The sequence below is a fragment of the Verrucosispora sp. ts21 genome (assembly GCF_002879555.1).
Lineage (GTDB): Bacteria > Actinomycetota > Actinomycetes > Mycobacteriales > Micromonosporaceae > Micromonospora > Micromonospora gifhornensis.
In genome coordinates this window covers 1-57,671 of record NZ_PNOZ01000011.1, presented here as the reverse complement: position 1 = coordinate 57,671, position 57,671 = coordinate 1, and the positions used below count along the sequence as shown (strand labels likewise).

46 protein-coding genes (1 of these 46 running past the window's edge) are annotated in these 57,671 nt (G+C 68.9%); 18 read left to right on the top strand and 28 right to left on the bottom strand.

The annotated features are described in order from the left end of the window. Nucleotides 1–157, bottom strand: partial view of a non-hydrolyzing UDP-N-acetylglucosamine 2-epimerase gene (gene wecB, locus C1A38_RS06955; protein WP_199180113.1) — the start only. The gene continues 929 nt to the left of window position 1, outside the view; 157 of the gene's 1,086 nt are visible here — the first part of the coding sequence; the start codon lies at nucleotides 155–157; its stop codon lies beyond the left edge, outside the window. A 173-nt stretch (nucleotides 158–330) separates the two neighbouring features. On the opposite strand from wecB, the gene C1A38_RS06950 reads away from it, so the two are divergent. Continuing rightward, complete coding sequence (locus C1A38_RS06950) at nucleotides 331–2,499, top strand: Gfo/Idh/MocA family oxidoreductase (protein ID WP_102656997.1); 2,169 nt, start codon at nucleotides 331–333, stop codon at nucleotides 2,497–2,499. An 82-nt stretch (nucleotides 2,500–2,581) separates the two neighbouring features. Here C1A38_RS06950 and C1A38_RS06945 read toward each other — a convergent pair whose 3' ends face one another. The 3 genes from C1A38_RS06945 to C1A38_RS06935 all read right to left on the bottom strand — a co-directional run bounded on the left by C1A38_RS06945 (nucleotide 2,582) and on the right by C1A38_RS06935 (nucleotide 6,903). After that, entirely contained in the window at nucleotides 2,582–3,751 is a 1,170-nt protein-coding gene (locus C1A38_RS06945; protein WP_102656996.1) for a glycosyltransferase family 4 protein, read from the bottom strand. After that, the gene (locus C1A38_RS06940) at nucleotides 3,748–5,799 is read right to left on the bottom strand and encodes a heparinase II/III domain-containing protein (RefSeq protein ID WP_102656995.1); all 2,052 of its coding nucleotides are present in this window, start codon (nucleotides 5,797–5,799) and stop codon (nucleotides 3,748–3,750) included. Before C1A38_RS06940 ends, C1A38_RS06945 begins: the two co-directional genes overlap by 4 nt. 174 nt (nucleotides 5,800–5,973) lie before the next feature. Then, nucleotides 5,974–6,903 carry an NAD(+)/NADH kinase gene (locus C1A38_RS06935; protein ID WP_102656994.1) on the bottom strand — a complete coding sequence of 310 codons (930 nt, stop codon included), beginning with the start codon at nucleotides 6,901–6,903 and terminating at the stop codon, nucleotides 5,974–5,976. Nucleotides 6,904–7,162: 259 nt separating this feature from the next. On the opposite strand from C1A38_RS06935, the gene C1A38_RS06930 reads away from it, so the two are divergent. Next, complete coding sequence (locus C1A38_RS06930) at nucleotides 7,163–8,170, top strand: glycosyltransferase (protein ID WP_102656993.1); 1,008 nt, start codon at nucleotides 7,163–7,165, stop codon at nucleotides 8,168–8,170. A gap of 10 nt (nucleotides 8,171–8,180) precedes the next feature. Here C1A38_RS06930 and C1A38_RS06925 read toward each other — a convergent pair whose 3' ends face one another. The 10 genes from C1A38_RS06925 to C1A38_RS06880 form a co-directional block, all read right to left on the bottom strand. Then, nucleotides 8,181–9,323 (bottom strand): glycosyltransferase, encoded by a 1,143-nt coding sequence (locus C1A38_RS06925; RefSeq protein WP_102656992.1) that lies wholly within the window; start codon nucleotides 9,321–9,323, stop codon nucleotides 8,181–8,183. Continuing rightward, the gene (locus tag C1A38_RS06920; protein ID WP_102656991.1) at nucleotides 9,310–10,545 is read right to left on the bottom strand and encodes a hypothetical protein; all 1,236 of its coding nucleotides are present in this window, start codon (nucleotides 10,543–10,545) and stop codon (nucleotides 9,310–9,312) included. The genes C1A38_RS06925 and C1A38_RS06920 overlap by 14 nt, the downstream gene beginning before the upstream one ends. Further along, nucleotides 10,538–11,644 (bottom strand): polysaccharide pyruvyl transferase family protein, encoded by a 1,107-nt coding sequence (locus C1A38_RS06915; protein ID WP_158244860.1) that lies wholly within the window; start codon nucleotides 11,642–11,644, stop codon nucleotides 10,538–10,540. Before C1A38_RS06915 ends, C1A38_RS06920 begins: the two co-directional genes overlap by 8 nt. Further along, complete coding sequence (locus C1A38_RS06910; protein ID WP_102656989.1) at nucleotides 11,641–12,798, bottom strand: glycosyltransferase family 4 protein; 1,158 nt, start codon at nucleotides 12,796–12,798, stop codon at nucleotides 11,641–11,643. Before C1A38_RS06910 ends, C1A38_RS06915 begins: the two co-directional genes overlap by 4 nt. Nucleotides 12,799–12,815: 17 nt before the next feature. Further along, on the bottom strand, nucleotides 12,816–14,654 hold the full coding sequence (locus C1A38_RS06905; protein WP_102656988.1) for an ABC transporter ATP-binding protein: 1,839 nt from the start codon (nucleotides 14,652–14,654) through the stop codon (nucleotides 12,816–12,818). 5 nt (nucleotides 14,655–14,659) lie between these two features. Next, on the bottom strand, nucleotides 14,660–15,505 hold the full coding sequence (locus C1A38_RS06900; protein WP_102656987.1) for an FkbM family methyltransferase: 846 nt from the start codon (nucleotides 15,503–15,505) through the stop codon (nucleotides 14,660–14,662). A 34-nt stretch (nucleotides 15,506–15,539) separates the two neighbouring features. Further along, a complete protein-coding gene (locus C1A38_RS06895) occupies nucleotides 15,540–16,688 on the bottom strand; it encodes a DegT/DnrJ/EryC1/StrS family aminotransferase (RefSeq protein ID WP_102656986.1) in 1,149 nt (382 codons plus the stop codon). Next, complete coding sequence (locus C1A38_RS06890; RefSeq protein WP_233196677.1) at nucleotides 16,685–17,332, bottom strand: sugar transferase; 648 nt, start codon at nucleotides 17,330–17,332, stop codon at nucleotides 16,685–16,687. The genes C1A38_RS06895 and C1A38_RS06890 overlap by 4 nt, the downstream gene beginning before the upstream one ends. Nucleotides 17,333–17,516: 184 nt before the next feature. Then, complete coding sequence (locus tag C1A38_RS06885; protein WP_102656984.1) at nucleotides 17,517–17,933, bottom strand: hypothetical protein; 417 nt, start codon at nucleotides 17,931–17,933, stop codon at nucleotides 17,517–17,519. A 171-nt stretch (nucleotides 17,934–18,104) separates the two neighbouring features. Next, nucleotides 18,105–20,555, bottom strand: coding sequence for a Tex family protein (locus C1A38_RS06880; RefSeq protein WP_102656983.1), 2,451 nt, complete (start codon nucleotides 20,553–20,555; stop codon nucleotides 18,105–18,107). Nucleotides 20,556–20,617: 62 nt separating this feature from the next. Here C1A38_RS06880 and C1A38_RS06875 point away from each other — a divergent pair, with 62 nt between their 5' ends. Continuing rightward, nucleotides 20,618–22,129 (top strand): deoxyguanosinetriphosphate triphosphohydrolase family protein, encoded by a 1,512-nt coding sequence (locus C1A38_RS06875; protein WP_102657052.1) that lies wholly within the window; start codon nucleotides 20,618–20,620, stop codon nucleotides 22,127–22,129. Between the two features lie 10 nt (nucleotides 22,130–22,139). Here the strand turns inward: C1A38_RS06875 and C1A38_RS06870 are convergent, their stop codons facing one another. The 7 genes from C1A38_RS06870 to C1A38_RS06840 form a co-directional block, all read right to left on the bottom strand. Continuing rightward, nucleotides 22,140–22,823, bottom strand: coding sequence for a NeuD/PglB/VioB family sugar acetyltransferase (locus tag C1A38_RS06870; protein ID WP_102656982.1), 684 nt, complete (start codon nucleotides 22,821–22,823; stop codon nucleotides 22,140–22,142). A 128-nt stretch (nucleotides 22,824–22,951) separates the two neighbouring features. Continuing rightward, on the bottom strand, nucleotides 22,952–24,091 hold the full coding sequence (locus C1A38_RS06865; RefSeq protein ID WP_102656981.1) for an MBL fold metallo-hydrolase: 1,140 nt from the start codon (nucleotides 24,089–24,091) through the stop codon (nucleotides 22,952–22,954). 50 nt (nucleotides 24,092–24,141) lie between these two features. Beyond that, entirely contained in the window at nucleotides 24,142–25,191 is a 1,050-nt protein-coding gene (locus C1A38_RS06860) for a serine hydrolase (protein ID WP_233196675.1), read from the bottom strand. A gap of 81 nt (nucleotides 25,192–25,272) precedes the next feature. Beyond that, a complete protein-coding gene (locus C1A38_RS06855) occupies nucleotides 25,273–26,457 on the bottom strand; it encodes a zinc-dependent alcohol dehydrogenase (protein ID WP_102656979.1) in 1,185 nt (394 codons plus the stop codon). 159 nt (nucleotides 26,458–26,616) lie between these two features. After that, nucleotides 26,617–27,381: a succinate dehydrogenase/fumarate reductase iron-sulfur subunit gene (locus tag C1A38_RS06850; RefSeq protein ID WP_102656978.1), complete on the bottom strand. Its 765-nt coding sequence runs from the start codon at nucleotides 27,379–27,381 to the stop codon at nucleotides 26,617–26,619. Next, nucleotides 27,378–29,315 (bottom strand): fumarate reductase/succinate dehydrogenase flavoprotein subunit, encoded by a 1,938-nt coding sequence (locus tag C1A38_RS06845; RefSeq protein ID WP_102656977.1) that lies wholly within the window; start codon nucleotides 29,313–29,315, stop codon nucleotides 27,378–27,380. Before C1A38_RS06845 ends, C1A38_RS06850 begins: the two co-directional genes overlap by 4 nt. Before the next feature lie 2 nt (nucleotides 29,316–29,317). Next, complete coding sequence (locus C1A38_RS06840; RefSeq protein ID WP_199180112.1) at nucleotides 29,318–30,010, bottom strand: succinate dehydrogenase cytochrome b subunit; 693 nt, start codon at nucleotides 30,008–30,010, stop codon at nucleotides 29,318–29,320. Between the two features lie 71 nt (nucleotides 30,011–30,081). Between C1A38_RS06840 and C1A38_RS06835 the strand changes: the two genes are divergently transcribed. From C1A38_RS06835 to rfbB, 3 genes are all read left to right on the top strand, one after another. Continuing rightward, nucleotides 30,082–31,020 (top strand): LysR family transcriptional regulator, encoded by a 939-nt coding sequence (locus C1A38_RS06835; protein ID WP_199180118.1) that lies wholly within the window; start codon nucleotides 30,082–30,084, stop codon nucleotides 31,018–31,020. Nucleotides 31,021–31,084: 64 nt separating this feature from the next. Beyond that, complete coding sequence (locus C1A38_RS06830; RefSeq protein WP_102656975.1) at nucleotides 31,085–32,431, top strand: FAD-dependent oxidoreductase; 1,347 nt, start codon at nucleotides 31,085–31,087, stop codon at nucleotides 32,429–32,431. A gap of 307 nt (nucleotides 32,432–32,738) precedes the next feature. Further along, complete coding sequence (gene rfbB / locus C1A38_RS06825) at nucleotides 32,739–33,785, top strand: dTDP-glucose 4,6-dehydratase (protein ID WP_102656974.1); 1,047 nt, start codon at nucleotides 32,739–32,741, stop codon at nucleotides 33,783–33,785. 4 nt (nucleotides 33,786–33,789) lie between these two features. Here rfbB and hrpA read toward each other — a convergent pair whose 3' ends face one another. Further along, entirely contained in the window at nucleotides 33,790–37,848 is a 4,059-nt protein-coding gene (hrpA, locus tag C1A38_RS06820; protein ID WP_102656973.1) for an ATP-dependent RNA helicase HrpA, read from the bottom strand. Between the two features lie 499 nt (nucleotides 37,849–38,347). Between hrpA and C1A38_RS06810 the strand changes: the two genes are divergently transcribed. Then, nucleotides 38,348–38,728 (top strand): cytidine/deoxycytidylate deaminase family protein, encoded by a 381-nt coding sequence (locus C1A38_RS06810; RefSeq protein WP_102656971.1) that lies wholly within the window; start codon nucleotides 38,348–38,350, stop codon nucleotides 38,726–38,728. Between the two features lie 356 nt (nucleotides 38,729–39,084). Here C1A38_RS06810 and C1A38_RS06805 read toward each other — a convergent pair whose 3' ends face one another. The 3 genes from C1A38_RS06805 to C1A38_RS31115 all read right to left on the bottom strand — a co-directional run bounded on the left by C1A38_RS06805 (nucleotide 39,085) and on the right by C1A38_RS31115 (nucleotide 41,776). Continuing rightward, nucleotides 39,085–39,978 carry a putative endonuclease domain-containing protein gene (locus tag C1A38_RS06805; protein ID WP_146017467.1) on the bottom strand — a complete coding sequence of 298 codons (894 nt, stop codon included), beginning with the start codon at nucleotides 39,976–39,978 and terminating at the stop codon, nucleotides 39,085–39,087. 294 nt (nucleotides 39,979–40,272) lie between these two features. Beyond that, the gene (locus tag C1A38_RS06800; protein ID WP_102657050.1) at nucleotides 40,273–40,917 is read right to left on the bottom strand and encodes a hypothetical protein; all 645 of its coding nucleotides are present in this window, start codon (nucleotides 40,915–40,917) and stop codon (nucleotides 40,273–40,275) included. A 331-nt stretch (nucleotides 40,918–41,248) separates the two neighbouring features. Then, nucleotides 41,249–41,776 (bottom strand): hypothetical protein, encoded by a 528-nt coding sequence (locus C1A38_RS31115; protein WP_158244859.1) that lies wholly within the window; start codon nucleotides 41,774–41,776, stop codon nucleotides 41,249–41,251. A 103-nt stretch (nucleotides 41,777–41,879) separates the two neighbouring features. Here C1A38_RS31115 and C1A38_RS06790 point away from each other — a divergent pair, with 103 nt between their 5' ends. Beyond that, entirely contained in the window at nucleotides 41,880–42,443 is a 564-nt protein-coding gene (locus C1A38_RS06790) for a uridine kinase family protein (RefSeq protein ID WP_102656969.1), read from the top strand. Nucleotides 42,444–42,683: 240 nt separating this feature from the next. After that, nucleotides 42,684–44,285 (top strand): COG1361 family protein, encoded by a 1,602-nt coding sequence (locus tag C1A38_RS06785; RefSeq protein WP_233196674.1) that lies wholly within the window; start codon nucleotides 42,684–42,686, stop codon nucleotides 44,283–44,285. Between the two features lie 230 nt (nucleotides 44,286–44,515). Here C1A38_RS06785 and C1A38_RS06780 read toward each other — a convergent pair whose 3' ends face one another. Together C1A38_RS06780 and trmB are read right to left on the bottom strand one after the other, a co-directional pair. Beyond that, on the bottom strand, nucleotides 44,516–47,020 hold the full coding sequence (locus C1A38_RS06780) for a DEAD/DEAH box helicase (protein ID WP_102656967.1): 2,505 nt from the start codon (nucleotides 47,018–47,020) through the stop codon (nucleotides 44,516–44,518). Between the two features lie 126 nt (nucleotides 47,021–47,146). After that, nucleotides 47,147–47,788 carry a tRNA (guanosine(46)-N7)-methyltransferase TrmB gene (trmB, locus tag C1A38_RS06775; protein ID WP_233196684.1) on the bottom strand — a complete coding sequence of 214 codons (642 nt, stop codon included), beginning with the start codon at nucleotides 47,786–47,788 and terminating at the stop codon, nucleotides 47,147–47,149. A gap of 216 nt (nucleotides 47,789–48,004) precedes the next feature. On the opposite strand from trmB, the gene C1A38_RS06770 reads away from it, so the two are divergent. From C1A38_RS06770 to C1A38_RS30710, 9 genes are all read left to right on the top strand, one after another. Beyond that, nucleotides 48,005–48,646, top strand: a complete 642-nt coding sequence (locus tag C1A38_RS06770) for a hypothetical protein (RefSeq protein ID WP_502696923.1) — start codon at nucleotides 48,005–48,007, stop codon at nucleotides 48,644–48,646. A 351-nt stretch (nucleotides 48,647–48,997) separates the two neighbouring features. After that, on the top strand, nucleotides 48,998–49,678 hold the full coding sequence (locus C1A38_RS06765; protein WP_102657048.1) for a class F sortase: 681 nt from the start codon (nucleotides 48,998–49,000) through the stop codon (nucleotides 49,676–49,678). A gap of 302 nt (nucleotides 49,679–49,980) precedes the next feature. After that, nucleotides 49,981–51,456 (top strand): recombinase family protein, encoded by a 1,476-nt coding sequence (locus tag C1A38_RS06755; RefSeq protein ID WP_158244858.1) that lies wholly within the window; start codon nucleotides 49,981–49,983, stop codon nucleotides 51,454–51,456. A 1,267-nt stretch (nucleotides 51,457–52,723) separates the two neighbouring features. Continuing rightward, on the top strand, nucleotides 52,724–53,707 hold the full coding sequence (locus C1A38_RS32365) for a bifunctional DNA primase/polymerase (protein ID WP_102656964.1): 984 nt from the start codon (nucleotides 52,724–52,726) through the stop codon (nucleotides 53,705–53,707). Nucleotides 53,708–53,709: 2 nt separating this feature from the next. Then, complete coding sequence (locus C1A38_RS06745; RefSeq protein ID WP_102656963.1) at nucleotides 53,710–54,750, top strand: AAA family ATPase; 1,041 nt, start codon at nucleotides 53,710–53,712, stop codon at nucleotides 54,748–54,750. Next, nucleotides 54,747–55,184: a helix-turn-helix domain-containing protein gene (locus C1A38_RS06740; protein ID WP_102656962.1), complete on the top strand. Its 438-nt coding sequence runs from the start codon at nucleotides 54,747–54,749 to the stop codon at nucleotides 55,182–55,184. The genes C1A38_RS06745 and C1A38_RS06740 overlap by 4 nt, the downstream gene beginning before the upstream one ends. Beyond that, nucleotides 55,174–55,446 carry a hypothetical protein gene (locus C1A38_RS30720; protein ID WP_146017466.1) on the top strand — a complete coding sequence of 91 codons (273 nt, stop codon included), beginning with the start codon at nucleotides 55,174–55,176 and terminating at the stop codon, nucleotides 55,444–55,446. The genes C1A38_RS06740 and C1A38_RS30720 overlap by 11 nt, the downstream gene beginning before the upstream one ends. 225 nt (nucleotides 55,447–55,671) lie before the next feature. Beyond that, on the top strand, nucleotides 55,672–55,974 hold the full coding sequence (locus tag C1A38_RS30715; protein ID WP_146017465.1) for a hypothetical protein: 303 nt from the start codon (nucleotides 55,672–55,674) through the stop codon (nucleotides 55,972–55,974). A gap of 250 nt (nucleotides 55,975–56,224) precedes the next feature. Beyond that, on the top strand, nucleotides 56,225–57,343 hold the full coding sequence (locus C1A38_RS30710) for a pentapeptide repeat-containing protein (protein ID WP_146017464.1): 1,119 nt from the start codon (nucleotides 56,225–56,227) through the stop codon (nucleotides 57,341–57,343). Between the two features lie 20 nt (nucleotides 57,344–57,363). Here C1A38_RS30710 and C1A38_RS06735 read toward each other — a convergent pair. Next, the coding region (locus C1A38_RS06735) for a winged helix-turn-helix domain-containing protein (RefSeq protein ID WP_233196673.1) at nucleotides 57,364–57,671 on the bottom strand (308 nt) is incomplete at its 5' end.

Here is a 57,671-nt window from a genome sequence, read left to right as displayed (position 1 = left end):
GCCGGAAGAAGACCTCGGACATGCGCTCGTCGTAGTGCTGTCCGGTGTGCACCAGACGCTGGGCGACGTCGTGACCGTCGAGCGCACGGATCACCGGCGCCGCTTTCGGAAAGTTGGGACGCGCGCCGGCGATGTGCAGAACCGTGGCGGTAGACAAATATTCCTCGCATGATTCGGCAGCTATTGTTCAATGACGCGCCAATGATACAAGTTATCCGGTTTGGTAATGGTATTCACCGTACAATTTGGTGCGACGGAGGCGTCACTGTGTGCACCGCCGGAAGGGCTGGCTGTCGCGGACGCCAGGTGTTCTCCCCGAAGGCAGGTCCCGTGAAGCAGGTCGTCCAGTCCGTGTCCGGTGGCGAGGTCAGGATCGTCGAGGTTCCGCAACCCGAACCGACCGCCACCGAGGTGCTCGTGGCCGTACGCCGGTCCCTGCTCTCCGCCGGGACCGAACGTGCCGTCCGCGAACTGGCGTCGGCGAGCCTGCTGAGCAAGGCACGGGCCCGGCCGGACCTGGTGCGGCAGGTCGTGCACAAAGCCCGCACGGACGGTGTGCGGACGACGCTCGCGGCGGTGCGTGGCCGACTCGACGAGGACATGCCGCTGGGGTACAGCGCCACCGGCGTGGTGGTCGCCGCCGGTGCCGCCACCGACGGTCTGCGGCCGGGCATGCGGGTCGCCACGGCCTCGGCGGGGCACGCCGAGTACCAGACGGTGCCCGGCCTGCTCGCGGTCCCCGTACCCGATGGGGTGTCGGACCAGGCCGCCGCCTTCGGCGCGGTGGCAGCCATCGCGATGCAGGGACTGCGGCAGGCCGAGGTGGGGGTGGGTGGCACGGTCGCCGTCGTCGGCCTCGGTCTGGTCGGGCAGCTGACGGTCCGGTTGGCGCTCGCCTCGGGGCTTCGCGTCATCGGTGTGGACCTGCGCGAGTGGACTGCCGAACTGGCCACCAGCGGCGGTGCGACAGGCCTGGTCGAGGCCGGCGCGGCGACCACCGAACAGATCATGGAACTGACCCGGGGGCGGGGCGTCGACGCGGTCCTGATCACCGCGGCGACCCGCTCCTCGGGGCCGGTCACCCGCAGCGCCGAGATCGCCCGGGACCGCGCCCGGCTGGTCGTGGTCGGCGACGTCGGGTTGGAACTCGACCGGCGGGCGTTCTACGAGCGCGAACTGGACCTGCGGTTCGCCCGCAGCTACGGTCCCGGCCGCTACGACCGGGCCTACGAGGAGTGGGGCGTCGACTACCCGGCCGGGCACGTGCGCTGGACGGCGCGCGGCAACATCGAGACCTACCTCGACCTGGTCGACAGCGGTCGGGTCGCGGTCGACGACCTGGTCACCCACGTGTTCGAGGTGGCGCAGGCGACCGCGGCGTACGAGGCGCTGGCCGCCGACCCACGCTCGCTCGCGGTGCAACTGAGCTACGCGGCCCCGACCGAACCTCGCGCCGACGCGGTGCTGCTGCAGCCCCGCCGTGCCTCGTCGCGGTCCCGGGCCGGGCTGATCGGCGCCGGGCTCTACGCGAAGGCCACGTTCCTGCCCGCGCTCAAGGCCGCCGGCTGGGCGGACGACCTCGCCGCCGTCACCTCCGCCAAGGGGCTGTCCGCACGACACCTCGCCGAGCGCAACGACATCCCGCTGGTGGTCGGGACCGCAGCGGACCTGATCGGCCGCGACGACATCGACGTGGTGTTCGTCCTCAGTCGGCACGACTCGCACGCCGGCCTGGTCCGGCAGGCGCTGGACGCCGGCAAGCACGTGTTCGTGGAGAAACCACTGGCGTTGACGCAGGACGAACTCGACGAGGTCGTCGCCGCCTACCGCCGCAACTCCGGTCACCTGTTCGTCGGCTTCAACCGACGGTACGCGCCGATGGTGGGCCACGCGAAGAAGATCCTGGCCGCCGGTGGCGGGCCGGTGACGGTCGCGTACCGGATCAACGCGGGACGGTTGCCCGACTCGCACTGGTACCACGACCGACGGCAGGGCGGCCGGATCCGCGGCGAGGTGTGCCACTTCATCGACCTCGCGTCGTGGCTGGTGGGGACGGCACCGAGCGTGGTGCACGCGTACGGTGGCGGACGGGGTGAGCCGGGGCTGGAAGAGGACGTCAGCATCCTGCTCGGATACCCGGACGGCTCCACCGCGACGATCACCTACTGCACCGGCGGTAACCGGAGCACCCCCAAGGAGCGGGTGGAGATCCTCGGCCGTGGACACACCGTACTGATCGACGACTTCCGGCGGCTGGAGGTCGACGGCCGGGAGGTGCGGCGGGTGGCCGCGGGCAAGGGCCACCAGCAGCTGCTCGCCCTGGTCCGGCAGACGATCGTCGGGCACCGGTCCGACGAGCGGGAGATCGAGGCCTCGTTCGTCACCACCCGGACGGCGCTGGCCGCGGTCGCGGCGCTCACCGGCCTCGCCGAACAGCCGTCGATTCCGCCCACGCGGGCGGGCGACGACGTCAGCGTGAGCGTCCCACTCGGCTCGTGACGTGATCAAGGGCGGCGGTCGGCCGAAGCCGACCGCCGCCCTTGCGCCGAAGACGGCCGCGGCGCGTACCGCTCGGGTGGGATCAGCGTTCGACGAGTGGGGCGAGCAACTGCCCGAGGGCGTGTGACATCGCGGTACGCGACTGGTTGGCGCGGATCCAACGGCGGCCGGACGTGCCCATCTTCGTCAGCTCGTCCCGGCCTGCCCCGGCCATCTGGGTGAGACCGTGTGCGAGTTGGCCGGGTGAGGTCACGTAGCCGCAGCCGGCGCCCAGGACCAGGTCGCCGACCACGCCCGGACTGTTGGTGACCACCGGCAGCCCGGCGGCCATGTAGTCGAACACCTTGTTGGGGCTGACCGCGGAGCGGAACAACTCGACGTCGGCCAGGACGTGCACGCCGACGTCCGCGGCGTGCAGAAGATCGGGCACCTCGGTCTTCGGCACCGGATCAAGGAAGCGGAGATTGTCGATTCCGGTCGCCGCGGCCCGCAGCCGCTCCTTCTCCACCCCCGAGCCGACAAGCACCACGTCGATCTCCGGCACCGATCGGGCGGCGTCCAGCAACTGATCCAGTCCGTTGGCCGGGCCGTGCGCACCGGCGTAGACGGCGGTCCGGCGGGTGAATCCGTACCGTGCCCGCAGCGTGTCCCGGTCGGCGCTGGGCACGAAGTCGTCCGGGTCGGCGGCGTTGGGGATGTAGGCGATCTTCTCGGGCGCCACCCCCTGCGCCGCGACGACCTGCACCACGTCGGGCGCCATCACGACGACCCGGTCGGCCCGCAGGTAGAGGAACCGTTCCAGCCGGGCCAGCGCCCGGTACACCAACGACCTCTCGGACAGCACTCCCATGTCGACGAGGAAGCGCAGCCACAGGTCCCGGATCTCCAGCACGAACGGGGTACGGCGCAGCGCCGCGACCGCCCAGCCGGTCAGCCCGGCCAGCAGGTGCGGCGAGGACGCGTACACCACGTCGGGGCGGGGTTGCCGCAGGCCGGCGACGGCCGCGGTCACCGTGTAGCTGACCCAGTTGAGGACCCGGTCCAGACCGTTGCCCCGGTACGGGGTCACCGCGACCGGGTGGAAGCCCGGTTCCGCGCGCTGCGGTAGACCGGTGATCAGGTTGCGTCGACCGGCGATGATCACGTAATCCCAGCCGGGCAGCCGGCCGAACATCTCGACGTGCCGGGTCCCGCCGGGATAGCCCCGGGGCACGGCGAACTGGTTGAACACGACGATCCTGCGAGTGGTCATGTCGGCACTTCCCGGTGCTGGACCTCCCCGGACAGGAGGTCGGTGACGGCGAGCGAGGCGCTGGTGGGCTGCCAGGTCACCGCGAACCCGAAACCGTCGAGCGCGTGCGCCTGCGGTGTTCCGGGGACCGCGCCGAGCCCCCAGACTGTGGTGTCGGCCCGGTCCTCGACGGTGATCCAGGTCGCCGGTTCCCAGGACCCGTAGGTGTGGCTGTGCCAACCCGCGAACGGCGTCGACCGGCCCCGCACCAGCGTGTGCCCGGGCAGGCCGAACAGGTCGACCTTGGTGCCCCCGCTGACCAGGGTGTTGCCCTCGACCGTGACGTCGGGGTGCAGCGGAACGGTGAGCGACCACGTCCGGCCGGCGGCCGGCTCGTCGGCGAACTCGACGATCGCCACGTACGCGTCGGCCACCACCACCGCGCGGCCGACGCGTACCGGTCGAGGGCCTCGCGCGTACGCGTCGTGCCAGCCGAACAGGATGGTGCGGTCCGCCAGCACGAGCGGCGCCCCGAGGTGCCCGGACGCGGTGTGCAGCCAGCGGAACGCGCGGTGTGGCACGAGCTGGTCCTGACCGTCGGGTCGGCGCACCGGATGGGCGGCGGAGGTACGCAGTCCGTTGCGGACGTCCAGCGGCCCGTTGTAGGTGCCGGTGCCCGGGTCCGCGATCAGCCACCGGCCGTCGTGCTTGACCCAGACGGAGGTGAGGTCGGCGTGTCCGTGCGACGGCCCACCGGCCACCTTGAACCAGACCTGCCACGGACCCCGGCTGACGTAGCCGATGCCCCCGGAGACCACCGCACCCGGCCGCCCGGCGGCGCTCCTGCCGCCGTGATCGACGGCGGCGCTCGTGCCGGGCCTGTCGGCGGCGCGGGTGGTCGTGGTGGGAGCGGTGGCCTCCGGTGCGGTGGGCGCGTACCAGGCCAACTCGTCGTAGTCGGCGTACCACTGCGCGGGCACCTGTTCGCCGCTGAGCACCAGCCCGAGCGCGACCGAGCCGGCCACGTCGAGCGGGTCGCCGGAGGACGCCAGCACCCGTCCCTCGTCCCAGTCGCCGTACTGCGGGAGGTCGCCGTCGAACACGCCGAGCCGGGCCAGGTGCAGGCTGGCCGAGTGCAGGTCACGTCGCAGCTGTGCCGGTGCGTTGCCGAGCAGCACCCGCACGATGAGCATCTCCAGGACGAACCGGTGGTACGACAGCGAGTCCTCGATCATCCGGCCGTCCGGGGCGAGGTGCCGGCGCCACTGGGCGGCGAACATCCGCTCGCCGGTGCGCGCCCAGCGGGTCGCGTGTCGTGCGGTGGGGAACATCCGGGCCAGCAGGATGAGCCCGAGCGCGTCGCCGAGCATGTGGTTGTTGCGCATGCTGCTCACCGTGTACGGCAACTCGATCATCAGATGCCGGGCGCTGGCCAGCAGCAGCCGTTCGGTGGCGGTCACCACCTCGGCCGGGATCCGCTCGCCGACCAGCGCCAGGACCTGGCTCCAGCTGATGGCGCGCAGCGCGAGTTCGAGGCTGGAATGCCAGTGCACGCCCTGCTCGGGTGGGCACTGCTCGTGCCAGGAGCGCAACAGGCCGGTGAGTTCGTCGCACCACGGGCCGTCCGGGTCGAGGCGGGCCGCGCGGGCCAGCACGACCAGGTCGCGATGCCGTCCCGCCTCCCAGCTGTACTTGACGTCGGAGAGTCGGGCCTCGGACCGGATGTCGATGCGCCACCACGGTTCGTGCGCCGGCCAGGACTGTCCGGTGAGCGGGTCGGTGGACCAGGCGGCCGTCACCCCCGTCGCCGCCCGCTGCCCGAAGACGCGCAGCCCTTCCTGCCGGATGCGGCGGGCGTCGTCGAGACATCGCTGCCGGGCTTCGGGGCCGGTCGGCACGCTTGTGGTCAGCGGTACCACGGTGGCCCGGTGGTGCTGCGGTGGCGCACCGCGGAACAGCACCTGATGGAAGCCGCTGCGTTTCGACAGTTCGTACGCGGCGCGCAGGGGTGCGGCGCGGCCCAACGTCCGCAGGTCCGCGACAATCGTGCGCGGAACCGATTTCCTCATCAGTTCTCCCCTCCGCAACTCGCCGGGCCGACGCGGGCCGATACGGCGCTGTCCCGCGAATCTGCACGCCAGACGATTAACGGCGGGAATCAGTGGCGAGTTACGTACGCCGGCAGAAAGGGGATTTGGCCACCGGCGGGTGTGCCCGGCGCGATAATCTGGGCCGTTCGGTGTTCAGCGCGGTGGGGGAAGCTCCCGTTCATCGAGCCGACGGCGCACTTCCTCGGGAAGGAGTTCCCGCAATTGTGCGGGCAGCAGCGGCAGGTCGAGCAGGCCCAGCTTCAGCGCGCTGCGTTGCTGGTAACGGCGCGGATCCAGACGCACCACCTGACCGGCCTCCGGGCGGTACCGGACCTCCACCGCGCCCGACGTCGAGCCGTCCCGGATGATCTGGCCGTCCACCTCCACGGCCACCGGCCCCGAACCCGACTTCAGCTCCAACCGGACGGTCTCCTCGGGGGAGAACACGACCGCCCGGGAGATGCCAGACATCGGGGCGCTCGGCGTCACCACCACCGCCCGGGTGGCCGGGGAGACCAGCGGCCCGCCGGCGGCGTAGCTGTAGGCGGTCGACCCGGTCGGGGTGCTGATCACCAGCGCGTCGCAGCGGTAGTAGCCGTACCGTTGCCCGTCCACCGCCAGGGTGGCGGTGACGAAGCCCTGCCCGGGGGTACGGATCAGCGCGACGTCGTTGAACGCGACCACGTCGTCGCCGCACACCGCGCACTCCAGGCAGCCCTGCTCGACAAGCGTGTAGTCGCCGGTCAGCAGCCGGTCCAGCGCCGCCGGCAGATCCTGCGGCTCCACCTCCACCAGGAATCCCAGCTTGCCCAGGTGTACTCCGAGCACCGGCTTCGGATCCGCCACGGCCAACCGCAGCGCACCGAGCATGGTGCCGTCGCCGCCGACGCTGAGCAGCATGTCCGATGCGGCGGTGAGATCGGTTTCCGGCACCGCCCGGACCGACTCGGGCACCCGGTGCCGGTCCTCGGCGCGTACCGTCAGGGCGGCGTCGTGCCGGGCGGCCCAGGCCACCATGGTGTCCACCACCGGGGACACCTCCCGGGTGGGGTGCAGCACCAGCCCGAGCCGGATCTGAGGCATGTCCCCAGCTCACCACAACCGGGCCGCAGCCACGCCCGGTACCGGGCACACCGGCGACACCGGTCGGATCGTCCACCGGTCGGGTCTACATAGCCACGCGGCGATTAACCGATTCGACGATCGTGTGTCGGATGACCCATTCGGGTAACCTGTCGAATTCTCGATCGTTCCTCCTGTGTCTCCGCAGTGCGGACGCCCGACTGCGTGTTCCGTGATTAATTCGCGTACGGCTGAGGAATTGTCGATCGGGGGCCAATTCGTGAACAAGGTGGTTGACCTGTCCGGCGGTCCCTCCGGCGGTTCGGGACGTTTCCGGGAACAGTGCCTTCGCTACCTGGCCGAGCCGGACTCCGCACCGGTGCGGGTGCTCGGGGCCGACCGGCGGGTCACCGCCCGTTGGCTGCTGCGGCGGGAGTTGATGGTGCGCTCCGCCGTCCGCGTCGTGTCCACGAACAACGTGGGGTTCGCGACCGGCCGAGGAGTGCGCGTCACGCTCGTGCGCAACGCCAACCACTTCCTCACCGAGCAGGAGTGGGCCCGCAGCAAGCGGTACTTCCGGCCCGGCTTCGCCGCGCAGATCGCCTGGGTACGCGCCGGCCTGCGCCGCGCCGACGTCATCGTGGTGCCGAGTTCCTCGATGGCCGAACGGGTCGGACACGTGCTGCCCGGCGTACGGGACCGGGTCGTCGTACGGTTCCACCCGCTGCGCCAGCCCGCCCGGACGGCCGCCGGCCCCGACGAGCGGTTCCTGCTCTGCCCGATCGTGGACTCGCCGTTCAAACGGATGCGTGTGCACCTGACGGAGTTGGCGCGGGCGCTGCCGTCCGGGGTGCGGGTGGTCTCCACCATGCGGCCCGACACCGCCCCGCCGGAGCTTCGGGACGACCCACGGTTCCGGTTCGTGGGGGTCCTCGACCGCGATCGTCTCGCCGAGTACTACGCCCGGTGCGCTGCCATCTACTACCCGACGGCCGTCGAGTCGTTCGGATACCCGCTGGCCGAGGCCCGATCCGCCGGCATCCCGGTGATCGCCCAGGACAGCGCGCACAACCACGAGATCGCCGCGCTGGCGCTGCACCCCTTCGATCCGGACCGCAGCGCGAGCCTGCGCGACGCCGTCGAGGCCGCGCTGTGCGCCGTACTCACGCCGGATCCGGAGCCCTTCGCCGCGGAGTCGTACTTCGACTGGCTCTTCGACCACCACCGCACCCCGATCGGCAGCGTGCGGGCCGGTCAGAGCGAGTGGGCGCGGGACGTGCCGGCCTGACCGGCGCCGGTCACCGTACGCTCGTGGCCCGCGCCCACGGCGGCACCGGCCTCGGCGCGCCGTCGCGCAGATGGGCGACCACGTCGAGCAGGTACTGGGCGCCCCGTTCGGGGGCGAGATGCGTCGTCGCCCACCGGATGCGGGCGGCCCGTTCCTCGTCGTCGACCCGCCCGTAGCCGGCCGACGCGGTCAGGGCCCGGGTCAGCGAGGTCACGTCACCCGCCGGGAAGACCCGGCTCCGCTCGTCGGCGACGACGAGGTCCTGGGCGCCACACCGATCGCTGGCCACGACGCGGGTACCGGCCAGCAGCGCCTCGTTCACCACCGCACCCCAGCCGTCGTACCGGCTCGGCAGGACGAGGATGTCGCTCGCCCCGACGATGTCCCGGGCCGTGGCGTTGCCCACCTGCCCGTGCCAGCGTATCCGGCGGTCGATGCCGAGCCGGCCGGCCAGGGCCGTGGCACGCTCCCGCAGTGGCCCGTCACCGACGACGTCCAGCGTCCAGTCCCACTTGAGCCGGGCCAGGGCGGTGAGCAGCAGGTCCGGCTGCTTACCCGGGTTGACCGAGCCCACGAAGACCAGCCGCACCGCGTCCCGACCCGCCGTGTCGGCGGCATCGCCGCGCATCCCGTCGTGCACGTCGACGAAGTACCCGAACCGGAACACGCGGGTGGCCGGGAACCCGACCCGGACGTACTGCTGCTGTCCGAGCGGCCCGGTGGTGAGCAGGAAGTCGACGCTGGCGCGCAGTCGGCGTGCCGCGGCCCGGTACCGCAGTGGCCGCAACCGACCCCGCCAGCCCGCCGGGTCCCACGGCTCGGCGTAGACGCCGACGAGAGTGTCACCGTGGCTGCCCACCGACAGCAGGGATCGGGTGGTCGCGGGGTACGCGCCGAGCCCGGAGAAGACGTGCACACCCCCGGCCAGGCTCGCTTCGAGTCGCCGGCGCTCGGCCTGGTCGGGGGCGACGACAAGGGTCGCCGCACCGTAGTCCGGCAGGTGCCAGCCCAACTGCTGACGCCGGGGGGACAGGCCGAACTCGGTGATGACGACGACCCGGGCGCAGCTCTGCCGGGCGAGCGCCCGCATCAGCGGCGCCTGGTGTATCGACGGCGTGTTCTGCCAGAAGACGATGGGGTCAGACGACGGCATAGCTGCGTTCTCTGGTGGTGGCCGGCATCGGCGTACGGGCGGTGTGGCGGGGGATCGACGGCGGTGCTGCCTCGCACTTCGCCAGGGCACACCAGACGGCCACGAAACACATGGTCATCGGCCCGACCGGGGACAGCAGCCAGCCCTCGGAGAGGCTGTGCACGACCATCACGCCGCCGAACAGCAGGGTCTGCCGGCCGACCTTCGCCGAGTAGTAGACGATCACCGCGTACATGGCGGCCACCAGGAGGCCCCCGGCGAGCCCGGCGTGCACCAGGGCGCGCAGCGGGGTGCTCGCCACCTGCACCAGCTCGTTGCCGAGCCCGATGCCCTGCCACCCGGTGTCGGCCAGGACCGTCATCGTGTACGCGTACGAGTCGTGCCGCGAGTTGTTGGACCGCAGGATGGTCAGGTCGCTGTCCGTCATCCAGGCCGGGTTGCTCAGCAGCAGCACGAGGCCGGTCGCCCCGAGGAGGATCCACAGCGCCCGCAGCCGGGTCTGCCGCAGCGCCAGATGCGCCGTCACCAGCAGCACCGTCGCGATCAGCGAGGAACGGCTGGCCGTCCAGACCAGAGCCGCGCCGGTCACCGCGCCGACGGGCAGCATCCAGAGGCGGAACGTGCGGTACGACAGCAGCAGCGCGAAGATCATCACCGCGTAGAAGCCGAGCAGGTTGGGGCTGCTGACCAGACCTCTGAGCCGCTCACCGAGGATCCCGTCGCCGGCCCGGACGATGCCGAACACGACGCTGCCCGAGATCGCCAACCCGAGCGCGATGAGGATCCCGGCGCGAAGCTGCGGCCCGCTGATGCGTCGCGCGATAAGCGTCCCGTACACCACGGTCAGCACCGCGCCGGCGGTGTAGAGCAGCAGCGCCTGGTACATCCCGTGGCCGATGGTGGCGAACGCCAGGTACGCCACGATGGTGGCGGCCAGGACCCGGACGAACTGGCCACACCGATCCGCCAGCGCGGGATCCTCGCTGCGATCCTGACTGGCCGCGCTCCAGATGAACCGGGCCAGCACCAGCACGCTGGCCACCCGCACCACCTCGGAGAACCCGGTGTTGGTCGAGCGTTCCACGTACGTCGACGAACACAGCACCAGACCGATCGAGACGGCGATCATCGGGGTGGCCGGGATGCGCAGCACGGTGAACAGGAACAACACCACCATGCCCGCCAGGACGACGTCCCAGGCGATGCCGACGCCGCTATCCATCGAGCGTCTCGTACGCCTCGATCGCCGCCAGGCCGATGGCCGCGCGACGGTCCGTCACCTGCTCGGCGAGCGTCTTCATCGCGCTCTCCCGTTCGTCGTAGAGCTGATGCGTCATCGCGGCCAGGGCACCCCCGGTCGCCTCCGAGGTGCGGATCGTCCAGCGTCCCGCCCCCACCGACTCCTGGAAGTCCCGACACTTCGGGCGGTACTCCAACGCGATCGAGGGCGTGGCCACGCAGGCGGCCCCGACGACCGCGTGCAGCTTCTGGGCGACGAGGATGTCGATGCCACGCATGACCCGTCGCATCGCGCCGGCGGTGCGCATCTGCGCGGCCAGCACGGCCGGGCAGCCCAACTCGTCGGCCACCGACGCGGTGAGTTCGTCGTCGCGGTCCCAGACCGAGATGAGCAGCACCTCCACGCCGCGCTCGCGCATCCGGCGGCCGTACGACACCACGGCGCGGACCAGTTCGGCCGGGTCGCGTTGCCACTGGTTGCCGGTGATGCCGAGGTTGATGCCGATGCGCCCCAGGGCGGGCCGGTGGCGCAGGTCGGCGTCGAGCGCGAACAACAGCACCGGATCGCCGCTGATCTCGGCGTCGACACCGACCTCCCGCAGCAGGTGCCGGGACAGCGGCCCGCGCACCCACACCTTCGGCATCCTGCGCAGCAGCGGCACCCACGCCCGCAACTCCCGGTTGTCACCCGGTACGCCGGTGGACGGCATGACCGGGTCGTCGACTCCGGTGCCGATGTTGACCACCGGCAGCCCGTCCAGCAGGCGCAGACTCGATTCCAGGCCCCGCCGGAAGCTGGGCGAACCGATCAACGTGCCCCCACCCAGGACCGTCCCGCGCAGCTGCCGACGCCGTACGGCGCGGGCGCCGGCCAGCGCGGGAACTGTGTGCACCTGGCGGAGCGGGATGTCGGGCAGCGCATGCTGATGCGCCCAGTACAGGAGGTTGTCGCCGAGGTTGAGGTTGCCCGGTACCCGTGGGCCGACGTACACGCAGGTTCCCGCCTCGGTCCCGTTGAGGCGGGCGGTGTCCTGTGCGTACGTGATGAGCCGGCGACCCAGTCTGCGTACGGTTGGCGTCACGGTGCCGTCACCGCCTTCTTGTTCAGCACGGATTGGGTGAGCACGTCGACCAGGGACTCGGCGTGGGCCTGCCAGGTGCATCCCTCGGCGAGGGCGTGACCGAACGCGACGGCCTGCTCGTACTGCGTCGGCGTCGACAGGATCGCGTCGGCCTTGGCGAGCAGTTGCCGGCTGTCGTCCGGATCGTGCAGGTACCGGTCGTCGTCGATGAGCGCGGCGAGGCCGGCGGAGCGGGACACAAGCGTCGGCACGCCCACGGCCATCGCCTCCAGGTAGACGCAGCCGAACGCCTCGGTACGCGACGGCAGGACGAACAGGTCGGACTCGCCGAGCACCTTCGCCACCTCGTCGGGTGCGATCCGGCCGGTGAAGTGGATCCGGTCGCCGTGGCCCAACTGGTCGCGCAGCCCTTCCAGCCGGTGCCGCTCGGGTCCGTCGCCGACCACCCACCAACTCGCCGCGGGCCACCTGTCCCGGATCGTGGCGAAGGCCCGCAGCAGGGTCTCCTGGTTCTTGTTCGTGTCGACGTTGCCGACGGTGACGAAACGCGGGAAGTCGTCGGCGTTCAGGCGCTCGAAGGTGGACCCGCCGCGCGGGGCGAAGGCGTCGAGCAGCACCCCGTTGGGCACCACGTGGCACCCGGCCCGCAGCTCGGGTGGCAGGTCGTCGACGATGTCGGGACCCACCGCCACCAGCGCCTGTGCCCGCCGCAACGAGCCGGCGATGATGCGGCGTCGCACCGGGTCGGTGCGTGCGCCGGACGCCGTCATCGGGGCCCGACCGTGCAGCACCACCACCATCGGCGCCACGACGCGGCGCAGCAGGCTGCTCGCCCACACCCCTTCGGCCAGCACGGCGTCGACCGGCTCGGACCACAGGCGTCCGCGGTGCACCAGCGATGCCAGGTGGTGTGCGCCGAGAATCCGACGGCGGGTGTGCGGGACCGCCGTGCGGTCGGCCGGGTCGATCTCGTGCATCCGCGCGGTCAGGCCGTCGCGGGTCAGCTTGAACACCCGGATCCGTACGCCGAGGTCACGCAGGGCGTCGCACTGGTTGGCGACGAATGTGCCGTCCCACGGCCGCTCGGGTTCGGGATACCAGGGTGTGAAGACCGCGACCGTCAGTTGGCGGTCCACGGCGGTGCGTACGGTCACGGGTGCTCGCTTCCCACTCAGCCGGTCGCGGGTACTTCGGGCAGGGCGTGCTGGTGCGGCGGCTGCACCGCCGAGCGGGCGCGGACGGTCTCGATGCGCCCGTGCTCCAGGCGTACGCGCAGGTCACAGTGCTCGATGGTGCTGAGCCGGTGGGCGATCATGATGATGGTGACCGCGCCGTGGAGCCGTTCGATGGTGGAGACGATCTGGCTCTCGGTGCCGCTGTCGAGGGCGGCGGTCGCCTCGTCGAGCACGAGTACCCGCGGGTGGTGGTACAGCGCGCGGGCGATGCCGATGCGCTGGCGCTGCCCACCCGACATGCGTACGCCACGCTCGCCGAGGCGGCTGTCCAGGCCGTCGGGCAGCGCCTCGACCAGGTCCTGCAACTGCGCCTGCTCCAACGCCCGCCAGACCGCCCGGTCGTCGATGTCCGCGTCGTCGAGCCCCAGGGCGACGTTCCGCCGGACGGTGTCGTCCACGATGATCGTCTCTTGCGGCACGTAGCCGATCTGGGCGCGCCAGGACGGCAGGTTCGCGTGCGTGATCTGCGTGCCGTCGACGTGCAGGCCCCCCTCCGAGGGCGGTAGCAGGCCGGTGAGGACGTCCACGAGTGTCGTCTTCCCCGAGCCGGAGGTGCCGACGATGCCCACCGATTCGCCGTACCGGATGGTCAGGTTGATGTCGCGCAGCGCGGGTGTCGTCGCGGACGGATACCGGTAGGCGAGGTCGCGGAACTCGATGTGCCGGCGGAACGGGACCGGCGCCGGTGGTGTCGATCGTGGCTGTTCCGGCGTGCTGGAGTTGGCCAGCAGCAGGTCCCGCTCGATGGTGTCGATGCTGCCGGCGCCCACCCTGATGGTGTTCAGCGCGGTCATCATCCGCTGGACCGAGGGCAGCAGGCGCATGGAGCCGGCGAGGATCACCCCGATCGAGCCGAGCGCCGCCGCCTGACCGCCGGACAGGGCCGCCGCGGCGATCGTGGCGGCCATGACCAGGACGACCGCCTCCAGGTAGTAGCGCGAGAAGTTGGACATGAACAGCAACCCGCGCAGGGTCTGGGCGTGCCGGTGGCGGGAGGTGTCGAAGCGGGCGATCACGTGCGAGCGCCGTTCGAGGATGGTGAGCACCTTCACCGCGCCCAGACCCTCCTGGATGATCCGCTGGTCGGCCGCGTTGAGCTGCTCGTCCTCGATGCCGATGCGCCGCGCCTTGCGGCGTACGACAGCCAGGTAGCCGGCCATCGCCACCCCCAGGGTGGTCATCGAGGTCAGGGCCGGCGCGGGCTCCATGATGAACAGTGCGGCACCGAGCCCGACGATGAGGGCACCCTCGATGACCACGGCCGCGCCGGGCAGCAGCACCCGGCCCATGAGCGACCGTACGGACTGGGCCACCGTACGGGTCAGGTCGGCCGAGTGGTGTTCCAGGTGGAAGCCGTAGTCGGCGGAGAGGAACGTGCGGAACAACCGGGTCGACAGCACCGCCTCGGCCCGGGCCAGCACGCCGGCCTGCCACCACGCCACGATCGAGGCGAACACGCCCCGGGCGATGAGCAGACCGACCGCGAACGCCCCGACGGTGGCGACGAAGCCGGTGGGTGACTGCGCATCCACGACGCTCTGGGCGAGGCCGATCAGGCTTCTCGGCCCGGCGGTGGTGAGCAGGCTGGGCGTGGTCAGCACCTGCACCACGGCGGCCAACGCGATGAAGCCGACGAGTTCGAGCACCATGACGATCAGCGCGGCCGGCACCGCCAGCGCGTAGCGACGGCGCGAACGGCGATCGAGCAACGCCACGGCTCTGCGCAGCGTACGCATCATCCCGCCGCCCGCGCCGCCCGGATCCGCCGCCTGCATTCCCGTCACCGGTACTCCGGAAGCACCGCGAAGATGTCCTCCGCCGCCGTTGCGGTGACTTCGGTGTCCTGGAACAGCCCCTGCTCGTCGGGGCGGACGAACTCGTAGCCGCACTCGCGCAGCAGGGCGGCGATGGGCAGCCGGTCCTCGCCCAGCAGTCGGCGGCTCATGCCGTTCCACTCCAGCTGCAACACCCCGATGCGGCGTTGGCGCAGGGCCTCGCGGGCACCGTCGAGCACGAGCCGTTCGACGCCCTCGACGTCGATCTTCACGCCTGTCGCGAACCGGTCCCCGAGGACGTTGTCCAGGGTGTCCACGGCGATCGACTCGCCGCCCGCCGCCGGATCGAGCAGCAGGTGGTTTGTCGAGTCGCGTCCGGTGGTCAGCTGGAGCTGCCCCGGCCGGTCGGCGAGCCCGCACTCCAGCACGGTGATGGGAAAGTCGTTGAGCGCCACGTTCTCCCGCAGGCGTCGCGCCGCGTCGCGGCCCGGCTCGACCGCGATGACCTGGGCGCCCGCGTCGGCGGCCCACAGCGCGTACGCGCCGACGTTGCTGCCCACGTCGACGAACAGGTCACCAGGGGTGAGGATCCGTCGCCACGCCATCATCTCGTTCCAGTCCGGGGGTGGGGCGTAGACCACCTTCGACGCCGCGCTGCAGTGCAGCTCGGCCCACATCCGACCGCCCTGGCCCACCCGGGTGAGGGTGCGCAGGCCCAGGCGACCCCGCACCTGGAAGCGGACGGCGCGGGCGACCCCGCTGAGCCGGGCACCCCGGTTGGCCGGATGCGTCCAGACGTAGTGGAGCACCCGGCCGCTGTTGCGCACGGTCGATGGGACGGCCCAGTTCATGCGTTCTCCTCGGTGGTGAGCTGAACCGGCGGCATCACGTGGACGACGCTGCCGTCCGGGCGGTCACGAAGTCGTCGATCATGCCGAGCACGAAGGTGATCTGCCGTTCGGTGAGCGCGCTGCCGCTGGGCAGGGTCAGCCCCTCGGCGCACAGGGCGTCGGCGGCCCCGGTGAGCAGGCTCTCCGCGCCCGCGTACGCCGGCTGCTGGTGCATCGGCTTCCACACGTGGCGGGTCTCGATGTTCCACTCGGCGAGGTGCGCGGCGAGGTCGGCGGCCTGCCAGCCGGACCGTTGCGGGTGCACCCGGATGGCGGTGAGCCAGCAGTTCGAGTCGGAGTCCTCGGCACCGATCAGCTCCACACCCGGCACCGGGGCGAAGAGCTTCGCGTACCTGTCGCGCAGCTGTCGCCGACGGTCGATCATCTCGTCCAGCCGGGCCAGTTGGGCGCGGCCCAGCGCGGCGAGCAGGTTGCTGAGCCGGTAGTTGTAGCCGGTCTCCCGGTGCTCGTACTGGATCATCGGCTCCCGCGCCTGGTGGGCGAGATGCCGTGCCCGGGCGAGCAGAGCCGCGTCGTCGCCGACGAGCATGCCCCCGCCCGAGGTGGTCATGATCTTGTTGCCGTTGAAGGAGAGGGCGCCGACCCGACCGAAGGATCCGGCGGCCCGACCGAGGTGGGTGGCGCCGAGCGCCTCCGCCGCGTCCTCGACCACCGGCACGTCGGCGGCGGCGCAGATCGGCAGCAGCGCGGTGTAGTCGGCGCAGCTGCCGAAGAGGTCGACCGGGATCACCGCGCCGACCCGCTCACCGCGTGCCCGCAGCCGCTGCAGCAGGTCGGCGACCAGCCCGACGTCGACGTTGCCGGTCCGGGGGTCACAGTCGACGAAGACCGGCCGGGCACCGGTGTAGGAGACCGCGTTGGCGGTGGCGACGAAGGTCAGCGTCGGTACGAGCACCACGTCGCCCGGCCCGACACCCAGCCCGAGCAGCGCCAGATGCAGCGCGGCGGTGCCGGAACTGACCGCCACCGCACCGGTGGTGCCGACCCGCGCCGCCACCTCCTGCTCGAAGGCGTCGACATCCGGCCCGAACGGGGTGACCCAGCCGGAGCGCAGCGCCGAGATCAGGTACGACTCCTCCAACGCGCCGACGTCCGGCGAGGACAGGTAGATGGGTTCGGTCATCGTCGGCTCCCGAGGAACTCCGGTGCCGTCGCGTGGCCCTCGGCGGAGATGCCTTCCCGGCGCAGCGTCGTACCGATGGTGGCGACCAGGATCGCCAGGTCGAGGCGGAAGGTGCGCCGCTCGACGTAGTCGACGTCCAGGCTGAGCCGCACGTCCCAGTCGAGGCTGTTGCGTCCGCTCACCTGGGCCAGGCCCGTGACGCCGGGCCGGACCTCGTGACGCCGGGCCTGCCGGGGCGAGTACCGGCTCAGATACTGCGGCAGCAGCGGTCGGGGCCCGACAAGGCTCATGTCGCCGCGCACCACGTTCCACAAGCTGGGCAGTTCGTCCAGGCTGGTGGAACGCAGCCACCGGCCGAGCGGGGTGAGTCGATCAGCGTCGCTGACCTGCGTGCCCCGGGGCTCGTGCATGGAGCGGAACTTGACCAGCTCGAACGGACGCTCGTCGAGCCCGATGCGGCACTGCCGGAACAGCACCGGGCGACCCAACCCGACGGCCACCACCACCGCCACCACCGCCATGAGCGGTGCGGTCAACAGCAGCAGCACCGCCGCCACGACCACGTCGAATACTCGCTTCGCCCGATCGCCGGATCGCGCGACCCGGGGAGGGCGTACGGGTGGAGCCACCGAAGATACCGGCACCGTTCTGATCTCCGTCCGTCAAACCGGTCATTGCGCTCTAAAGGGTTGTATCAGCTACACCGCTGCCGCCGAGGGCAAATGGCGACAGCCAGGCTGATCCCGGGCACAACAACCCGTAGACGGAACGAAAGGATGCGGTCCACCGGCGCGTCGAATCGCGCTCGCGGTGTGTCGGACGGTCGGCTCAGTCCTCGGTGTCGAGGCGGCGCTGCAGCATCGTGCGCAGCGGAAGCGACTCGCCGTCGCGCCCACCCGCGCCGATGATCAGGGGCGCCGGACTGGGCTGGGGATCGGCGCCGAGCAACCGGGCGCGCAGCGTACGCGGCACGGTCAGCAGGTGGAATCGGCCGTCCACGTCGACGGCGCGGCTGCGCGCCCGGTCGATGTACCAGCCGTGCAGCCGGGTCCGGTAGCGGGCCCGCCCGTCGTAGGACCGGGCGACGAGTCGGGTGGTGGGCAGCCCTCGCCGCCGTGCCTCGGCGACGAAGTCGCTGACCAGCGCCGCCGCCTCGGCCTGCTCGGCGAGGCGGCGACGCTCAGCGGCGGCCGCGTGTGCCAGCACCGCGTGCTGGCGCGCCGTCTGCCAGTCCTCGTCGCCCACGCTCCTGACGGTACGCCCACCCGATCGCCCGTGCCGGCCCGGCCCGACGGCACGCCGGCCCTGCGCGACGGTGCCGGTCCGGCGGCACGCCCACTTCCGCTCGGCGGTGCGGCGTGTGCCGCACCGCCGAGTCGACCGGGATGTGCCCGCCGCCGGGGGAGTGGGGTCTGCTCAGAGCAGCCCGGCGCGGCGCAGCGCGTCGGCCATCGCGCTGTCGGCGGGTGGCTGCGGGCTGCGGCCCTGCCGCACCTGACCGCGACCCTGCCGGTCCTGCCCACCGCGCCCCTGGCCGCCCCGACCCTGCCGGTCCTGACCACCCCGGCCCTGGCCGCCGCGACCCTGTGGGTCCTGGCCACCCCGCCCCTGCGGCTCCTGGCCGCCGCGTCCCTGGCCGCCGCGAGCCTGCCGGTCCTGGCCGCCACGCGGACCCGGCTCGGCGTCGTCGTCCAGCCGCAGGGTCAGCGAGATGCGCTTGCGCGGCACGTCCACGTCCAGCACCTTGACCCGGACCACGTCGCCGGACTTCACCACCTCGTGCGGGTCCTTGACGAAGGTGCGCGACATCGCCGACACGTGCACCAGGCCGTCCTGGTGCACCCCGACGTCCACGAACGCGCCGAACGCGGCGACGTTTGTGACCACACCCTCCAGCACCATGCCGGGGGTCAGATCGCTGATCTTCTCCACGCCCTCGGCGAAGGTCGCCGTCTTGAACTCCGGGCGCGGGTCGCGGCCCGGCTTCTCCAACTCGGCGAGGATGTCGGTGACCGTGGGCAGACCGAACGTGTCGTCGACGAAGTCGGTGGCGCGCAACCCCCGCAGGATCGCGCTCTTGCCGATGATCGAGCGCAGGTCCTGACCGGTGGAAGCGAGGATCCGGCGCACCACCGGGTACGCCTCCGGGTGCACACTTGAAGAGTCCAGCGGGTCGTCGCCGCCGGGGATGCGCAGGAAGCCGGCGCACTGCTCGAACGCCTTCGGGCCCAGCCGGGACACCTTCTTCAACTCGGCGCGGGTGCGGAAGGGGCCGTTGGCGTCCCGGTGCAGCACGATGTTCTCGGCCAGTCCCGCGCCGATGCCGGAGACCCGGGTGAGCAGAGGTGCCGACGCGGTGTTGACGTCCACCCCGACGGCGTTGACGCAGTCCTCCACGACCGCGTCCAGCGACCGGGAGAGCTTCACCTCGGACAGGTCGTGCTGGTACTGCCCGACCCCGATGGACCGCGGGTCGATCTTGACCAGTTCGGCCAGCGGGTCCTGCAGGCGGCGGGCGATGGAGACCGCACCCCGCAGCGACACGTCCAGGCCGGGCAGCTCCTGGGAGGCGTACGCGGAAGCGGAGTAGACCGACGCGCCCGCCTCGGAGACCACCAGCTTGGTCAGCTTCAACTCGGGGTGCCGCTTGATCAGGTCGGCGGCCAGCTTGTCGGTCTCCCGGCTGGCGGTGCCGTTGCCGATGGCGATCAGCTCGACCCCGTGCGCGGCGGCCAGCGTGGCCAGGGTGTGCAGGGACGCGTCCCACTGCCGACGCGGCTCGTGCGGGTAGATGGTGTCGGTGGCGACCACCTTGCCGGTGGCGTCCACCACCGCCACCTTCACCCCGGTCCGCAGACCCGGGTCCAGTCCCATGGTGGGCCGGGCCCCGGCCGGTGCGGCGAGCAGCAGATCACGCAGGTTGGTGGCGAAGACCCGGACGGCCTCCTCCTCGGCCGCCTGCCACAGCCGCATCCGCAGATCCGCCCCCAGGTGGATGAGGATGCGGGTGCGCCACGCCCAGCGCACCGTGTCGGTGAGCCACTTGTCGGCCGGCCGTCCCTGGTCGGTGACGCCGAACCGGCCGGCGATCGCGGCCTCGTACCGGGTCGGGCCGGTGACGACCGCATCGGCGTCCCCGTCGGCCTCCGGGTCCATGGTCAGGTCGAGTACGCCTTCCTTCTCGCCCCGGAACATGGCCAGGATCCGGTGCGAGGGCAGCTTCGGGTACGGCTCGGCGAAGTCGAAGTAGTCGGCGAACTTCGCCCCGGCGCTCTCCTGCCCCTCGCGTACCCGCGACACCAGCCGGCCCCGCGACCACATCTGCTCGCGCAGCGTGCCGATCAGGTCGGCGTCCTCGGCGAACCGCTCGATCAGGATGGCTCGGGCCCCGTCCAGCGCGGCGGCGGCGTCCGCCACCCCCTTGTCGGCGTCGACGAACCCGGCCGCCACCGTCTTCGGGTCCTGCGTGGGGTCGCCGAGCAGCGTGTCGGCCAGCGGCTCCAGCCCGGCCTCGCGGGCGATCTGCGCCCGGGTCCGCCGCTTGGGCTTGTACGGCAGGTAGATGTCCTCCAGCCGGGACTTCGAGTCGGCGGCCATGATCTGCGCTTCGAGGGCCTCGTCCAGCTTGCCCTGGCTGCGGATCGACTCCAGCACCGCGGCCCGCCGCTCGTCCAGCTCGCGCAGGTACCGCAGCCGCTCCTCCAGGGTGCGCAGCTGGGTGTCGTCGAGCAGCCCGGTGGCCTCCTTGCGGTACCGCGCGATGAACGGCACGGTGGCGCCGCCGTCGAGCAGCTCAACGGCCGCGCGTACCTGGTGCTCGGCGACGCCGAGCTCGCCGGCGATGCGCTGATGAACAGAGAGGGTCACGATGTCGCTCCGCCTTCTGGTGTGGGTTCCGTCGTGCATTCTGCCGGGCTACCGTGGCGATCATGGAAGCACCTGTGGAGCCTCGGGCGCGGCGGCTGTTCGGCGGCAGCGCGCGTGCCCTCGGCGACCTGGCGACCAGCCCGTTCCGCACCGACCGGGACCGCATCGTGGGCTCGCCGTTCTTCGCCCGGCTCGGTGGGGTCACCCAGGTGGTGAGCCCCGGCGGGTCCGGGCTGCTGGTGCACAACCGGCTCACCCACAGCCTCAAGGTCGCCCAGGTGGCCCGGGCGATCGCCGAACGCCTCACCGCCGACGGCTGGCAGCGTGACCTGGCGGAGAAGTTGGGTGGCTGCGACCCGGACGTGGTGGAGGCCGCTGCGCTGGCCCACGACCTCGGTCACCCGCCCTTCGGGCACCTGGGGGAGCGGGTGCTGGACCGGCTGGCCCGGCACCGGCTCGGCCTGCCCGACGGCTTCGAGGGCAACGCCCAGTCGTACCGCATCGTCACCTCGACGGAGATCCGGGGCGCGGCCACCACCGGCCTGGACCTGACCGCGGCGGTGCGGGCCGCGATGCTGAAGTACCCGTGGACCCGGCTCGATCATCCCGATCCGCATCCGCGCCTGTTGGATCCGCCGCCGCGCGGGGCGAGCCCACCGCCCGACGACCTGGACAGCGGCTCGGCGAAGTTCGGGGCGTACCGCACCGAGTTGGACGATCTGCGGCAGGCCCGGGCACCGTTCGTCGGGCGGATCGCCGACTGGCAGCAGACCGTCGAGGCGTCGGTGATGGACATCGCCGACGACATCGCGTACGCCATCCACGACGTGGAGGACTTCTACCGGGTCGGGGTGCTCCAGCAGGGCGCGGTGGCCGCCGAACTGATGGCCTGGCAGCGTGAGGGCGGGCACCTGCGGGCCATCACCGACGCGGCGCTGGCCACCTCGGCACGCCGCCCCGGCGCGGCGATCGAGCGGTTGCGTCGCCAACTGCACCGCAAGGACGGCTGGGTCGCCGACGATGACGCCTTCGCCTCGGCGGTCGAACACGTCCGCGAGGAACTCGTCGACGGGCTGCTCGCGATGCCGTTCGACGGTTCGATCGAGGCGGAACAGTACGTGGCCCGCTTCTCCGCCCGGTGGACCACCCGGCTGGTCGACGCGATCACCATCACCGAGAAGCCGTCGCTGCGCTCCGGGCACGTGCTGCTGCCCCCACCGCAGTGGCACGAGGTGCAGGTGCTCAAGTTCGTCCACCACCGGTTCGTGCTGGCCCGCCCGGACCTGGCGTTGCACCAGCGTGGTCAGGCCCGACTGCTCGGCACCCTGGTCGAGGCGCTGCTGGAGTGGCTGCTCGACCCGGAGGAGGAGTCCCGCCTGCCCCGCCGCCTGCACGACCTGGTGGAGTTGGCCGAGGCGGAACTGCATCCGCGTACCCAGGACCGGATCGGCAAGGCCCGCGGCCGGGCCATCGTGGATTTCGTCGCGCAGCTGACCGACGGGCAGGCGGTGGCGATGCTCGACTCCCTGTCGGGCCGTTCGGGCGCGCTGTGGACCGACGCGTTCGTGCTCTGAGCGGCGCGGCTCAACGGGCCGGTACGCCCTTGACGACGGTGTCCGGCGGCACGTCGCGTACCACGCAGGCCCCCGCGCCGACGATCGCGCCGGCACCGACGCGCAACTTGGGCAGCACCACCGCGCCCGCGCCGATCAGCGCGGCGGTGTCCAGACGGCAGTCGCCGGAGACGGCCGCGAGCGGGTGCAGCGAGACGTGGTCGCCGACCACGCAGTCGTGGGCGAGGGTGGCGTTCTGGTTGACGTGCAGGTGTCGTCCGGCGGTGACGTTCGTGGTGATCCGGGCCCCGGCGAACACCACCAGACCCTCGGCGCAGACGAGGTCGGCGCCGACGGTGGCGTCCGGGTGCACCAGACTGGCCACCGGCAGGCCGAAGGAGTCGACGCGGGCGGCCACCGTCCGGCGGACCCTCGGGTCGCCCAGGGCGAGCGTGAGGTGGGTCTGCGGGGGCAACTGCCCGAGTACGGCGAGGGTGCCGAGGTACGGCAGACCGGTCGCCTCCGCCCGTTTACGGTTCACGTCCGACGGGGCGTCGTCGACGAAACCGACCGGCCGCCAGACCGCCCGGCCGGCCGCCTCGTTGACCGCCGCCACCAGTTGGGCGATCTCCCGACCGTGGCCGCCGCAGCCGACGATGACGAGGTCGAGACCCGCCTGCGCAGGGGTGGTCTCCTGGTCGCGGCGAACCTGCATGTGTCTCCTCCGCCCGTTGACCGGATGACCGCTGACCGATCCGCGAGCAGATTAGCCAGTTTGTCGCGGTAGGCGCAGTTATCCGCCGGGCCCGGCGAGTCATCGGCACCCGGCGTCCGGCCGATGTCTCAGGCGATCGCCTGCCACCAGCCGTCGACCGAGGGCGGATCGTCGACCGTGACCCGCTCACCCGGGCGCGGCACGGCCAGCCGGACGTCGCGCGCCTTGGCCTCGGCCCAGAGCCGGTCCACCGGCTCCGACCAGTCGTGCAGCGCCAGGTTGAAGGTCGCCCAGTGCACCGGTACGAGCAGTCCACCGCGCAGATCGGCGTGCGCGGTGACCGCCTCCTCCGGGAACATGTGGATGCTCGCCCAGGCGTGGTCGTACGCGCCGATCTGGATGAGCGTCACGTCGAACGGCCCGTACGCCGCACCGATCTCGGCGTAACCGGCGAAGTAGCCGGAGTCTCCGGTGTAGTAGACCCGGCGCTGCCGCCCGGCGACCACCCAGGAACTCCAGAGGGTGCCGTTGCGGCGCAGCCCGCGCCCGGAGAAGTGCTGCGCGGCGGCGCAGGTGATCTCCAGTTCGGCCACCCGGTGGGTCTGCGCCCAGTCCAGTTCGACGATCCGGTCGGCCGGTACGCCCCACCGGTCGAGGTGGGCGCCGACGCCCAGCGGCACCAGGAACGGCGCCGACTGCCGGGCCGTCAACTCCCGGACCGTGGCCATGTCCAGGTGGTCGTAGTGGTCGTGGGAGATCAGGATGGCGTCGAGGTGGGGCAGTTCGTCGAGGCGTACCGGCGGCTCGTGCAACCGGCGCGGGCCGAGCGCGGCCGACGGCGAGCACCGCTCGCTCCACACCGGGTCGAGCAGCACCCGCCGTCCCTCGATCTCGATGAGCGTGGTGGCGTGGCCGTACCAGATGACGTTCAGTTCGCGGGCCGGGTCGACCGGCGTCGCCGCGACCGGGCGGACCAGTGGCACGGGGGCGCTCGGACGGCGTTTCTGCTTACCGAAGAGCAACTCTCGGAGCAGGTTGCGGTCCGGGGCCGGGGCGGTGATCGGGGTGCCCGGTCGGTTGTGGAAGACGCCGTCGCGGAACTGCGGCGAGCGGGCCGCCCGGTCCGCCCGGGCTCCGGCGAGCCGACCACCGAGCGCGGCCGGGACGTCCCGGGCCGCCCAGGCCAGACCGGCCAACCCGGCCAGGGCCGCGAGCCCCGCCATCGAGCCGCTGATCCGTCGGCCGGTCACCTTCTTCGAGTCCCGCATGGTTCCCCCTCCGTCGCGGCCCGGATCCACGTTAACCGCCGCCGGCTCGGTCAGCCGCCGTTGCTGGGTCGGTGCGGGTGGGCCCGGTGTCGGGTCCCGCTGCCGCCGACCCGGTCGGTGGCGTCCAGGAACCGCCGCCCCAGCCTGGCGCGGGCCGCCACCGCGGGGTGGGTGGCGCCGTAGTCGTCCGCGCCGGGCTGGCCGTCGGCGAAGAGCGCGTACGTCAGCACCGGCGCGCCGGCGGCGTCGAAGATCACCCCTGCCTCGTGTCGGGCATCGGCGAACCAACCCGCCTTGGTGGCGATGCGAGCCCGCTGCGTCGAGGACATCTCCCGGCGGATGCCGTCGGTGAACGCCACCGGGGAGCGCAGCAGCCGCAACACGACATCGGTCGAACTCGGCGTGAGCAGGGTGCCGCCGACCAGGGCCCGGAGCAGGTCGTGGGTTTCCCGGGGGGTGCTGGTGCCGAGGTAGAACCGGTTCGGGTTGGCCACCGGCTCCACCTGGGTGTTCGGGAAGCCCTTGTCCCGCAGGATCTGGTTGAGCTCGGCGGCCGGGCAGAGAAGCCCGCAGAGCCGTACCGCGGTGTCGTCGGAGACGGTCAGCAGGTTGGCCAGCACGTGTCCCAGGGTCACCTGGCTGGGGTAGGCGCCGTCGAGGCTGAAGATGCCGTCACCGCCGGGCACCACGATCGCGGCGCTCACCTCGACCCGCTGGTCGAGGGTGAGCAGACCCCGGTCGACCTTGTCCAGCACGGCGACCGCGACGGCGATCTTGTTGACGCTGTACGCCTCGATCCGGCGGTCCGCCGACTCTGCCACCGCGACCATCGGGTCACCGCCGGCAGGGCTGCTGAGGCTGACGTACGCCTGCCAGTTCCCGCCGGCCCGGCTGGTCTCCCGTCGGTACGCGGCACCGACGCGCGCCACGGCGCTCCTGCGGTCGGCGGCGTCGGCAACCCCGGCCGGGCCTGGCTCGGCGGCGGTCATCGCAGTCGGGCCCGGCTCAGCGGCGGCCGGCACGGTGGTGCCGAACACGGTGCCGGCCGTGGCCACGGTGCCCAGGCTGAGCGCGGTCCTGCGGTTCACTCGGATGGTCAATCGTCTCTCCCGTCGGTGCCCGATCGTGTCCTCGGGACACCTTAGGCCGACGGATCGACGCGTGTGCGCCCGTCGATGCGCTCACGGGGTGAGCACGACCTTGACGCAGCCGTCCTCCTTGCGCTGGAACATCTCGTACGCCTGCGGGGCCTGCGCCAGCGGCATCCGGTGGGTGCGCAGGTCCGTCACGCCGAGCGGGTCGCTGTCGTCGGCGAGCAGCGGGATGATCTCGTCGGTCCAGCGTCGGACGTGACACTGGCCCATCCGCACCTGGATGCCCCGGTCGAACATCTCCATCAGCGGCAGCGGGTCGACCTCACCGCCGTACACCCCGGAGATGGAGACGGTGCCGCCACGCCGCACGGCCTTCAACGCGGCCTTGAGCACGACGAGCCGGTCCACCCCGACCTTGTCGATCATCTGCCCGGCCAGCTTGTCGGGGAGCAACCCGGCGGCGGTCTGAGCGATCTTGCCCAGTGGCGCGCCGTGCGCCTCCATGCCGACCGCGTCGATCACCGCGTCCGGTCCACGCCCGTCCACCAGGTCGATCAACGTGCCGGGTACGTCGTCGAGCTGGCTGACGTCGAGCACCTCGACGCCGTGCCGGCGGGCCATCTCCAGGCGCTCCGGCACCACGTCGAGACCGATCACCCGTTCCGCGCCGAGGTGCCGACCGACCCGGGCGCAGAACTGACCCACCGGGCCGAGGCCGAAGACGGCCAGGGTGCCACCGCGCGGGGTGTCGGCGTACTTCACCGCCTGCCAGGCTGTCGGCAGGATGTCGGAGAGGTAGAGCCACTGCTCGTCCGGACCGGTCTGCGGCACCGTGATCGGCCCGAACTCGGCGTGCGGCACCCGCAGATACTCGGCCTGCCCGCCGGGCACCGAGCCGTACAGGGAGGTGTAGCCGAACAGCGCAGCGCCCTTGCCCTCGGCGGTGACCTGGGTGGTTTCGCACTGCGCGTACAACTGGCGGGAGCACATCCAGCAGGAGCCGCAGGCGATGTTGAACGGCACCACCACCCGGTCGCCGGGCTTGAGCCGGGTCACCCCCGAGCCGACCTCCTCGACGATGCCCATCGGCTCGTGCCCGAGCACGTCACCCGGCTTGAGGTACGGCCCGAGAACCTCGTAGAGATGCAGGTCCGACCCGCAGATCGCGGTGGAGGTGATCCGTACGATCGCGTCGGTCGGCTCCTCGATCCGCGGGTCCGGCACCTCCTCGACCCGTACGTCCCGCTTGCCCTGCCACGTCAACGCCCGCATGCCCGCCTCCTCGCCGTCGTAGCTGACCTGCTACCCGACAAGGCGCCCCTCAACCACCCCCACCGCTCCTGCCCGCGTTGATCAAGAGGTTTGCGTCAGGAATCCGGCGATCGCCGACGCAAACCTCTTGATCAACATCGAAGGGGGCGGGGTGCGGGGTCAGGCGGTGGGGGAGTCGGGGCGTTTGGTGGTGGTGGCGGCGAGGTAGTCGCGGTTGAGGCGGCCGATGGTGCTCAGCGGGATGCCCTTGGGGCAGACGGCGGTGCACTCGCCGGCGTTGGTGCAGCCGCCGAAGCCGGCCTCGTCGTGGGCGTCGAGCATGCCGATGACCCGGGTGTACCGCTCCGGCTGGCCCTGGGGCAGCAGGCCCAGTTGGGTGACCTTGGCGGCGGTGAAGAGCATGCCGGAGCCGTTCGGGCAGGCCGCCACGCAGGCGCCGCAGCCGATGCAGGCGGCCGACTCGAAGGCGGCGTCGGCGTTGGCCTTGGCCACCGGGACCGAGTGGGCCTCCGGCGCGCTGCCGGTCGGCGCGGTGATGTACCCGCCAGCCGCGATGATCTTGTCGAAGGCGTTGCGGTTGACCACCAGGTCCTTGATGACCGGGAAGGCGCGGGCCCGCCACGGCTCGATGTCGATGGTGTCGCCGTCTTTGAACTGTCGCATGTGCAGCTGGCAGGCGGTGGTGCCGCGCTGCGGCCCGTGCGCGTTGCCGTTGATCATCAGACCGCACATGCCGCAGATGCCCTCGCGGCAGTCGTGGTCGAAGGCGACAGGTTCCTCGCCGGCGAGGATGAGCCGCTCGTTGAGCACGTCGAGCATCTCCAGGAACGACATGTCCGGGGAGACGTCCTCGACCTGGTAGGTCACCATCCGACCCTTGTCCGCGGGGCCGGATTGGCGCCAGATGCGCAGGGTCAGGTTCACTTGTAGCTCCGCTGCGTGGGGTGGACGTATTCGAACTTCAGGTCTTCCTTGTGCAGCACCGAGGGCTCACCGGTGGCGGTGAACTCCCAGGCGGCGACGTAGGCGAAGTTGTCGTCGTCGCGCTGCGCCTCGCCGTCGGGGGTCTGGTGCTCGGCCCGGAAGTGGCCGCCGCAGGACTCCTCTCGGTGCAGGGCGTCGATGCACATCAGCTCGGCCAGCTCGAAGAAGTCGGCCACCCGGCCGGCCTTCTCCAGCGACTGGTTGAGCCCGTCGGCGTCGCCGACGATGCGGACCCGCTGCCAGAACTCCTCGCGCAGCGCGCGGATCTCGTCGATCGCCTTGCGTAGCCCGGCCTCGGAGCGCTCCATGCCGCAGTGTTCCCACATGATCTGACCGAGCTCACGGTGGAACGAGTCGACCGTCCGGTCGCCGTTGACGGCGAGCAGCCGCTGGAGGCGGTCCTCGACGTTGCGACGGGCCTCGATCGCGGCCGGGTGGCTGCCGTCGATCTTCTCGAACGGGCCGGCGGCCAGGTAGTTGGCGATCGTGTTGGGCAGCACGAAGTAGCCGTCGGCCAGCCCCTGCATCAGCGCCGAGGCGCCGAGCCGGTTGGCGCCGTGGTCGGAGAAGTTCGCCTCGCCGATCACGAACAGGCCGGGGATGGTGGACTGCAGGTCGTAGTCGACCCAGAGGCCGCCCATCGTGTAGTGCACGGCGGGGTAGATCCGCATCGGGACCTCGTACGGGTCCTCGCCGGTGATCCGCTCGTACATCTCGAACAGGTTGCCGTACTTGGCCTCGATGGCCTTACGGCCGAGCCGGTCGATGGCGTCGGCGAAGTCCAGGTAGACGCCGAGCTTGGTCGGGCCCACGCCCCGGCCGGAGTCGCAGACGTTCTTCGCGGCCCGGGACGCGATGTCGCGGGGCACCAGGTTGCCGAAGGACGGGTAGATGCGCTCCAGGTAGTAGTCCCGCTCGTCCTCGGGGATGTCCCGCGGGGCCCGGTCGTCGCCCTTGGCCTTGGGCACCCACACCCGGCCGTCGTTGCGCAGCGACTCGCTCATCAGGGTCAGCTTCGACTGGTGGTCGCCGGAGACCGGGATGCAGGTCGGGTGGATCTGGGTGTAGCAGGGGTTGGCGAAGTACGCGCCCTTGCGGTGGGCCCGCCAGGTGGCGGTGACGTTGCAGCCCTTGGCGTTTGTCGACAGGTAGAAGACGTTGCCGTAGCCGCCGGAGGCGAGCACCACCGCGTCGGCGAACTCGCTGGTGATCTCGCCGGTGACCAGGTCCCGGACCACGATGCCCCGGGCCTTGCCGTCGACGACGATCAGCTCCAGCATCTCGTGCCGGGCGTTCATCTCCACGTTGCCCAGGCCGATCTGCCGCTCCAGCGCCTGGTACGCCCCGAGCAGCAGCTGCTGGCCCGTCTGGCCCCGGGCGTAGAAGGTGCGCTGCACCTGGGCGCCACCGAACGAGCGGGTGTCGAGCAGGCCGCCGTACTCGCGGGCGAACGGCACACCCTGGGCGACGCACTGGTCGATGATGTTGACCGAGACCTCGGCCAGCCGGTGCACGTTGGACTCGCGGGAGCGGAAGTCGCCACCCTTGACGGTGTCGTAGAAGAGGCGGTGCACCGAGTCGCCGTCGTTGCGGTAGTTCTTGGCGGCGTTGATGCCGCCCTGCGCGGCGATCGAGTGTGCCCGGCGCGGGCTGTCCTGGTAGCAGTACGACTTGACCCGGTAGCCCTGCTCGGCCAGCGTGGCCGCGGCCGAGCCGCCGGCCAGGCCGGTGCCGACCACGATCACCGTCATCTTGCGCCGGTTGGCCGGGTTGACCAGCTTGGCCTCGAACCGGCGGCGTTCCCAGCGGCTCTCGATCGGGCCGTCGGGAGCCCGGGTGTCGGCGACCGGGTCGCCCTCGATGTACAGATCCATGGTCAGGACACCAATCCGGTGAGTACGGCGAACGGGACCACGAGGTAGCCGGCGACGAGCGCGACGGAGAAGACCAGCGCCACCGCCTTGGCCCGCTGCTCGCCGCGCGGGGTCTGCTGGCCCAGGCTGCGCAGTGCGCTGAAGACACCGTGGCGCAGGTGGAAGCCGAGCGTGACGACCGCCAGGGTGTAGAAGAGCGTGACGTACCACCGGTCCGGCGCGAAGGTGGCGACGACGTTGGCGTACGGCCGGGACGGGTCGCCGACCGGGTTGAGGTGCCCGGTGGTCAGGTCGAGCAGGTGGTAGATCACGAAGAACAGGATGATCACGCCGCCCCAGCGCATGGTGCGGGCGGCGTAGCTGCCCCGGACCTTCTTGCGGTGGGCGTAGCGGACCGGGCGGGCGGCACGGGCGCGCAGGGCCAGCACGGTGGCGGCCCAGATGTGCCCGACGGCCGCGACGACGAGGCCGATGCGCATGAACCAGAGGAACCAGACGCCCGGCAGCAGCGGCTTGCCGACATCGCGCAGCCAGTGCGCGTACCCGTTGAACGAGGAGTCGCCCGCGAAGACCTTCAGGTTGCCCAGCATGTGTGCGATGAGGAAGAACACCAGGAAGATGCCCGTCACCGCCATGACGGCCTTGAGGCCGACGTTGGAGCGGATGGGCGACCGAGTTCGAGTCGTGACTACCACGTGCCCGACGCTAGGAGCACTTGGATCAGTCGTCCAATGCATCGACACCGCAGTCTTGATAGCCATAGGCTATCCAGATGCAGCTCCATCAGCTCAAGTACTTCGTTGCAGTAGCCGAAGTACGACATTTCACCCAGGCAGCCGATGTCGTCGGGATAACCCAGCCGTCGCTGAGTAAGCAAATTCACGCCCTGGAGGACACCCTCGGCGCCCCGTTGTTCGAGCGGGTAAGGGGCAACATCACGCTGACCGCGGCCGGTGAGGTGTTGCTGCCCCTGGCCAAGCGGATCCTCGCCGACGTGGAGACCGCCACCCGCGAGGTGCAGGAGCTGGTCGGTCTGCGGCGCGGACGGGTCCGCCTCGGTGCCACCCCGAGCCTGGCCACCTCCCTCGCGCCGCCGGTGCTGCGTCGCTTCCGCGACGTCCACCCCACCGTCGACCTGCGGGTGGAGGAGGGCGGCTCGCAGGACCTGGTCCGTGACCTGCTCCGCGGCGACCTGGACCTAGCCTTGATCATCATGCCGGCCCAGGGCATCGACCCGGGGCTACGCGCCGACCCGATCCTGACCGAGAGCCTGGTGGTCGCCTCGGTCGATCCGCTGCCGACCGCGTACCCCGGGGCCGACCTGGAGATCACCGACCTGCGCGACCAGCCGCTGGTGATGTTCCGTGAGGGCTACGACCTGCGCGACGCCACCCTGCAGGCATGCCGGGCCGCCGGCTTCGAACCGACCCTGTCGGTCGACGGCGGCGAGATGGACGCAGTGCTCAGTTTCGTCGAGGCCGGGCTGGGCATCGCCCTGGTCCCCGGCATCGTGGTGGCCCGCCGGCCCGGCATTCGGGTCACCCGACTGGCCCCACCCGGGGTGCGCCGCACCATCGCGGTGGCCCGCCGCCGCGACGTGGTGCCCACCCACGCCGGCCGCGAACTGCGCCGCATCCTGCTCGACTACGTGCACACCGCCACCGCCGGCGACGAGCTTCCGCCCGGGGTCGAGCCGCTGACCTGAGGCCGCACCGCATCGAGCACGATCGAAGCAGCCCAGGGTCGCGGCGCGCGCATAGGCTGCCCGCATGGCAGCCTCCGGTCGCGCCGTCGTCATCGGAGCCAGTCTGGGCGGACTGCTTGCCGCCCGGGCGCTGGCGGAGAGCTTCGCCGAGGTGATCCTGCTGGACCGGGACACCCCGCCCGACGAGCCGGTGCACCGCCGGGGCGTCCCGCAGGGCCGTCACGTCCACGTCCTGCTCGACCGGGGCCGCCAGGCCCTGGAGAGTCTCTTTCCCGAACTCGGCGCCGAGCTGTACCGCCTCGGCGCCACGCCGGTCGACCTGCACGGTCAGGTGCACTGGTACAACGACGGGCACCGGATGCTGCCGGCCCGTTCCGACCTGACCGCCTTCGGCATGAGCCGACCACTGCTCGAACAGGTGGTCCGGCAGCGCACCGTGGCGCTTCCCGGCGTGCGCGTGGTGCCCGACTGCGAGGTGACCGGCCTGCTCGCGACCGACGATCACCGCCGGGTCACCGGAGTACGACTCGCCCCGCGCGACGGCCGACCGTCGACCCTGACCGCCGATCTCGTGGTCGATGCCGGTGGCCGGGCCAGCCGCAGTCCGATCTGGCTGACCGAGCTCGGCTACCCGACGGTGGAACAGGAGCGGGTCGAGGTCGGGGTCACCTACGTGACCCGCCGGTACCGGCGCGAGGCCGGCCAACTGGAGGACAAGCTCGGCGTCCTGTCCAACGCGATGCCGGGCTGTCCCCGCTACGGCGTCGTCGCGCCGCAGGAAGGTGGGCGGTTCGCGGTCACCATGGCGGGCATCCTGGGCGAGGAACCCCCGGTCGACGAGGCCGGATTCGTCAGGTACGCGACCTCGCTGGCCGCCCCGCAGGTCGGCGAACTGGTCCGGCACGCACAACCGTTGGACGAGCCGATGCTGATGCGCTTCCCGGCCAGCGTCCGACGTCGCTACGAACGGCTGCCCCGCTTCCCGGACGGCCACCTGGTCTTCGCCGACGCGCTGTGCAGCCTCAACCCGGTCTACGGGCAGGGCATCACCGTCGCCGCCGTACAGGCGTTGCTGCTGCGCCGGCTGCTCGCCCGCGGCGGGCGGCACCGGTTGGCCCGGCGGTTCTTCCGGCGGGCGGCGCGCGTGATCGACGCGCCCTGGTCCATCGCCGTCGGCACCGACCTGCGCTTTCCCGGAGTCACCGGGCGTCGTACCCGCAAGGTCCGGTTCGTCAACGCCTACCTGTCCCGGCTGCACGCGGCGGCCGCGCACGACGTGGCGCTCGGCGCCGCCTTCCTGCGGGTGATCAACCTGATCGATCCGCCGGCCCGGCTGCTCAGCCCGGGGGTGATGCTCCGGGTGCTCCTCAACGGACGTCGGCGCCCCTCGATGCCGTCCACGGCGGGGTAGGCGCGGGTCCCGCCGCGCCCGTCCTACCACTGACTGCCGGTCGTACGCCGCCGTTCGGACCGAGCTCTCTGTCCGGTTGTGCTGCCCGACGTTTAATTCGTCCTTAAGCTCCCAATATCCACCACCGGCAGCACGCTCGTCACCTATCGTGAGGTCTTGCACGAGGGCTTGTCCCTTTTTTGTCGCTTTAGCGGCAAACCATCTGCGGGCGCGGCGCGACCACAGGGTGGGTGAGATGGCGGGCCACCCGGATAGCCCGGGGGTGGACAGACGATGCGCGGATTCGCGTGGCAGGGAGGCCACATACATGAGGATCCTGGTGACCGGTGGCGCTGGCTTCATCGGGTCTCACTTCACCCGGTGCCTACTGGAGGGACGCTACCTCGGCTTCGAAGGCAGCGCCGTCACAGTGCTGGACAAACTCACGTACGCCAGTGACCGCAGGAACCTGCCCGCCACCCATCCGCGGCTGACCTTCATCCGCGGCGACGTCGCCGACGCGTCACTGCTGCGCGAGGTGGTGCCCGGCCACGACGTGGTGGTGCACTTCGCGGCCGAGTCGCACGTCGACCGGTCGATCGACGACCCGGCGCCGTTCTTCGAGAGCAACGTGATGGGCACCCACCGGCTGATGGCCGAATGCGTCCGCAGTGGGGTGAGCCGCGTCGTGCACGTCTCCACCGACGAGGTGTACGGCTCGATCGCGGAGGGCTCCTGGGACGAACGCTGCCTGCTCGAACCGAACTCCCCGTACGCCGCCTCCAAGGCCGCGAGCGACTGCGTGGTGCGCTCCTACTGGCGGACCTACGACCTCGACGTGTCGATCACCAGATGTGCCAACAACTACGGGCCGTACCAGCACGTGGAGAAGGTCATTCCGCGCTTCGTGACCAGCCTGCTCTCCGGTCGGGACGTCACCCTGCACGGCGACGGCAGCGCGGTGCGGGAATGGTTGCACGTCGACGACCACTGCCGGGCCATCGCCCTCGTGCTGGCCAAGGGCCGGGCCGGCGAGGTCTACAACATCGGCGGCGACATCGAGTTGACCAACCGGGACCTGGCCGGGCGGATCCTGCAACTGGCCGGCGCCGGTTGGGACCGCGTCCGGCACGTCGCCGACCGGAAGGTGCAGGACCAGCGCTACTCGCTGGACTTCCGCAAGATCTCCGAGGAGTTGGGCTACGAACCGCAGATCAGTTTCGACGACGGGCTGATCGAGGTCTTCCACTGGTACCGGGAGAACCGGGAATGGTGGGGCACGACCTGCCCGGAGCCCCGTTCGGCGGGCGCTGAACTGACCCGTACGGTGGCGGATCTGCCCGTCGGCTGGGACTTCCCGGTGCAGGTCGGCTGAGCACTCAGCGCCCTTCGGCGTCGTCCATGGCCCGGTAGATGCGTTGCTCCGAGATCGGGTACGGAGTGCCCAGGGCCTGGGCGAAGACGCTCACCCGCAGCTCCTCGATCATCCAGCGGATCTGCCGTACGGCGACGGAGTCACGTCGGGCCGGCGGGAGTGCGGCGAGCATTTCGTCGTACTCCCGCTGGACCACCGCGATCCGGTCCTGCAACTGCTTGTCCCGGGGCGGATTGCCGGGCAGCCGCTCCAGCCGCCGCTCGATGGCGGTCAGGTAGCGCAGCAGATCGGACAGCCGGGCGTAACCGACCTCGGTGATGAACCCGGCGTGCACCAGCCCGGTGAGCTGGTTACGGATGTCGGCCAGGGCGGCCACCACGGCCAGGTTCTTCGTCGCGCCGAGCCGTTGCTGCACCGCGTACGCGGCGGCGAGCACCGCCCGGACCCGCTCCATCACCTCCACCACGGTGTCCACCAGATCGGCGCGAACCTTGTCCCGCAGCGCGGTGAAACCCTCGGCGTCCCAGACCGGGCCGCCGGCGTCACCGATTAGCTTGTCGATCGCCGCGCCGGTGGCGTCCTCGATCAGCGCCTGCACCCCGCCGTGCGGATTGCGCGACAACGCCAGCTTCGCCTCGTTGGAGAGCCGGCCCTGAAGGAACTTGGCCGGTGACGGCACGGTCAGCCGCAGCAGCCGCCGGGTACCCGCCCAGTGCGCGGCCTCCTGCTCGCCCGGCGAGTCGAAGACCCGTACGCCGACCGTGGCACCCTCGTCCACGAGCGCCGGGTACGCGGTCACCGCGTACCCCGCACGCACCTGCTCGATGGTGCGCGGCAGGGTGCCGATCTCCCAGCCGGTCAGCCCGGTGCGCGCCACATCCGGCGCGGCGGCGGCCACCACCTGGCGTACCTCCGCCTTGAGTCGGCGTTGCAGGGCCGGCAGATCCTTGCCCTCGGCGACCGGCTTGTCGTCGTCGCCGAGCACCCGGAAGGTGACCCGCAGGTGCGCCGGCAGCTTGCTCAGATCCCAGGCCTCGCGGGGCACGGTCACCCCGGTCATCCGGCGCAACTGCCGGGTCAGCGCGTCCAGCAGCGGTTCCTCGCCGGGCGTGATCGCGGCCAGCGCGGCGCGGGCGAAGTCCGGCACCGGTACGAAGTTGCGCCGCACCGGCTTGGGCAGCGAACGGATCAACGCGATGACCAGTTCCTCCCGCAGCCCCGGCACCTGCCAGTCGAAGCTCTCCGCCGGCACCTGGTTGAGCAGCGGCAGCGGGATGTCGACGGTCACCCCGTCGGCCGGGGAGCCGGGCTCGAAGGTGTACGTCAACGGCAGCTCGACACCCTCGGTGCGCCACTGGTCGGGGAAGTCCGCCTCGTCCACCCCGCCACGACCGGCGTTGACCAGCAGCTCACGGGTGAAGGTGAGCAGCTCCGGCTGCTCCCGGCGGGTCTTCTTCCACCAGGTGTCGAAGTGCCGCCCGGAGACCACGTCGGCGGGAATCCGCTCGTCGTAGAACTGGAAGATCGTCTCGTCGTCGACCAGGATGTCGCGCCGCCGGGCCCGGCTCTCCAGCTCCTCCAACTCGGTACGCAGTCGCTCGTTGTCCCGCCAGAACTGGTGGTGGGTGGACCAGTCGCCCTCGACCAGCGCGTGCCGGATGAACAACTCCCGGCTCAGCACCGGATCGATCCGACCGAAGTTGACCTTGCGAGAGGTGACGAGCGGTACGCCGTAGAGCGTCACCTTCTCGTACGCCATCACCGCCGCTTGCTTCTTCTCCCAGTGCGGCTCGCTGTAGCTGCGTTTGACCAGGTGCTGGGCCAGCGGTTCGACCCACTCGGGTTCGATCCGTCCGTTCACCCGCCCCCACAGCCGGGAGGTCTCCACCAACTCGGCGGCCATCACCCAGCGCGGCGGTTTCTTGAACAGCGCCGAGCCGGGGAACAGCCCGAACTTCGCCCCCCGGGCCCCCAGGTACTCGTTCTTCTGGGCATCCTTGAGCCCGACGTGCGACAGCAGGCCGGGCAGCAGCGACTGGTGCACCTTCGGGGTGTCGATCTCCTCCGGCAGGTCTGCCCCGGACTGGCGTCGCCCGCCTCCGCGCGGGGCGTCGTCGTCGGCGCCTCGCCGTCCGCGCCCCCGGCCCTCCGAATCGGCGGTACGCAACACCTGGCGCAACTGGCTGACGATGTCCTGCCACTCGCGTACCCGCAGGTAGTTGAGGTACTCGGCCTTGCACATCCGACGGAACGCGCTGGAGGACAGGTCCTTCTGCTGCTGACGCAGATACCGCCACAGGTTCAGAAACGCCACGAAGTCCGACTCTTTGTCGGCGAACCGGGCGTGCGCCTGGTCGGCCTGGGCCTGCTTGTCGGCCGGCCGTTCACGCGGATCCTGGATCGACAACGCGGCGGCGATCACCATCACCTCGGTGGCACAGCCGTTGCGCTCCCCTTCGAGCACCATCCGCGCGAGCCGGGGGTCGACCGGCAGTTGGGCCAGCCGCCGCCCGAGCGCGGTGAGCCGCCGCTCCGGATCGGTCTCGGTCGGGTCCAGGGCACCCAGCTCGTGCAGCAGGTTGACCCCGTCGGTGATGTTGCGCCGATCCGGCGGTTCGATGAACGGGAAGGCGGCGATGTCGCCCAGACCGATCGCGGTCATCTGGAGGATGACCGAGGCCAGGTTGGTCCGCAGGATCTCCGGGTCGGTGAACTCGGGCCGCGACAGGAAATCCTGCTCGTCGTAGAGCCGGATGCAGATACCGTCCGAGGTACGCCCACAGCGGCCCTTGCGCTGGTTGGCGCTGGCCTGCGACACCGGTTCGATCGGCAGCCGCTGCACCTTCAGCCGCTGCGAGTAGCGGGAGATCCGGGCGGTACCCGGGTCCACCACGTACTTGATGCCCGGCACGGTCAGCGAGGTCTCCGCGACATTCGTCGCCAACACCACCCGCCGACCGCTGTGCGGGGCGAAGACCCGGTGCTGCTCGGCGACGCTCAGCCGGGCGTACAACGGCAGGATCTCGGTGCCGAGCAGCGACCGCTTGTTCTGCACCAGCTTGCCCAGCGCGTCCGCGGTGTCCCGGATCTCCCGTTCCCCGCTGAGGAAGACCAGGATGTCACCGGGCCCCTCGGCGGCCAGCTCCTCGACCGCGTCACCGATGGCCTGGATCTGGTCGCGGACGTTCTCCTCGTCCGCCTCCTCCTCGTCGGCCTCCGCCACCTCGACCAGCGGCCGGTAGCGCACCTCGACCGGGTACGTCCGCCCGGACACCTCGACCACCGGCGCCGGTACGCCCTCCGGATGCTCCTCAGTCGGCGGCCCCGCGAAGTGCCGGGCGAACCGGTCGGTCTCGATCGTCGCCGAGGTGATGATCACCTTGAGATCGGGTCGGCGGGGAAGCAGCTGTTTGAGATAGCCCAGGATGAAGTCGATGTTGAGGCTGCGCTCGTGCGCCTCGTCGATGATCAGCGTGTCGTACTGGCGCAGCATCCGGTCGTTCTGCAACTCGGCCAGCAGGATGCCGTCGGTCATCAACTTGACCAGGCTCTGCTCACTGACCTGATCGGTGAAGCGCACCTTGTAGCCGACCACGTCACCCAGCTCGGTGCCCAACTCCTCGGCGATCCGATCAGCCACCGTACGCGCGGCCAGCCGACGGGGCTGCGTGTGCCCGATCAGCCCGCTGATCCCACGCCCCAGCTCCAGGCAGATCTTCGGCAACTGGGTGGTCTTCCCCGACCCGGTCTCGCCGGCCACGATCACCACCTGGTGATCGCGGATCGCCTCGGCAATATCGTCCTTACGCTCGCTGACCGGCAACGCCGGCGGATAGGTGATCTTCGGCAGCGCGGCCCGGCGTCGTTCCAACCGGCCCTCCGCCACGGCCACCTCGGCCGCGATCTCGGCCAGCGCCGACTCCCGCCGCTGCGGGTCGCGCAGCCTGCGCACCCCGTCCAGCCGCCGGCGCAGCTGACGCTGGTCACGGAACATCAACGGGGGAAGGCGACGCTGCAACGCGCGGATCGGGTCGGTCGCGGCAGGTGAGACTGGATTCTGCATGTCGTGCCCAAGGATAGGCAGCCCGCCGCCGCCCCGCCTCCGGGTTACCCCGCGCCGCCCCGAGCCTGGCCGTTTTGGGTCTGGCCGTCCTGAGCTTGGCCGTCCTGGGTCTGGCCGTCCTGGGTCTGGCTTTCCTGGGTCTGGCTTTCCTGGTTCGGGACGTCCTGGTTCGGGCCGTTTTGGGTCTGGCAGCCCCGAGCCTGGGCGTCCTGAGTCTGGCCGTCCTGGTTCGGGCTGCCCTGAGCTTGGCTGCCCTGGTTCTGGCCGCCGGAGCGGTGGCCAGGTGGTCCGCGGCACCCCTTTGCTCTGCTTCAACCGGCGCAACGGATGTGGCCGCTAACCGATGCGTGGGGTGAAGCAGAGCAAAGGGCGCTGACGTGACATGCCGTCGTCCACCACCACCCGCAGCGCGCTTCCGGGGGCGGCAGGGTGCGGCGGGGGTGGCGGGGTGTCGGTCTATCGTTGTGCATCGAGCGGAGAGTGAAACACGGGGAAGCCGATGACGATGCGTGACACCGATCGGGCGTTGGTGCAGGCCGCCAGCGCGGTGGCGAAGCTGCGCTGCCGCAGCGCGGCCCACACTCTCGCCACAGCGGCCCGTACCGCCGACGGTCGGGTCGTCTCCGCCGTGAACGTGGTGCACGCGACCGGCGGTGCCTGCCCCGAGGTCGTCGCGATCGGCGCCGCCGTCACCCAAGGCGTGGGTGCACTGGAAACCATCGTCACGGTCGGTGACCGCGGCCGGTCCCTGGTCGCTCCCTGCGACGCATGCCGCCAACTCCTGGGCGACCTTCTTCCGTCGCTGCGCGTGATCGTCGGCCCCCTCGACACCCCCCAAGTCGTCTCGATCGCCGACCTCCCCCCAACCACCCCCCACTGACACCCCCAACCACCCGCAGGGCATCCCAACCACCCACGGGCATCCCCCACCACCCGTGGGCATCCCCACTGCCCCACCACTGCCCGCCGCAGCCAAGCTGGCTATGCAACTTCGGGGAAGATGCTGCCTCCGCCCACGCCGAGGCGACATCTTCCCCGAAGTTGCGCAGCGCTTGGGGTGCAGCGCTTGGGGTGCAGCGCTTGGGGCGCAGCGCTTGCTGCGCCGCCGCGCGCTTCTCCCGGGGCAGCCGTCGTCCGGCACGAAGGCGTTGGGGCGCAGGGCTCTGCGGACAGGGCTCCGCGGAGAGGGCTCCGGGCGTGGGGCTTAGCCACAGCGCTGTGGGGCGGGGCTTGGGGTCAGCGGGTGCGGGTGTGGATTGCTTGGCGGAGTTCGGTGAGGAAGCCGTCGAAGTCTTCGCGGAGGCGTCGGGCTGTCACGTGCAAGACGATCCAGTCCTCGCCGAGCAGGCGGTTGAGACGGCGGCGGTCGCGGTGCAACTGCTCCGGGTCGTCGTGCCAGAGGCCGTCGTATTCGACCGCGATCCGCAGGTGCGGCCAGGCGAGGTCGACTCGGGCGATGAATCGACCGTCTCGCTGTACTACGAACTGAGTGACCGGCTGTGGGACGCCGGCCAGCACGAGCCGCACCCGAAGCCGTGACTCCTGTGCCGACTCCGCGCCGGCATCGGCCAGCTCCGCTACCCGCAGCATGCGTTTCCAGCCCCGCGCACCGCGACGGTTGTGCGCCAGGTCCCGCAGCTGTTCGGAGCGCACCAGCCGACGGTTGAGCAGTCGGTCCACCACGACCACGGCTTCTTCCAGATCGAGCCACTGGGCCAGATCCCAACAGGTTCGCAGCGGCGTGGTGACCGACATTCCATCGTGCGACTGCACCTCGAACCGGTCGACCTCGGCGGTGTGCACGGCGAGACCGGCGACGGGCCCGAAGCGTTGCCCGGCGGGCACCAGCACGTCGAGCGGTTCGGCGTCGGCGACGAATCCGGCACCGAACAGTGCCGCGGCGCTGCGCCCGGCGATCGCCGCACCCGGTGGGAGCAGCCACCGCGCTGCGGCCCGACACCGGGTGCGGTGCGAGACCGTGAGCTGGGCGTCGGCGTACACGTCTCGGAAGATCGTCCGCCATGCCTTGCTGCGCAGCTCACCCCGGGTGAGCAGCCCTCGGGCCACGGCACGGGACCCTCGGAAGACGCGCCCGCGTAGCTGCGGCGGGCGCCGCGCGGATGTCGGCATGGCATCCACTCTGGACGAGTCGACCCACTCTCGACACCCCCTGTGGATAACCCCTGCACCGCAACGCCAACGCCGACGAGACGCAGTAATGCAACTTCGGGGAAGATGTCGCCTCGGTGCTGACAGAGGCAGCACCTTCCCCGAAGTTGCATGGGCGGGGGGTGCGGGGCGCGGGGGCGCGGGGTGCCGGGGTGTGGAAGCGCGGAGGGCGTGGTGGCCGGGCGTAGCCCTCGGGATTGCTGTGCGGGAAGGCCGGGGTGCGGGGAGGGCGCGGGGTAGGGGTAGGGGTAGGGGTTACGCGGCGGCGGACCAGATGGCGCGGAAGGCGGCGGCTTCGCCGGCGAGCCAGCGTTCGATCTCGTCGGACTTGGCGCTTTCGGGCATCCGGTGGGTGACGCCCCGGCGTATGTCGACCAGGATCGGCTCGGCGTGCGGCAGGACGGCATCCATGTGCCGGGCCATCAGGTGCAGGGTGGCGAGCGCGGCCTCCTCGCTGGGCGGGGTCTCGTCGAAGTGCAGCCGGACCGCTTCGGCGCGGCCGTCGGAATGGCGTACGCCAAAATGGGGGTTGATCTTGACCGGTAGGTCGCCGAGCAGGGCGAGAGCGTCGCGGGTCTGGGCGAGGTCCACCTCGCGCGGCTCGCCCAGGGAGTGCAGCCAGGCCGTGGCGCCCGGCACCAGCGCCTGGTAAAGGGGGCGCCACCGGGGCTTGACCACGTCGACCACCTGCGTCAGATGGGTGCCGCCGGTGTGGAAGGCGATGTCGGCCTTGAGCGCCTTGACGAACTGGCCGTGCGGGTTGAAGCCGGAACGGCTGGCCCGCTGTCGACGCAGGCCGCCGACGAAGTTGGCTTTGGTCGGCCCGGTGCGGTCGACGTAGCGGGTGAAACCGAGGAGGGTGGCGTACGGCGTGAGGGGGGCGGAGATGGGTGCGGTCACGAGCATCCTCCCAGGTCAGGAACTCGATTAGTACATACATTCTAATCGACGGGTCTGACATCGCCCAGGGGAGAAAACGGGCCGGCTTGTCGCGTCCGGCGATAGTTGGCCAGTCCGGCCGAAGTTGGCCAACGGCCTGGTCTGCGTCCGCTGTAAGTGGCCAGCGGCGCGGCTGCGGGATGCTGCTCGCGCTGAACCCAAGAGCGCGCCGATGGGCGCTGATGCCTTGGTCATGGCGATCGGAATGCCCCGGCCAGCTCGCCGCGGATCTCCCAGCCCAGCGCGGAGTACAGCCCCCGTCCTTCGGCGGTGGCGGATAGCAGCCCTGTGGTCAGGCCCTCGTCGAGCGCTCGATGCCGAGCATGGTCATCACCGTACGACCCATGCCTCGCCGCTGATCCGCCGCACGGGTCCGGACTCGGTCAATGACGCCGTATCGTCCGCTCGCGGCCAACCGTGCCCGCGAGACGATGTCACCGTCCCGCCCGCAGCCACCCCGCGGATGCTGGCCGTCGAGTTCGCCCGCTTCCTCGGCCTGCCCCTCACCAACCGGGCCAACCTCACCGAAGTCGTCAACGCTGTCTGCGTCACCGCGACCCATGTCGGTGTCGACCTGGTCCTCGTTGACGAAGTGCACAACCTCAACCTCGCCACCCGCTCCGGAGCCGAAGTGAAGCAGCGCGAAGCCGCCCACCTTCGGCGAGCGGTCCGTGAGTCCGCCAAGAACAACCTCCTCGTCGCTGCCTGGAACCTCCCGCCCTTCAACGTCCGTGAACTGCGAACACCGGGCATCCCACCACCCCTCGTCGAGGTTCCAGAACCAACCCTGGCCGAACTCCTGGGCCTTCCGCCGGACCAACGGAACAACGGAACAAGACGACGATCGCTCCCTCGCCGTCCAGCTGAAAAGCAGCCCGTGGCAACGCCGCGAGTCACGGCTGACCATTCTCTAGGCTGCACCCATGGCTATCGACATCGTGGATCAGGTCGCCGCCGCCGTTACCTCTCGCGAGCCGGTCAACGGCATACGCATCGTCGGCATCGATGGGCCGAGCGGCTCCGGAAAAAGCCACCTCGCCCGCGACCTTTCCAAGGTGCTCAATGCGCCGATCATCGAGATTGACGATTTCGTGTCGTGGGACAACTTCGCCGGATGGTGGCCACGCTTCGACGCCCAGGTACTCACGCCGCTGCTTCGCGGCGAGGAAGCCCACTATCAGGCGAGAGACTGGACGGATTGGTACGGCAACACCCTCGGCGAGTGGAAGACGCAGCCCTGGGCGCCCGCCATGATCTTCGAAGGCGTCACCTGCACGCGGCGCGCGACGATCAGTCGACTCGCCTACGCCATCTGGGTCGACGCACCCGCACCGTTGCGGCTGGCGCGCGGCCTCGCCCGCGACCGTTCCTTCGCCGGCGCAGAGGAGCTCTGGCAGAAGTGGATGGCCGAGGAAGAAGAGTTCTTCGCCTCCGACGGCACCCGCGACCGCGCCGACCTCATCATCGACACGGCACACCACCAATGACCGCGACCTCGTCCCTCTCAGCGCACGAGGAAATGGCCAACTAGATCCGGACGAATCGACGGGGCCGCTCCGCGGGCAAGTGTCTATGGCCTGGTCACAACGCCGACCGCTGGCCACCTACTCGTGGACCGGACAGGTCCGGTGCGGCACGCCCTGCGCACGGGACAACGCGTTGCTCGGAGATCGTCTAAAGTCCGGGCTTCCCCATTTCTCTCCCGGAGTACCCATATGACATCCCTCATGGCTCGTTGGCCACGTCTTGCCGTGGGCACGGCGGTGCTGACGACGGCGGCGCTCTTCGGCTCCGTCCCCGTGGCGCACGCCGCAGACGCGCGTCCCGACCTGTTCGTCTCCTTCACCCAGGAGCCGGTCGCGGAGGTCGACAACAGCGGCACCACCGTCGGCATGTACGTGTACAACTACGGCGAGGCGGACGCGAGCGCGGTCACCGTCACCATCGACCTGAGCAAGCTCGCCGACGCGGTCGTCGCGACCGCGCCGGACTGGGTCGACAACTGCAAGCTCGCCGACAAGAAGATCACCTGCAATGTCGGTGTGCTCCTCGCCGGGCAGGTCGACACCCTCTACCCGGTGTCGTTGGCCAGTCGTCAGGGAGCCAAGTCCGGCGATGCCGGCTCGGTCTCCGTGACCATCGCCAGCGCGGAGGAGGACGCGAACCCGGACGACAACACCACGACCTTCCCGGTCACGGTGGTCGCATCCGGGCCAGATCTGGTGGCCGCCGCCGCGGACCTCAACGACAAGTCCGACCGGGTCGGCCCCGGTGACACGGTGCCGCTCTACAGTGGCGTGTTCAACGAGGGCGACACCGCCGCCACGGACTTCACGTTCACCGTCAGCCTGACCACCGGCGCCACCTTCGTCGAGCGCTACAGCGACTGCACGTACGCCGACTACTACCCCGACGATGTCGGGGCGCCCTATGTGTACGGGCCCAGCGAGGTCACCTGCGTCCTGCCGCTGACCCTCGAACCGGGTGAAGGGCTGATGCTGTTCGACGACGAGACCGGCGAGTCGATTTTCAACGTCACCTTCGGTCGCAACCTGTCCGGTCCCGGCGAGCACTACGGCTACGTCAGCGTCGCCCTGGCGGGGGAGTCGCGAGCGGCGAAGAAGGTCGAGGGGAGCAAGGGTACGGGCCCGTCCTTCGCTGCCGCCGTCAAGGCCATGCAGGTCAAGGCCGCGGATGCCAAGGTGGCCCGCCAGTCCACCGCACAGTGGGAGCTCGACGAGTCGGACAACTACGCGGACTTCCGGTTCTGGAGCAAGAAGAACACCATCGACGTCGCTGTCACCGCCCCGGCTGTCAAGGGCGCCGTGGGTGAGACGGTCGACCTGACCTACGAGGTCGTCAACCACGGTCCCTCCGACGGGGGTGGCCCGGGCGTGCTCATCACCGCGCCGAGCGGCACGGTGCTGCTGCCCGCCGAGTGGTGCTACACCGACGGCGAGCCGGGCGGGACGCTGCCCGAGTCGAAGAAGCTGCGCTGCAACTTCGAGAGCGAGTTCCCGAGCATCGCGTCCGGCCGTGGCCGGATCAAGGCGACCGTCCAGCTGAAGATCAAGTCAACGCCGGGTACGGACGGCACCATCGTGGTCGACGGCGCCATGTACTCCACCGAGTCGAAGCCGGAGAACAACACCGCCCGCATCGTCATCGACACCGGTGACGGCGACGGCGGTTCCGGCGGTGGCCTGCCGGTGACCGGCGCTCCGGCCGCCGCCGTGGCCGGTGTCGGTGCCGCCGTGCTGGCGCTCGGCGCGGTGCTCTTCGTGATGTTCCGTCGTCGCCGCGTGGCCTTCCAGGCCCCACGCGACTGACCGATGCCTGTCGACCGCAGGGGTGGGCCGGTCCTCCGCTCCCACCCCTGCGGCACCGCCGGCAACGGCCACCACGACCAACAACAGCGGTAACCCAACACGGTTGATCAAGAGGTTTGCGTCGGCGATCGCCGGATTCCTGACGCAAACCTCTTGATCAACGAGGCGTGTCGTGCCGGGTGAGGCGTGTCGGCCGAGGCGCCGGCCGGTCGGTTGGTTGTTGGGTGGGGTCAGAGTTGGCCGACGTTGGTGATGCGGATGATCGCGGTGCCGGCTTCGTCGGAGGCGGCCAGGTCGACCTCGGCGCTGATGCCCCAGTCGTGGTCGCCGTCGGGGTCGTCGAGGATCTGCCGTACCGTCCAGCGTTCCCGACCCTGTTCGATCATGAGCAGCGCCGGGCCGCGGGCGTTCGGGCCGGTGCCGATCTCGTCGTACGTGTCGAAGTAGGGCTCCAGCGCGTCGGCCCAGGCGTCGGCGTCCCAGCCGGCGGAGGCGTCCAGCTCGCCGAGGGCGTCCCAGTGGCGTAGCGCCGCCAGCTCGACCCGACGGAACAGGGCGTTGCGGACGAGGACCCGGAAGGCGCGGGCGTTGCGGGTGACCGCCGTGGGACGGTCGTCCAGGGCGGCGGCGACGTCCGGCAGGTCGGTGGGGTTGCGCAGCCGTTCCCACTCGTCGATGAGGCTGGAGTCGACCTGGCGGACCAGTTCGCCGAGCCACTCGATCAGGTCGATCAGCTCGTCGGTCTTGGCTTCCTCGGGCACGGTCTGCCGCAGCGTCTTGTACGCGTCGGCCAGGTACCGCAGCACCAGGCCCTCCGAGCGGGTCAGCGAGTAGAACTGCACGAACTCGGTGAAGGTCATCGCCCGCTCGTACATGTCGCGGACCACCGACTTGGGGGAGAGCTGGTGGTCGGCGACCCACGGGTGGCCCTGCCGGTACATCTCGTACGCGTTGTCCAGCAGTTCGGCCAGCGGCTTGGGCCAGGTCACCTCGTCGAGCAGTTCGAGGCGAGCCTCGTACTCGATGCCCTCGGCCTTCATCGCGGCGACCGCCTCACCGCGGGCCTTGAACTGCTGCGCGGAGAGCACCTGGCGGGGGTCGTCGAGGATCGACTCGATCACGCTCAGCACGTCGAGGGCGTACGACGGGGACGCGCTGTCCAGCAGTTCGATGGTGGCCAGGGCCAGCGGCGACAGCGGCTGGTTGAGCGCGAAGTCGAGTTGCAGGTCGACGGTGAGCCGGACCCGTCGGCCGGTCTCGTCCGGCTCGGGCAGTTCCTCGACCACTCCGCCGGCCTTCAGCGCCCGGTAGATGGCGATGGCCCGGCGGATGTGCCGGCGCTGGGCGGCGGCGTCCTCGTGGTTGTCGGTGAGCAGGTGCCGCATGGCGGCGAAGGCGTCACCGGGGCGGCCGATGACGTTGAGCAGCATCGAGTGGCTGACCTGGAAGCTGGAGGTCAGCGGTTCCGGCTCGGCCTCGACCAGCCGCTGGAAGGTCGGCTCGCCCCAACCGATCGAGCCCTCCGGCGGCTTCTTCTTCACCACCTTGCGGCGCTTCTTCGGGTCGTCACCGGCCTTGGCGAGCGCCTTGACGTTCTCGATGACGTGTTCGGGGGCCTGCACCACGACCCGGCCGATGGTGTCGAAGCCGGCCCGGCCGGCCCGCCCGGCAATCTGGTGGAACTCGCGGGCCTTGAGCAGCCGGGTACGCACCCCGTCGTACTTGGACAGGCCGGTGAACAGCACCGTACGGATCGGCACGTTGATGCCGACGCCGAGGGTGTCCGTACCGCAGATGACCTTGAGTAGTCCGGCCTGGGCCAGGGTCTCCACCAGCCGGCGGTACTTGGGCAGCATGCCGGCGTGGTGCACGCCGATGCCGTGGCGGACCAGCCGCGACAGCGTCTTGCCGAAGCCCGAGGTGAACCGGAAGCTGCCGATCGCCTGGGCGATCATGTCCTTCTCGGCGCGGGTGCAGACGTTCACGCTCATCAGCGCCTGGGCGCGTTCCAACGCCGCGGCCTGAGTGAAGTGCACGACGTAGACCGGGGCCTGCTTGGTCTCCAGCAGTTCCTCGAGCGTCTCGTGCAGCGGCGTCATCGCGTACGAGAAGAGCAGCGGGACCGGCCGCTCGGCGGAGCGGACGACGGCGGTGGACCGGCCGGTACGCCGGGCCAGGTCGTCCACGAACCGGGTGGTGTCGCCCAGCGTGGCCGACATCAGGATGAACTGCGCCTGGGGCAACTCGATAAGCGGTACCTGCCAGGCCCAGCCCCGGTCCGGTTCGGCGTAGAAGTGGAACTCGTCCATGACCACCTGGCCGACGTCGGCCCGGGAGCCCTCCCGCAGCGCCAGGTTGGCCAGGATCTCCGCCGTGCAGCAGATGATCGGCGCGTCGGCGTTGACGCTCGCGTCGCCGGTGAGCATGCCGACGTTCTCCGCGCCGAAGACCTCGCAGAGCGCGAAGAACTTCTCCGACACCAGGGCCTTGATCGGCGCGGTGTAGAAGGTCGTCCGGTCGTCGGCCAGCGCGGCGAAGTGCGCCGCGATCGCGACCAGACTCTTGCCCGAGCCGGTCGGCGTATTCATGATCACGTTGGCGCCGGAGACGATCTCGATGACCGCCTCCTCCTGATGGGGATAGAGGTCGAGGCCGCGCTCGGACGCCCAACTGGCGAACGCGTCGTAGAGGGTGTCGGGGTCGGCGGACTTCGGCAGCGCGGCGGTGAGTGTCATGGCCGCTCCATCGTGCCTGGATCATGCCCTCCGACGCCAACGGGGTGACCGGTTTCGCCGGGCCGGTTCGTTAATAGGGGCCCCCTTTACCGCACGAGGCGTTAAGAAGGGGCCCTTCCTTACCCGTCAGCGGCGGCGGTAGATCAGGTCGGCGATCGGGCGGCCGACGCGCAGCGCCCGCCGTTCGAACCGGGTCACCGGCCGGTGGGCGGGCCGAGGCGCGTACCCGTCGTGCATGTTGACCAGGCCCGGGTCGGCATCCAGCGTGGCCCGCATCGCCTCGGCGTACTCCGCCCAGTCGGTGGCGCAGTGCAGTGTGCCGCCGACGGCCAGCCGGGAGCGCAGCAACGCGACGTGCGTCGGCTGGATCAGCCGCCGCTTGTGGTGCCGGGACTTGGGCCACGGGTCCGGGAAGAAGACGTGCACCGCGTCCAGCGAGTCCGCCGGCATGGCCCGCATCAACTCCACCGCGTCGCCCTCGGCGATGCGGACATTGCGCAGCTCACGCCGGTGTACCAGGTCCAGCAGGTTGGCGATTCCGGGCGTGTGCACCTCGACCGCCAGATAGTCTCGATCCGGGTCGGCGGCGGCCATCTCGACCGTCGTGTCACCCATGCCGGACCCGATCTCCACCACCAGCGGAGCCCGGCGGCCGAAGAGCCCGGCAGCATCGAACGGCACGGCAGGATCGGACGACACGGCATCGCCAACGCGCAGGCCGTACACCGGCCAGAGCTGTTGCAGCGCCGTCGTCTGCCGGTCGCTCATGCGGCCGCGCCGCGGATGGAAGGTGCGGATCGCCCGCGCCGGATGCGGCGCGGCGCCTGCGGAGATCGGTTCGGTGGAGGTCACAGCGAACCGAGCTTACGCGAGCACGGTGCCGGATCGGATGTGATGTACGACCGGGGGTGAGACCATCATCCCGTACGGCAGACCGGGTGTCCGGCGGCGCCCGGCGACTGCTCCGTCGCGCCGGGAGGGGGCATCGTGTCAGTGACCCGTACTCGCCCAGCGCTGTCGGCCGCCACTTTCGCGGCCCCGGTGCTCATCCTCGTCACCGTCGCCCCGCTGCTCGCCGTGGCCCTGGTCGGGGCTCCGACGCCCGCCCGAGCCGCCGGCCCGGCCGCCACCCACGCCGTGGCCCAGCCGGTCGCCGCCCATGCCGCGACGCAGCCGGTCGCCGCCCTGCAGCCTCCGGTCGCCGCGCCGCAGCCGCCGGGCCCGAACGTGTTCATCGAGGTCAGCCCGAGCACCGTGGAACCGGGACATCTGGTCGGCCTGCGGGCCAGTTGCCAGGACAACTCCGTCGGCGCCATCGCGGTGTCGGACGCCTTCGGCCGGGTCGCCGTGCAGCCGCAACGTGGGCTGCTGACCGGCACCGCCCAGGTGAAGGACCGGGTGCTGCCCGGCAACTACCGGGTCAAGCTGGAGTGCCGGGGCGGGGAGAGCGCCTCGACGATGCTCCAGGTGGTCCGCGCCGTCAAACCCAGCCGGGGACCGGCCACCGGATTCGGTGGCGGGGCCGGGGGCACCTCCGGTCTGCTGCTGCCCGGCGGGCTCGCGTTGACCGTCAGCGGCATGATCCTCTGGGTCGTGGCCGCCCGGCGTCGCCAGACCGGCCGGTGACCCGCCATGGCCGCGGCAAGGGCACCCCGCCCCACCAACTCCGCCCGTACCTCACGGTCGGCCCGCGTGGTGCGAGGCACCGGAGGCGTACGCACCGGCCGAGCGCCGGGTAGCCGGCCGAGCCCCGTACCCCGACCCGAGATGTTCGTGCCGCCCGCCGGGGACCCGGCGCGGCGGTCGACCGGCCCCCACCCCGACCTCTTCGTGCCGCAGACACCGACCACCGAGCGCCCGGCACCACCGACCACCGAGCGTCCGGCGCCTCCGACCACCGGCCGTCCGGCACCACCGACCGCCGAGCGTCCGGCACCTGCCGGCCACCCGGCGCGTGGCTCCGCCAGACCGCCCCGGCTGAGCGGTTACGCCGGTAAGCCCGCGACCGCCAAGCCGGCTCGACGGGACACCCGATCAGGCCGTAGCCCCTGGTCACTGCCGTTGGCGGTGGTGCTCGTCCTGCTCGGTATCTTCGCCACCGGCGCCGGGCTGGGGCGCAGCGTGGGCGATCCACTGCAGTGGGCGACCGCCGCCGGTGGCGACACGTCGACGCGGAGCGTGCCCGTCGCGCCTACCGCACCCCGACCGGTGAGCCTCACCGTCGCGGCGGCCGACATCTCCGCCGCGGTGAAGCCGGTCGGCGACGCTCCGGACGGCACCATCGACGTGCCGCCGTTGAGCCGGCACGAGGAGACCGGCTGGTACGACCGGGGACCGGTGCCCGGCGAGCCCGGTCCCGCGGTCATCGTCGGCCATGTCGACACCAAGAGCGGCCCGTCGGTCTTCTACGACCTGCACAAGCTTCGTGTCGGCGACGCGATCGAGGTGAAGCGGGAGGACGGCTCGGTGGCGGTGTTCACGGTCAACTCCGTCGAACGCTTCCCCAAGGACCAGCTGCCGGCCGACCGGATCTACGGCCACGACGGTCCGCCGAGCTTGCGGCTGATCACCTGCGGCGGTCAGTGGATCGGTGGCCCGACCGGGTACGCCGACAACGTCATCGCCTTCGCCACCCACACCACGACCCGCCCCGCCTAGCGTCCGTCTCGAAGTCCCCCGGCCGGCGAGGCCCTGGGCGTCATCGATCGGCACGCCCGAGCGGGGCGGCCCGCGGGTCGGCGGCTCAGGGGACCTGCTGGACGACCTCGAACTCGAGCAGGGTGGCACCCGTGGCGACCGGCGGGCGCTGCTCGGCACCGGGCGGGGCGGCGTGCGCGGCCCGAGCGGGCCCGGCAGCCCAGTCCTGGTAGGCCTGTTCGCTCTCCCACGGGAAGTACAGCTAGAGAAGTACCATTGAGAACATGAGAGCGACCCGACCGGGACTTACGGCGATACGGGCAATGAGCGCAGTCATCTACTGCCGAGTGAGCAAAGATGATGAACGTAACGGACGCTCAGTAGGTGAGCAGGAAACCGAGTGTCGGGCCGATGCTGACTACGAAGGTTGGCGCGTCGAAGCGGTCTTCCCTGAGAATGACCGGTCCGCAAGTAGGTTCGCCACGAAAGACCGTCCGCAGTACAAAGCGATGGTCGAATACCTCAATTCCCATCGGCCCGATGTCCTCATTCTGTGGGAATCCTCGCGTGGAAGCCGTGAACCTATTGAGTGGTTCACCCTTCTTGCGTTGTGTCGGACTTTCCGAATCAGAATTCATGTCGTCAAGGACCGGCGCACCTACGATCTTACGCTAGGTCGGGACTGGAAAAACCTTGCGGAAGACGGAATCGATTCCGCGTATGAGTCTGAGAAGACAGCAGAGCGCGTACGTCGGGCCATGAGTGACAACGTGCGTGAAGGAAAGCCGCACGGACGAACCCAATTCGGCTACCGCCGAGAGTACGAAATCATCGAAGATGGTAGGGGCAGGGTTCGCCGCAAACTGGTTGCACAGCATATTAACGAGGAACAGGCGAAGGTAATCAGGGAAGCTGCTAGGCGAGTATCGGACGGCGAAACGCTCTGGGCAGTAGCGCAAGACTTCAATGCTCGCGGGATCACGCCACCTAGTAGCGAACGGTGGGATATCACGAAGCTAAAGAAGATAATCACGAACCCTGCTTACGCCGGGAAGCGAATTCACATCACTAAGGCAGACCGTCGGGCCGGAATCATGACACCGACTTTCACCAAAGCGTCATGGCCCGCGATTCTTGATGAGAAGGTGTGGCAAGCGTGCGTCGACAAGCTTTCCGACCCTGCCCGTAAGACTGTGCGCGATACCGCGATCAAGCATCTTCTCTCCTACATCATTAGATGCGGTAGCTGTGGTGAGTTGATGCGCGGGCGGATGAACAACGGCTATCCGGTCTACATGTGCTCCGTCAACTTCTGTCTGTCGATTCAGCGTAAGCCGCTAGAGGACTACATAGAGGCAGAGATCAAACAGCGTCTCATTATGGTTACGCTCGTTGACGACGACCAGGACGATCTACGGGACAGCATCAAGGCTGAGATAGCCGAATTGCAAGAGCAGTTAGACGAAGCACAAGAGCAGTTCCTCCGTCCCGCACAAGGAACTAAGCGACTCTCCGCAGTCATGCTTGCCCAAATTGAGTCAGACCTAGAGCCACAGATTCAAAAGCTAGAAGCGCAACTGAGGTCAACGCGAGTACTGCCCATCGTTGGGAAGCTGATTAGCAACCCTGAGCTTTGGGACGCCATGTCTCTACCTGAGAAGCGTGAGTTTCTGCGCTCAGGCAACCTGGTGGACTGCATCGAGATTCTGCCCAACGGCAAGGGTTACAAGAAGTCTGTTGCAGAACGCGTCCAGATTCACTGGACGGAGACTCGCCTCAGTGGGAATCCGCACAGTTAGCCAGAAAGCGAAAAGTTCCCTCAGCCTAAGTAGGTTGGGGGACTTTCGTATTATGGCGAACGGCTGAAAGCCGCAGAAGCAAGGTCGGTGGGGACCGAATACGAGGGGCGGCAAACCCGGACCCATTCGGTCCCCACCAAAGGGGCGAAACACGGGAAATGATCACTCATGGCCTGTGCCTCAGTCGGTCCTGACTCCAGAAGAAAGGACAGGTCAACCCTATCACGAATGGTGTGCAGCTATTGTGCTGCGATATTGCGGCAGTAGTGCGGTGGGAACGCAGCACTGATCATCTGAGGGGTACCGGACAGGTCTCGCTCAGAGCCGCTGTGAGCGTCAGGAGTGCCGGACCCTAGCCCGTGGCGGTGGGCGGCGTTCGCGGGTTTGTACGTGGCTCTGAGGGTGCCTGCGGACGGCCGGAGCCCCAACCCTGCCGGGCAGAGTGGCCACCAGGGGGTCGCAGAGGGGTCGTAACCCCTTGCATCGATAGCTATCGACGGACTCGTTCGGAGTCCGATGATTGTGCGCAACGAACTGCACTCCACTCCGGTATCGGTCTTCGGTCTGGGTCTTTCTAAGACCCCAGACCGACGAGACCGATGATTACCCATGTCCGGTCTCTACCCATTGAGACCGACGGAGACCGGAGACCGTTCACCCCTCACGCTCATTTGTTAACCAAGGGCGACCTAACTTGTCGTTCTTCAAGATCATCAGACCGATCCTTGCGGGACAATCGCCATGCATCGATCATTTGAGCGATAGCAGTCGATGATGAATAGCCAAAGCCGATCTTTGGGGTCGCTCTCGGGCTGGATCACCAGCTATCACGCAGCGTTCAAGATCAACGCCATTGGGTGCAAACGCTCGAATCTGAGGACCGACAATGGCTGAGAGACTGGAAGGACCGGATAGCGTCGCGTACGCTGTTATCAGCGCCATCGGGGAGGTGACTAATGGCCGAAAGCCCAATGGTGGGAACCCGAGTGGAGCCAGAGCTGAAGGACCGAATCAAGAGGTTGTCCGAACGTGATTTGGTTCCCGAGTCCTGGGTGGTCAAGGACCTGATCGAAATGGCCATTGACAAGCGGGAACAGTGGAGCCCGGGTGTTCAGATTAAGCGACCGAAGCCACCAACACTCTAGTTATATCAACGCCGACAAGCTGCAACGCTGAAACCTCACGGTCTATTAAGGGTCGCCCGCTCCGACCGGTAAAGCCAAAACCTCAGTAGGAGAGCGGAGTGCCCAGACTGTGAGGTTTTGCTATGCCCGAATCAGGGTTCCCTAGTCCTCTGCTCTTTGCCAAGTTCAGAGGGAAGCAGGGACCGAAGGTGCCCTTAGAGCAACTGACCATGCTTGACGGTGCACTGGCGTGGGCTGCGGCCGGTATACCTGTCATCCCGGTGGTACTTACTGCCGACAGGAAGAAACAGCCACTCATCCGAGACTGGTACTACCGAGGAACTACCATTGCGGGAACCTTGGAATCCTGGTGGAAGCAATGGCCGTTTGCTGTTCCTGGCGTACTCACCGGTTTCCGTAGTTACATAGTGTCCGTAGACGAAGATCCCCGCAACGATGGTGCTGAGACTCTGGCGACTCTGCCAGAGCTACCCGCTACCCGGATTCATTCCACCATGACCGGCGGACGGCACTACCTGTTTCGCTATGAAGGATCGCTACGTTCTGGCGTATTGGGACCAGGGGTAGACCTCAAAGCGAACAAGGGATTCATCGTAGTTCCGCCTGCACCTGGTTACGCCAAAGTCAACGACCTGCAACCGATCGAATTGCCAACATGGGTTGTCGACCGTATATCTGCCCGGCAGGGGGGTGGTGGTGGGCCATTTAGCTACCGGCAGGGTGGGGTAAGCGGACAAACAAATGCTCCCACCACCTCTGACCCTCACCCCCTGCCAGGCAGTAGGACAACGAGCGAACCAGAGGTTATTTGGAGAGACAATCCGGAAGCCTGGGTCTCCGGCGTTCTGGCGTACTCATTGAATGACGTACAGAACGCGCCGGGTGGTAGTCGCAACCGCACCCTTTACCAGAAGGCCAAAAGATTGGGCCGGTACCTAGCCGGCGGCCACCTTGATGAACAAGAGGTTCGTAGGCGAATCACTCTTGCCGCACACCAGGCGGGTTTGCCTCTTGACGAAATAGGGCCAACCCTAGATAGCGCCCTACGGACCGGTAAGCGACACCCAATTAGGGTTGAGCAACTTCGGGTCGGCGGTGGTTCGTGACTATGGACACCAACGCATACCTAGCTCTTGACCAAAACGGCCGGTTCATTACATCACCGGCTAGTCTCGCCGATCGGGTCGCCGCCCTGAAAGCTGAGTGGCACACCCGGACGGCGTTAAAGTCCCTACCCAAAATCGAACCCATGGTGGCAGATACCTATGGTCGGCACTCCTACATCGTGCTGGCCGGTCGCAACTACACCTACAAAAGCTTCATTGCCACCGACCTTGGGTGTTGCCACGCCACCGGGAAACCATGGTTAGGGACGCGAGAGGTTGTCCAAGGTCGCGTCTTATACCTCATTGGTGAAGGTGCGTACGACCAAGACAACCGGATAACTGCCTGGGAGAAGCACAACGGCACTGAGGTGCCTGCGGAGAACTTCATTACGTTTCCCCGTACGCCACGCCTGTTCAACAACGCAGCCGAGTTAGAAGCGTTGAACGAACTCATCAGGCAAGAGCGTTTCGTCCTGGTCATCATCGACACTTTGCGCCGTGCGTCAGGTGAGGCAAAGGGCAACTCTAACGATGACATGGGGCAGGTTGTCGACGCTATTGAGGACATCAAGAGAGCTACGGACAACGGGTCTGTTCTCGTGATTGCCCACACGGACGCAGAGGACACAAAGGTTCGCGGTGCAACCAACATCGAGGATGACGCCGACTATGTGTATCGGACTCAGCGGGTCAACAGTAATCAGGTCAAGCTTTGGCGCACCAAAAACAAGTACGGGCCGGAAGACGACACGCACCAACTGCGAGCAACCCTCGTAGCAGATTCGCTGGTGCTGGCACCTGACGAAGCGCGGGTACTGCGGTTGGGGGACAGGGAACAGGCGGAAGCGAAAGTGCTTCTGGAGATTATCGCGTCGGCTGGTGGCAGCGTTCGAGGCTTCAACAGTCTCAAGAGTCAAGGTCTCAATAATAGCCGGATTAGACCTGCGCTCACCTGGTTAGAGGACCGAGGTTACATCACGGTCAACACCGACGGTCGGACTCATGAGTATGTCAAGGCACGTGATTGGGAGGTGACCGAATGAAGGGAGCGGAGCTAGAACAACTGAAACGGACCGACGAGATTCTGCGGTTGCGGACCGAAGAGAACATGACGTACCGGCAGATTGCCCAACGGGTCGGCATCTCACACGTCATGGTCGGCCGAGTCCTCAATGCCGAAATTAATGCCACCGAAGAGAACATCCGAGAACGCAAGAGCCAACTTGTCGAGCTGTTAGAGCGAGCTATCTCCGTTGCCTACGAGAAGTACCTACGGACGCAACTGCCTAGCGACGCACATGCACTAGCCAAACTTGTGGAGAGCTATAAGTCGCTGTTGGGCTTGAACGGTCCGCAGACTCATCAGCATCACGTCGCTTACTCACCCCGGATGAAGGACATTATCGACTCCGTGGTGGTCGATGCTCCGCAGCCTATGCACGTAGTTGAGGACCAGGACGCGACCAATGAGCGATGAGGAGTTTATAAGGCGTGAGCTACTGAACTTTGACGTTCGTGCGGAGGTACTGAAACACCTAGAAGCGCTAAGACTTGAGGACAAGCTGCACCCTAATGAGAACCCACGCGAGCGGTCCCAGAGATTAATGCGTGAGGCAGTGCCAGCAGTTCATAGGATGCTCGTTGATTTAGCTCTTAGAGCTCAGGACCCGAAGATAAGGGAAGCCGCCCTCGATGTGTTGTTGTGGGTGGCAAAGCAGAGAACAGAACAGGAGAAGTAGCAATGTCCAAGCTGTCTCAGCAGGATTGGCCGATGGCTCACAAGAATCAAACAGAGGTTATTAAGGCCATACGTTCAGACCACGAGGACGTACGGGAGCAGTTTAACGAACTGGCTCGTATGGTCGGTGCGTTAATCAACAAGTTGGTTGCACGCGGCAGGGAGGGCGGAGTAGGTGACGAGTAAGCGAGCAATGCAAGAAGCGGGCTGTATAGAAGCCCGAACCATGGATGAAGAGAACGGATGGCTTTCGCCAGTGAGCATGTCAGAGCAACCGCAGCCGAAGCGGCTAACCAACGACCAGGCAGATTTACTGGCAAAGTACGTGACTGCCAAGCTAGAAGAACAAGAGGCAGAGCGTAGGCGCATAATCGGCATGACGCGCCACTCGACAAATGGGCGGTTCCAAGAGTGGGTTCACGTCGAAATGTCAGAGCATGGGCTTAGCTACTCACAAGCTGCTGACAAGGTAGCTCAGGAACACCCCGACCTTTATGAGCAGTACCGCATCGGAGCAGCGAACTCCTAGATCGGCTTGACCCATTGAGGGGTAGACCGGTGTTGCATCTGTGCGAGATAATCATGGGATGCCCGAAGGTGTCCGGTGGTACAAGCGCGTAAGGCCCGTTCTAGCTTTGCGTAAGCGCTGGTCTGAGCGTAAAGCTAAGAGGACCTATGCCGAGAAGACCAGAGCCGAGAAGAGTAGGAAGTCTCCGAAGCCTAGGAGTTACAAGCCGATTCACCTGGCGACCCTGATTGCTCTCACCATCATTGCACTCGTGGCTACAGGTGTGGCCTCGTATTTCATGTGGAACGCCGCGAAGGTTCCGGCGGGTGTACCTAACTCGCCGGACCTTGCCGTTCGTGAGGCTCAACTGAGAGTCGACGTGATTCGCAATATTCTTGCGGTTGGGGCCGGCACTGGAGGGCTTATTGCCCTTTTCCTTGCTTTGCGTCGCCAGTACGTCAAAGAGCGCGTAGACCACGCCGACCAAGAACACAAGAATAGAACCGCAGAAGACGCCAAACACGATGCTTCCGAAAAGCGGGTTACGGAACTCTACGTCAAAGCCGCAGAGCAACTAGGTTCGGAGAAAGCACCTGTACGTATGGCAGCTTTATATGCGCTTGAACGGTTGGGGCAGGGGAACCCGGAGCACCGGCAGACGGTCATGAATCTAATCTGTGCCTACCTTAGAATGCCGATTGGTGACCCGTCGAATATTCAAAGACTGGTTGCCGGTGAACCAACGCTGATTGACTACACCCAGGATTCGGACACGGTCGAGGAATTGGAGGTAAGAAAGGCCGCTCAAGATCTGATCGGTGATCATCTCTGGGGCATGTTTTTAAGTGATGGTCGGGTCGCTCACGACAATAGTTACTGGGGGAGCTTGGACTTAAACCTGCGCGGTGCTGTCCTGATCAACTGGAAGCTGTCTAGCTGTAAGGTCGGCAGTCTGAACATTGAAGGGGCATGCTTTATTGGGGATGCTGACTTTGCTGACTCAATGTTCACCGGTGGTGTCGCGGCTACCGGTGCCGTCTTTTTGGGCAGTCTGGACTTCTCGAATGTGAAGGATGACGGACTGATTAATTTCCGGCAAGCTCGATTTATGGAAGCTGCAAACTTCTCTCGTACACCATTCTCTAGGCTCGGAATATTCATGCAGGCCATGTTCGATGGGCATGCAGTATTCGACCGCCGGAACAACGAAAAGCTACTCTTGTCGGACTCGGTTGCGAACCTGAATCCCAGAGTGGCTCACTCCTGGCCGGAAGGATACCTTGTTGTTCCCACCACTAAAGACGGAATTGGCGTGGTCAAGGCTTTTGTCGAGGAGTCAGATTTGGGAGGCGGCGGTTCGGCAAGTTCCGACGACGCCGATAGCGTCTAGCCGTTCTGCCGGGCAGGGGGTTACTGCGATTCGGACTCTAGGTCCTCGCGTACGTAAACCCCTCTACCGGGCACGCCGACCACCAAACCCTGAAATTCGAGCATCCGGATGCCCTTCTGCACCGTAGTTACCGCAATGCTGTAGAGCTTCGACAACTCGGCATAAGACGGGAGTTTGGTGCCTGGTGGGTACTCGCCACTCTTGATGCGGGCAGCCAGGTCTTCGGCCATCTGGCGATAACCGCCGGTAGGTATCGGCATGTCGGGGTTTCCTGGCTCTTCGAAGTTGAGCGGGGTTCGCAGCTGGAGTTGGCCCGAGTGTGAAGGGC

Coding starts and splice junctions, on each gene's coding strand:
- C1A38_RS06945 (WP_102656996.1), bottom strand. CDS start 3,751: ATGACCACTCGCAGGATCGTCGTGTTCAACCAGTTCGCCGTGCCCCGG.
- C1A38_RS06940 (WP_102656995.1), bottom strand. CDS start 5,799: ATGAGGAAATCGGTTCCGCGCACGATTGTCGCGGACCTGCGGACGTTG.
- C1A38_RS06935 (WP_102656994.1), bottom strand. CDS start 6,903: ATGCCTCAGATCCGGCTCGGGCTGGTGCTGCACCCCACCCGGGAGGTG.
- C1A38_RS06925 (WP_102656992.1), bottom strand. CDS start 9,323: ATGCCGTCGTCTGACCCCATCGTCTTCTGGCAGAACACGCCGTCGATA.
- C1A38_RS06920 (WP_102656991.1), bottom strand. CDS start 10,545: ATGGATAGCGGCGTCGGCATCGCCTGGGACGTCGTCCTGGCGGGCATG.
- C1A38_RS06905 (WP_102656988.1), bottom strand. CDS start 14,654: ATGCAGGCGGCGGATCCGGGCGGCGCGGGCGGCGGGATGATGCGTACG.
- C1A38_RS06900 (WP_102656987.1), bottom strand. CDS start 15,505: ATGAACTGGGCCGTCCCATCGACCGTGCGCAACAGCGGCCGGGTGCTC.
- C1A38_RS06895 (WP_102656986.1), bottom strand. CDS start 16,688: ATGACCGAACCCATCTACCTGTCCTCGCCGGACGTCGGCGCGTTGGAG.
- C1A38_RS06875 (WP_102657052.1), top strand. CDS start 20,618: ATGGAAGCACCTGTGGAGCCTCGGGCGCGGCGGCTGTTCGGCGGCAGC.
- C1A38_RS06870 (WP_102656982.1), bottom strand. CDS start 22,823: ATGCAGGTTCGCCGCGACCAGGAGACCACCCCTGCGCAGGCGGGTCTC.
- C1A38_RS06865 (WP_102656981.1), bottom strand. CDS start 24,091: ATGCGGGACTCGAAGAAGGTGACCGGCCGACGGATCAGCGGCTCGATG.
- C1A38_RS06855 (WP_102656979.1), bottom strand. CDS start 26,457: ATGCGGGCGTTGACGTGGCAGGGCAAGCGGGACGTACGGGTCGAGGAG.
- C1A38_RS06845 (WP_102656977.1), bottom strand. CDS start 29,315: ATGGATCTGTACATCGAGGGCGACCCGGTCGCCGACACCCGGGCTCCC.
- C1A38_RS06830 (WP_102656975.1), top strand. CDS start 31,085: ATGGCAGCCTCCGGTCGCGCCGTCGTCATCGGAGCCAGTCTGGGCGGA.
- rfbB (WP_102656974.1), top strand. CDS start 32,739: ATGAGGATCCTGGTGACCGGTGGCGCTGGCTTCATCGGGTCTCACTTC.
- hrpA (WP_102656973.1), bottom strand. CDS start 37,848: ATGCAGAATCCAGTCTCACCTGCCGCGACCGACCCGATCCGCGCGTTG.
- C1A38_RS06810 (WP_102656971.1), top strand. CDS start 38,348: ATGACGATGCGTGACACCGATCGGGCGTTGGTGCAGGCCGCCAGCGCG.
- C1A38_RS06805 (WP_146017467.1), bottom strand. CDS start 39,978: ATGCCGACATCCGCGCGGCGCCCGCCGCAGCTACGCGGGCGCGTCTTC.
- C1A38_RS06790 (WP_102656969.1), top strand. CDS start 41,880: ATGGCTATCGACATCGTGGATCAGGTCGCCGCCGCCGTTACCTCTCGC.
- C1A38_RS06785 (WP_233196674.1), top strand. CDS start 42,684: ATGGCTCGTTGGCCACGTCTTGCCGTGGGCACGGCGGTGCTGACGACG.
- C1A38_RS06780 (WP_102656967.1), bottom strand. CDS start 47,020: ATGACACTCACCGCCGCGCTGCCGAAGTCCGCCGACCCCGACACCCTC.
- trmB (WP_233196684.1), bottom strand. CDS start 47,788: ATGAGCGACCGGCAGACGACGGCGCTGCAACAGCTCTGGCCGGTGTAC.
- C1A38_RS06755 (WP_158244858.1), top strand. CDS start 49,981: ATGAGCGCAGTCATCTACTGCCGAGTGAGCAAAGATGATGAACGTAAC.
- C1A38_RS32365 (WP_102656964.1), top strand. CDS start 52,724: ATGCCCGAATCAGGGTTCCCTAGTCCTCTGCTCTTTGCCAAGTTCAGA.
- C1A38_RS06745 (WP_102656963.1), top strand. CDS start 53,710: ATGGACACCAACGCATACCTAGCTCTTGACCAAAACGGCCGGTTCATT.
- C1A38_RS06740 (WP_102656962.1), top strand. CDS start 54,747: ATGAAGGGAGCGGAGCTAGAACAACTGAAACGGACCGACGAGATTCTG.
- C1A38_RS30720 (WP_146017466.1), top strand. CDS start 55,174: ATGAGCGATGAGGAGTTTATAAGGCGTGAGCTACTGAACTTTGACGTT.
- C1A38_RS30715 (WP_146017465.1), top strand. CDS start 55,672: ATGGATGAAGAGAACGGATGGCTTTCGCCAGTGAGCATGTCAGAGCAA.